This window comes from Verrucomicrobiia bacterium, from assembly GCA_035574275.1.
Lineage (GTDB): Bacteria > Zixibacteria > MSB-5A5 > DSPP01 > DSPP01 > DSPP01.
In genome coordinates, this window is the sequence record DATLYY010000079.1 from 1 (window position 1) to 43,112 (window position 43,112).

Below are 43,112 nucleotides of genomic sequence, written 5' to 3' on the forward strand. Positions count from 1 at the left end.
TCTTCAAACGGTGGATAAACCGCCCCTGCCCTTCCCGCCGCTCGATTTCGTAGATGGAAACCCATCCCTCCGGCGCGGTGAAGCGCCCGCGCGCCAAGCAGAAAAGGTAGTAGAACAGCTTGGCGGGCAGGAAAATTTTGACGTCGTGCACCACGGCCAGAAAGCGGTTTTTCTCTTCGGCCCCGTCCAGATAAACGGAATAGGAGCGCTTTTCCTCGGGAGGCCGGAGGAAAACCAGCTTTTGCCTTGGCTTTACCCCCAAAAGGCGGGCTTTTTGAAATACCGCCGCGCCGGTCTCGGCGCCGAAAAGCTCGGCCAGCTTTTCCGGCCCCAATGCCGCCACATCCTCTGCGGCGGCAAAACCGAAATCCAGAAAGTGGTGAAACTGGTCGCGAAACAGAAATTCGGAAAAGGCAAGCGCCAAATCCCGCAGGCGAGCCGGAAGCCCAAAGCGGGCCTCGAACGCCATCCCATCCAGTCGCGCCTCCCAGTCGGCGGGGAGCGCCAGAAAACGGGCCAAATCCCGCGTGGTTTCCAAAACCCAGGAACTCCCCTCCGCCCAGAGGAGCAAATCCCCCGCCCCGGAGCGGTATTTCGCCTCGATTTCCCGCAGGGGAATTTTCGATTTCCAATCCTCAAAGAGGGACAGGAAAAACAGCGTGCGGGCCGGAAAAGCCAACCCCGCGGAAATGGAACCGGAGGCCGCCTCCTCCCAATTGCCCAACTCGGTGGAAACCGGCGCCCGGCCGGTGGAGGGCATTCGATAGTTCCCCTTTAAAGCTGCAAACCGCCCGGCCACATCGGAGAGTTCGTCCAAAGAGTAAATCAAGTCAAACAGCCGGTCGGCGGAAAGCCCGGAGGCGGTGCTCAAAAAATCGTACAGGAGGCAGTAACTCTCCACCGAAAATCCCGAAGAGGCCGCCAGTTTGCCGAGAGGAGTGGAAAATAACTTTCCCCGCTGGTTTTTCAGGAAGCCGACTGTTTCCAGCTCGGCCAGAATTTCGGAAAGCCGTTCTTCCTCCAGACGGCTTTTCGGTTTTTTGAGATAGGTTTTTGAAATTTCATCCGCCGCGGAGACCGCGCCGGAGCTGACCAAGTCCAAAACGAGTTCCGGCGTGCACTCGGAGACGGGAAGTTCCGCCGAGCGCTGTCCCCGCAAAACGTAGCGCTGCCAGAAAAGCTCCTTTTCCAAAGGGGACCGGGCGATCAATATTGCCTTCCCTTCTTTTTCCAGCCCCAGCCGCCCGGCCCGCCCGGCCATGTTTTCGTACTCCATCAAGGAAATCGGCTGGGAAACCCATTCGCCGGAAGCAGGGCCTTTTTCAAATTTCTCGGAATCGACAAAAACGGTGCCGGCGGGCAGATTAACCCCCCAGGCGAGTGTCGAAGTGGCCACAACCACCCGGATTTCTCCGGAGCGGAACGCCTCTTCCACCGCCCGGCGCAGGGGGAAGAGCAAATCGGCGTGGTGGAAGGCCACGCCCCCTTCCAAAACCCGCCAGAGCCGCTCGGCGGAGTTGGAGAAAAGTCCCGTTTTGATTTTTTCCTTGGCAGCGGAGGCGGGCGGCAACCCGAGCCGTCCGGCAAGCCGCAAGGCCAGCTCTTCGCATTCCTTTTTGCTTTTGCGGAAGACCAAAATCTGCTCCCCTTCCGCCGTTTTTTTCTCGATGGATTTCAGCCAGAGCTCCTCTTCGGAAAGCTCCAAAACCTCCGGCCACCCCTCCTCCTGTTCCTCGCTGCCGGAATAGAACTTCAGCCGCCCCTCGGCCAAAACGCCCCGCTTGAGCGGCACGGGGCGGTGCACATCCTCGACGTATTGGCAGGAAAGCCAGCGGGCCAGTTCGGAGAAGTTGGCGACTCCGGCGGACAAGACGACAAGCTGCGGCCTTTTCGGATAGGCCAAAAATTTGAAAAATATCCTTTCCAGCACTTTTCCCCGTTCAGGGTCGAGTAAAAGCTGCCCTTCGTCCACGACGAGCAGACCCAAAGTCGAGAGAATATCCAGTTTGCGCACCAAAAGTTGATTCAGTTTTTCGTAAATGACCACCGCCAAATCGAAATCCCCGCCTGCAAGAAGCGCATCGGACTGCGGATGGTCGCGGGTGGACAAAAGAACGCGCACGCCCAAATCGGCGTACCGTTTTTTGAAGGTAGCGACTTTTTCTTCCGCCAGCGCTTTCAAGGGCACGGCAAAAATCGTCTTTTTCCGTTCTTCGACGGCCTTCAAAAAAGCCAGCTCAGCCAAAAAGGTCTTTCCGGCGGAAGGGGGGGCCGAAATCCAAAGCGACTTCCCGCCAAAAAGCCCCTCCTCCAGTACCACGCGGGATTGCAGGGGCAAAAGATTCTCCCCCTGCGCCAACTTGACCCGCTCCAAGAATTGGGGCAATAGCCCATAACGCGACAGATCGGAGAGTTTCATACTGAAGGGAATATAAAAAAATTCCCCAACCCTGTCATCCGAACAGAAAGAGACCAGGACGGATAAATCTCCGGAATTATTCGAAAAGCCCCTTACGGGCCAGCCCTCTTTCCCTTCGAGGATAAAGGCAAGGATGCCAGACCAGCGGCCACTTTCCTCTTCCAAAACACCCCGAATGTATTAGATTGTTGGTTGTGAGACGCGCCGTCGTTGTGATACTGGGGGTATTTATTTTGACCCTCGCTTGCGGCAAAAAGGAACAGAAGGCCGAAAAAGTGTATCCCAAAAACTACCGGGAGATTTTGGCGGCCTCCGACGTGATAGAAATTCACGGCGAGACGGCGGATACGACGAAATTGAAGGACGACCGCACTGTGCTGGACAATCTGGACTACATTTTGGCCAACAACACAAGAGTGGCGGTCAACTTCGGCGCCTACTGGTGCAAGGACTGCTACAAGTTCGACCCGTATTTTCGGGAAACCGCCGCCCGGCCGGAATACGGCGACGTGGTTTTTGCCTACGCCGAGGTGGATGGAACCCGGGGGAACGAAAATTTCCGCGACCGTTTCGCCCTTCCCGGCGTGCCCGTTGTGATGCTTTTTGAAAACGGGCAAGTGGTCGAAAAGAACGGCCAGCGGGGGATCCTCTTCGGCCAAAACGGGGACAAAACCCGGGAAGATTTGGAGAATTTGCTGAAAACCTTTTTTGGAAGCTGACATGTTCGGACTTTTCCCTTTTCTTCTTTTTTTGCAGATGCTATCCCCGGAACCGGGGGAGGACACCGCCGGGGGGGGGACGCTCCGTTTCGTCCAGCCGGTTTTTAAAAACGTCCCGCCGCAGGTCTTCATTTTCAAGCCGGGGGCGGGGCCGTACGACAGCGTGGCCAACGAATTTGACGATCTGATAAAATATATGGCGGAACACCGAATCCCCGGGCAGCTGGCGGCGGTTTTTTACGACGACCCGGCCAAAGTCCCGGCCGAATCGCTCCGCTGGGAGGCGGGGGTGATTACCAACCAGCCCCCGCTCCACACCGAACCGTACACGCAGAAAATCATCTCCGGTCGCCGGGCCGCCAGCTTGATTGTGGACGGCTTGCCGGGGCAGAACCATTCCCGATACGCCGGAATGCAGGGGTTCATCCGCCAGCGCCGCCATATTTTCAAGCCGCCCGCGATGGAGATTCTGCTCCAGCCGCAAACCGAGGCCGCCGGCCCGAAAACGGAAATTTTGCTGCCCGTGCAGCAGCTAAGGAGGGGAAAATGAAATGGGAATTGAAACGAATCGATCTGGCCTCGCTCGCGAAGGTGGCTCTTTTCCTGAACGCCACCCTCGGATTCATCATCGGCATCCCGATCGGCTTTTTCATCTACCTCGGCTCAATGCTGCCCGGGATGGAGGAAAATCCGATCCCGCAGGGGCTGGCGCTTTTCTTCCCCTTCATTTTGATGTTCGTCTACGGCATCATCAACACCATCACCGCCGTTCTGGCCGGGCTTTTCTATAATTTGGTCGGCCATCTTTTCGGCGGCCTGGAAATGGAATTGAAGGAGGTTGCGCCCAAAACGACTTCTTCGATGACTTCTTCCGGCCCGATGGACCTTTCCTCCCTATGAGCGATGTCCGCGTCCGCATCGCCCCCTCCCCTTCCGGCTTTCTGCACGTCGGCACGGCCCGAACGGCGGTGTACAATTTCCTTTTCGCCCGGCACCACGGCGGAAAATTCATTTTGCGGATCGAGGATACCGACACGGCCAGAAGCTCGGAAGAAATGGTTTCCGTGATTCTGGAAGGGTTGAAGTGGCTGGGGCTGGACTGGGACGAGGGGCCGATTTTCCAATCCCAGCGCAATGAACTGTACAAAGAATGGGGGAAAAAACTCTCGGAAAGCGGGCAGGCCTATTGGTGTTTCTGCACGCCGGAGGAGCTGGAGGAAAGGCGCCGCTCGGCGATGGCCCAAAAAATTGCCTGGAAATACGACCGGAAATGCTCAAAGCTAACCCCCGAGGAAGTGGAGGCGAACAAAAAAGCCGGCAAGGGGGCCGCCCTGCGTCTGAAAGTGCCGGAGGGGAAAACGAGCTTCAAGGATTTGGTCAGCGGGGAACTGGAACGGGAAAACGCCGACATCGAGGATATGGTCTGCCTCCGCTCGGACGGCCGCCCCACCTACAACTTCGCCGTGGTGGTGGATGATTACGACATGAAAATTTCCCACGTCATCCGCGGCAACGACCATATTTCCAACACCTTCAAGCAGATTCTGCTCTACCGCGCCTTAAACCTTCCCACACCGGAGTTCGCCCATTTGCCCTTGATTCTCGGGGCGGATAAAAAAAAGGTCTCCAAGCGGGAGGGGGCCGTCGCCGTCACCGATTACCGGGATTTGGGCTACTTTCCCGAAACGATGCTCAATTTTCTGGCTTTGCTTGGCTGGTCGCCGGGGGACGGCCGGGAGATTATGACCAAGGAGGAGCTCATCGCCGCTTTCACCATCGAGCGGGTGAACACCGCCAATCCGGTTTTCGACGAGCAGAAACTGGAATGGATGAACGGCGAGTACATCCGCCGATTCCCGGACGAGGAACTTTTGGAACGCGTCTTTCCATTCTTTGAAAAAGCCGGCTTGGTCAAGCCGGATATGAAAACGGCCCTGCGCGGCTATCTTCTAAAAGTCATCTCGCTTTTGAAGGAACGCTGCCGGCTTTTGACCGATTTTCCCGCTTTGGGCGACTATTTCTTCAAGGAGGAATTTGACTACGACCCGAAGGGAACCGAAAAGCAATTCGCCGACCCCAAAGCCGCCGACCGTTTGGCGAAAGTCATCAACGCCTGGCGAGAATTGGAACCCTTCACCAAGGGGACGACCGAGGACGCGCTCCGGGTTCTCTCCGAACGGGAGGGAGAAAAAGCGGCCGCCTTCATCCATCCCATCCGCCTGGCGATAACCGGCAAGACGATGGGCCCGGCCCTTTTTGACATCGTGGAAGCGCTCGGACGCGAACGGGTGCTTGCGCGTCTTTCCCGCGCCACGGCCTTCATCAAAACTCGCATCGCTTCCCCGGCGTAAGAAGCTTTTGCCCCCGTTCGACCGGAAGGGGCAATCCTTGACAACTTCCCTCCGTATTTTAACTTGGGATGCCCACTGGGAGATCGTCCAACGGTAGGACATATGGCTCTGGACCATAGAATCGGGGTTCGAATCCCTGTCTCCCAGCCAATTTTACAGTCCGCGGCCATTTGAGACGGTTTTGATGAAGTCCCGAACCCCAAGACCCAAATTCAAATCGGCGAAGCAATACATTCTTTTCAACAAACCCTACGCCGTTCTTTGCCAGTTTTCTCCGGAAGGGGAAAAACAGACGCTCAAAGATTTTCTTTCCCTTCCCAAAGACGTCTATCCCGTAGGGAGATTGGATTACGAAAGCGAGGGGCTTTTGCTTTTGACCAACGACACGGACATAAAAAACCAGCTCACCCATCCAAAATTCGGCCATCCAAAAACCTATCTAACGCAGGTCGAACGCCTTCCCGCCGAGGAAGCCCTCGATAAATTGCGCCGCGGGGTGATGATTGAGGGGGCCCCAACAAAACCGGCCGAGGTGGAACTGCTGAACGAAGAACCGGCCCTTCCGCCCCGCCCGGTTCCGATTCGGTTTAGAAAAAACATCCCTACGGCCTGGCTTAAAATCACCATACGGGAGGGGAGAAACCGGCAGGTCAGGAAAATGACCGCCGCCGTGGGCCACCCCACGCTCCGGCTGGTGCGCATCCGGATTGCCAATTTGGAAATGGGGGACCTGCAGCCGGGGGAGCAAAGAAAAGTGGAGCGAAAAGAGATTTTTTGATATTATCTTGATTCACCGGCTCGAAAAGGAGAAAAGAACCGATGCAAAGCAAAGCTAAAACCGTAAAGGAGTATTTGAACGAACTCCCGCCGGACAGGAAGGCGGCCATCTCCGCGGTGCGGGAGGTGATTTTGAAAAACCTGCCCAAAGGATGCGAAGAGACGATACAGTATGGAATGATTGGCTACGTCATCCCCCACCGGGTCTATCCCGCCGGCTATCACTGCGACCCGAAACAGCCGCTCCCCTTTATCTGCCTCGCCTCGCAGAAAAACCATATGGCCATATACCTGATGAACATCTATATGAACAAAGCCAGCGAGGATTGGTTCAAGAAAGCCTACAAGGCCGCGGGCAAAAAGCTGGATATGGGAAAATCCTGCATCCGCTTCAAAAAAGAGGAGGATTTGGCGTTGGATGTAATCGGCCAGGCGGTTGCCCGGCAGTCGGTGAAAGAGTACATCGCGCTCTACGAAAAAAACAAGCCCCGTAAATGACCGTCAAAAACAACTTTAAAATACATGCTTTCAAGACCGCCAAGGACTGGAAAAAATGGCTGGAAAAAAACCACGCCAAGTCGCTGGGCATCTGGCTCCGGTTTTTCAAAAAGGGTTCCGGAATTCCCTCGGTGACCTACGCCGAGGCGCTGGACGAGGCGCTCTGCTACGGCTGGATTGACAGCCAGCTCCAGAAATACGACGAGGTCTCCTACCTGCAAAAATTCACCCCCCGAAGGCCCAAAAGCCCCTGGTCGAAACGGAATATCGAGCATGTTGCCCGGCTGGAAAAAGAAGGGCGGATGCGGCCCGCCGGGAAACGGGAGGTGGAAGCCGCCCGTGCCGACGGCCGCTGGGAGGTGGCCTACGACTCCTCCGGCACGATGGAACTCCCCGCCGATTTTTTGAAAGAACTTTCCAAAAACAAAAAGGCCAAAGCGTTTTTTGAGAAATTGAACCGCGCGAACACCTATGCCATCGCCTGGCGACTGCAGACGGCCAAAAGACCGGAGACCCGAAAGCGGCGGATGAAAGCGCTGCTTGAAATGCTCAAGACAGGGAAAAAACTGCACTAATGCAAAAACGGAAACTGGGTAATTCCGGGCTGGAAATCACCCCTTTGATGTTCGGCGGCAACGTCTTTGGCTGGACGGCGGACGAGCCGACCTCCTTCAAACTGCTGGACGCCTTTGTGGATGCCGGGCTGAACGCCATCGACACGGCGGAGGGGTATTCCAACTGGCACCCCGGCAACAAGGGAGGGGAGTCCGAGACCATCATCGGCAAATGGCTGAAGAAAACGGGTAAGAGGGAGCGGGTGATTATCGCCACCAAGGTCGGCTGGTGGAACACGCCGGAGGACAACAAGGGATTGACCAAAGCCCGCATTTTGCAGTCAGCCGAGGATTCGCTGAAGCGTTTGCAAACCGATTACATCGACTTGTACCAGACCCACAAGGACGAACCCACCACCCCCATCGAGGAGCGGCTGGAGGCCTATCTAAAGCTTTTGTCCGAGGGAAAAATCCGCGCCATCGGCGCCTCCAATTACACCGCCGAGCGGCTTTCGCAAGCGTTGCGAATCAGCGGCGAGAAACATCTCCCCCGCTACGAGTCCCTCCAGCCCCTGTACAATCTTTTTTCCCGCGCGGAATTTGAATACGAGTTGCAGCCCCTTTGTTTGAAGGAAAACATCGGCGTGATTACCTACTCGTCGCTCGCGAGCGGCTTTCTTTCCGGCAAGTATCGTTCTGAGGCCGACCTGTCCAAAAGCTTGCGCGGTTACCGGGTGAAAAAATACCTGAACGACCGCGGTTTCCGCATTTTGGCCGCCGTCGAAAAGGTGGCGAAGGAGCATAAAACGACCACTGCCGCCGTCGCCTTGGCCTGGCTACAAACCCGTCCCGCCGTCACCGCCCCGATCGCCAGCGCCACTAATTTGGCGCAACTGGAGGAGCTGACCTCCTCTACCCGCTTGAAGCTGGACTCTGCCTCACTGAAACTTTTGAACGAAGCCAGCGATTAACGGAATTTGTTTAGCTTGATTTAAGGCGGCTTTTTTCGTCGATCAGTTTTTTGGCTTGGGTCAAATTGAGGCCGAACCGTTCCCGCGCCAGCTTGATGGCGTCAATCTTCTGCCCGGCCGCCACCAGCTCATCCACGCTGCTTTCAACCGTCACCGGGGAGCCCTTACCGAGCAGGGCGCAAATCCCCTCGGCAATTTGGGTCTCTTTCCGCAGATTGGACGTCCAGACGTTGGAAAGAGGGAGATCTCCCGCGGCGGTGGCCAGAACCACGCGGTAGCACTGCTGATTTTTCCCTTTCCTCCGCTCCGGGTCCGAAAGCGAGGCCAGGCGGACTTCCGTTATTTCGTCAAACCCCATCTCCCCCGTCCGGGTGCGGAAGAGGTTTTTCCGCCGCCAGAAAAGCCGTCGCTTCATCCCATCGAATTCGAAGCGGACGCTGTCCAAAATGGCCGCTATGCCCAAGGGGAGAAGAGCCACAAGGAGGCCAAAAAATATCCTCGTGAAACTTTTAGGGCCTTCCAAGACTATCCCTGCATTAACGGCGGCGACAAAGAAGATTAAAAGTAGGCGCACCGCGCCTGAACTCCGCACCAACAGGGAGCCGCCGGGCCGTTTTTGCATCTTCACCTTTCCTTTTTCGACCAATTCTCCCGGGGGCTTGAGGGCCGGCCCCTTCCCCTCAAGCCCCGGCCCCAAAAAGCCGATTATTCCCATAAAGAAGGGAATTTGGGCGAGTTGCCCTTAAGGAGGTTAAGATGAAAAAGATTCTGGTTTTGCTTTTGGCCCTGACGGCGGTTTTTGTCCTTACCGGCTCGAACGTCTCCGAGGCCAAGGCCAAAAAGGTGACCACGATGAAGTATTCCGGCGTGGTGCTTTGGGTCAATCCCATCCTGAACGTGATTGCCCTGAAGGGGAGCGAGGACGGGGATGTGCGCTTTAAAATCCACACCACCACCACGCTCAAGCGCAAGGGGAAGGTCGTTCACCTGTCGAAATTCCAGAAGGGGGACAAAGTGACCATCACCTACCGCGTGCAGAAAAACACCAAAATCGCCGCCGCGGTTTATTAAGTTTCCCCGGTTGCAGAATGGAAAATTAAAAGGGCAGGCCACGGCCTGCCCTTGTTTTTCTCTGATTTTTTAGCGGTTAAACGACTACATTCCCGAAGGCCACAGCCACCCAAACGTCCCGCCGGTCAAAAGCCCGTAAATCAGCCCGTCCAAAGTCATTTTGGCAGTGTAGCCCCAGGAGCGTTTGAACCAGATGGAAGCCGGCCAGGTCCCCACGGCGTAGCAGCAAAAAGCGGTGAACCCGGCAAAGCGGAAAACTTCGAGGTACTCCGCGCCCGGTTCCAAGGCCCGCCCGGCGACGTAAGCCGCAAAAATTCCAACCACGATGCAGTAGATGAACCACTGCACCAAACTGGGCCCCATTTTGAACACTTCGTTTGGATAGACGGTCAAAAACACCACCGGCCCCTGTTTCAGCTTTTCCATAAACGCCGGGTCTTTCATCTGCTTGGGGTCGTTGCAGCGGGGAATCATATACTCCCCCGGCGGAATGGCCAAAGGCCGCATCGCATCCCGCACCTTGTCTTCGTTTGGAACCGGGGGAAAGTCGTTCCGGTGCCACAGGGGAAGCATATGCACCATCCAGCTTGCCAGAAACACCAAAACCGTGGAAACAAGAATTGCCGCCCACAACTCCATTATGCCAACCATTAGGCCCAGAAGTTAAGCCCCGCCCAACTGCAGGTCAAGGAATTTTTTAAAAAAGTGATAACTGCTTGCCGGACAACAAAATCGGCCCAAAAATCCCCTCTTCGGGACCTTTCCATTCCCTATTTTCTAAAGATAAAGTAAAGCAGAATGGCCCCGGCCAAAAGCGCCCCCCCGCCCAGTGTATAGATTCCCCGATTCGTTAAGATGGCTATCAAGCTCGAGGCGTAGAAAATCAAAAAGGCCAGAGAAATTCCCCATTTCCAGAGCTTGTCCGGGACCTTAAATGCGGCCATCGATTTTGAAAGCCGGAAGAAACTGAACCTATTCTTTTTCCACCGGCTCCGCGGGTGCCTGCATCGCCCGGATTTTGTATTTTTCCAAAAGGATTTGCGCCGCCCGCTTTCCCGCTTCGCCGCCGCTGCGCCAGGACATCAACAAATCATCGATTTCCCCGCGGGATTGGGTCTTCCGCGAGGGCCGCCCCCGGCGGTCGGGCTGGTTGAAATGGGAATTTTCAGACAAGAGAACACCCCTTCCCGTTAGGTGAATTTCCGACTCGGAGGCCGGTCCCTTTGCGGTCCATTTTTGCAAACCTCCTGTCTTAAACTCGTAAAGCGGTTAACTTAAATCGTTGAGTTACAATAAATAATATAATCCAAAATACCCGGAAGTCAAGCTTAATCGAGGTTTATTTTGGGATATTTTCGCCCGAAAACCACCCGATTTGGGTTGGCAACCGCTTGCTGGATAACAAAATCCGTGGAAGACAGCATTCTTCTCCGTTTAAACTGGCTGGCTCCTTTCAGCGAGCCATCCGGCCTTTCAGCTTTTTATTCCAGCCTCTCCCAAATGTCGTGATCTCTCTTTTCGCCAAATCCGTAAATTTCGCCAACGCTGTTCAAAAACTGCTCCCAATGATTTGCAGACACGATAAACGTTGTGAGTTTTTCCGTACGAATTCGCTTTCCTTTGATTGAACGCAAGTGCTGGGGTAGAGGAAAATCATACGTGAGCCAACTTTTCTCTTCGAGAATCGCCTTATCCGTCGGCAGTAATGCTTCTGGAAGTATTACTTCCTGAGGATTATAGCTAACAGTATATAAATTGGCGGTGGTCACAATTATAGGCAAAAATATTGCCCCCTCAGGAGTGTCGAATCGATGCTTATGCACAATCAAGTCCCTCTGGCAGAAACCGTTGAGCTCTCTATGTACTTGCAGTAATGGTTTATAGATTTTTTCATCATTGTTTCTGTTAAGCTTGAATTTCTCATTGTACTCAAAACAGTTAACGCATTTATCATATTTGTCGGGAAAAGAATACCCTAATTTTTGGAACGTAAGGCGATTTTCAATATGAATCAAATCGTCTTTTTTGGCAAATTTCGTTATTGAAACAAATGACGATTCGTAAAGCCGAGAATACTCTGTGTGAGTATTTTTTAAAAAGACCCAGTGTTTGATTTCCGAACTGGCCTTTTTCGCCTCAATTATTAAAAAAATATTGTTTTTCATGAGAGGTGGAATGGGCACATTAAGGCGGGGTATCCGAACTGCTACAATGTCAATAGTTCCATCATGCTCGGGTATTGAATAGGGGACCTCTATTTCATAAACATAGGATTTATCCCCCCCATGATATGTGCTGCCCAATCCTGAAATGGATATCCAGTCGAATTCAGTAACTCTACTATGTTTTCTTTTTTTTCAACTTCAGCCATATTTGTGAAATAAAGGGATTTAAGACATTTGGAGCAAATGCAGTTACTAAAACGTCACAACTACTCTACCCCTCCCTCTTCCTCTTCGCCTTCGCCGGCGAAATATCGATGATGAGGGCGATGACAATGCCCACGATGGGGATGAAGGTCCACTCCCCGCCGTACCAGTGCTGAACGGCGACATACCAGAGCAGAGTGGTGGGCAAAAAGAAAAACCCCAAAACCGGCCAGAGCACGTTGTCAAAAACTCCCGTGAACCAGTCGGAAAAAATCCAGAGCAAAATCACCACCACGCGGGGGAAAAAGAAAGCGAGCAACGCCAAAAAACATCCGCAGCCCATTTTATCTCCTTGCGCCCCGCCTCAATACGAAACCCCGGGCGCCATTCCAAGATACGTATCCTCCGTCAATTGGTTCAGCATAAAATCCGCCGTATCCGAGCGGGAAACGCGCACCGTCCAGAGGTAATTGCCGACGTTTGCGCCGTGGCGATAACGTCCCCGCTTTTCCCCATTGGTCAACCGCCCCGGCCGCACAATCACCCACTCCAGCCGGCTTTCCGCAATCAGCCGCTCCTGTCTTGTTTTGTCCCAAAAATAAAACGGAACCACCAGCGGAATGACGAGGAAGGTGTAATAAATCCCCAAAAATCCGGCGCTGTCCCCGATGCCGAGGGAGGTCTGGCAGACAAACCGCCGAACCCCCTCTGCCTCCATCGCACGGATGATATTTTTCGTCCCTTCGGAAAGAATGCGGGAAGGGCCGAAGTATCGCTTGTGCCCGAGGGCGGAAACCACCGCCTCTTGCCCGTGGACGGCGGATTCGACGGCGGCGTAGGCCAAAACATCCCCCTGCTGGATTTTCAAATTCGGGTGTTCAATACCAAGCTTGACGGGATTCCGGACGAGAGCCGTGACTTCATATCCCCGTTCGAGCGCTTGCGCGACGAGCTTCCGTCCCGTCCCGCCGGTGGCTCCGATGATTAAAATTTTCTTGGGGGCCGAACGCTTCTCCCCCGTTTTTCTTGTGGACGAACTCTGCGACCGAAATCCCTTGAGCGCCAGCCCAATCGACAGCGCGAGGGAATAAAGAAACCAAATAAAAAGAATTCTCATATCTCCTTCAAGAAGGTAGCGTATATCTCTTGAAAATCAAACCTGCCCCGCCATATTCGCCCCCGCCAGCCATCCGGCGGTCCAGGCGGATTGAAAGTTGAACCCTCCGGTGATTCCGTCGATATCCAGAATCTCCCCGGCAAGATATAGCCCGGGGCAAACCCGGCTCTGCATCGTTTTGAAATCCACCTCCTTCAGGGAAACCCCGCCGGCGGTCACAAATTCTTCCTTGAAAATTCCCTTTCCGGAAACGACAAAGCGCGCCGTGGTTAGCTCGGCCAAAAGCGCGTTCATCTGCTTTTTGGAAACGTTCGTCCAGGTGGTCTCCTCCGGAATTCCGGCCGAGTGGACGAGCCGCCCCCAGTATCTTGCCGGTATTGAAAAAAGTTTTTCGGAGCCGACCCGCTTTTTTCCGTTTTGCAGTTTGAAATCCGCCAGCCTCTTTGAAATTTCCTCGGTGTTTAAATCCGGCAGAAAATTGACCACAAGCGTCGCCTGATAATTGCACGCCTGCAAAACCCGCGCCCCCCAGGCCGAAAGTTTCAAAACCGCCGGCCCGGAAAGTCCCCAATGGGTGATAAGCAAAGGCCCCATCTGCTCCAAACTTTCTCCTTGACCGTCCGATAAAGTGAGATGAACCCTTTCAAAGCTGATTCCGGCAAGTCCCGCGATGCGCTCATCCTTGATGTTGAAGGTGAAAAGCGACGGCACGCAGGGGATGATGGTATGCCCCAGCGTCGCGGCAAAGCGATGCCCCGCCGGGCTTCCCCCCGTGGCCAGAAGGACCCGGTCGAATTTTTCCTTCGAACCATTTCCCATCCCAATTTCAAACTCCGGCCTGTCCGCTCCGATTGCAACAATGCTTTTCACTTTACTGTTGAGCCGTAGTTGAACCCCCCGTTTTTTCGCGGCGGAAACAAGGCAATCGACGACTGTTTCGGATTTATCCGTGATGGGAAACATCCGCCCGTCCGCCTCCGTTTTCAGCCTCACCCCCTCTTTTTCAAACCATTCTACCGTCTCTTTCGGGCCGAAGCGGGTGAACGGCCCCAAAAGCTCTTTGGCTCCCCTCGGATATCCCCGGACCAATTCCGTCGGCTCAAAGCAGTGGTGGGTCACGTTGCACCGTCCCCCGCCGGAGATTTTCACTTTCCGCAGCGGCTTTCCCGCCGCCTCAAAGAGGGTGGCTTTTGCGGAAGGATTATGGGTGACGGCCGAAATCGCCCCAAAAAATCCCGCCGCCCCGCCTCCGATGATGGCTAACCGCATTTTTGACGAACCTTCATATCCCCGTAGTATGAACGCTTTCCACCCGATCGACAAGCGGCTTGTTGAGTTTTTCTCTTGAACACGCATATTGGCCCTTCCATGGGCCTGTCCAAAAAAATCTATCTCGGCCTGGCCGCCTGCGCGGCGCTCTTTTTGTATCAAATCCTCTCCTTCAACGTTCTGCAGGACGACGCCTTCATCTCCTTCCGTTACGTTCAAAATCTTTTGAACGGTCACGGCCTCGTTTTCAACGTGGGTGCGAGAGTGGAGGGGTACACCAACTTTTTCTGGATAATCCTTATGGCTCTGCTGTCCAAAATCGGCCTGCCGCTTGTCGAAACGGCAAGAGTGGGGGGCGCGCTTGCCGCCTTTGCCGTCATCGGGCTCTCCCTCCATACGGCGGAAAAGTATTATCCCAAGCGCGGTTCCGTCTGGATTCTGGCCGTCCCGCTTTTGCTTGCCGCCAACGGCTCCAATGCCTTCTGGGCCGCCGCCGGTCTGGAAACCGGCCTTTTTGCCCTGCTCGCCGCCCTCGCCGGAATTTTTTATTTGGCCAGCCCTGGCCTTTCGCTCTTGTTTGTAACGCTCGCCGCCCTCACCCGTCCCGAAGGGGCTCTTTTGGCTTTTCTATTCGGCGTTGCCGGAATTGCTTTACGGGAAAGAAGTGTCAAGCAAACCTTGGGCTGGTGGGCTCTTTTGGCCCTCGCTTTGATTCCCTACGCGGTCTTTAAATGGTTTTATTTCGGCTCCCTTTTCCCCAGCCCCTTTTTCGCCAAGACCGGTTTTTCCGTCGAGTACTGGAAAAGCGGCCTCGAGTACTTTTTCATATTTTTGCGCCGCTACGCCCTGTATGGCGCGGCCTTGCTATTGCCCGTTCTTTTCTGGAAAATCCTTCATCCTTTTTCCCGCTTCTCGTTTCTTGTATTCGCCGGCTACACGCTCTACATCATTTCCGTCGGCGGGGATGTGCTCTACGCCGGGCGCTTTTTCGTCCCGGCCCTTTTTTTCTTTTATTTCCCGCTGGCGGACGCGGTGTACCGCCTGTCTGAATTTCTTCCCCTCTCCAAAAAATTGTCCTTCGGGATAATGACGCTGGTCCTTGCCGCCTGCACCTATTTTGTCCCGCTCGGCAACCTCCAAACCTCCGCGGCGGGGGAACGGGGCTTGATTGCCCGGATGAGCGGCTTTGGCCGCTTTTTTGCGCAGGATGAAAAAGCCAAAAGTTTCTCCCTCTCCTCCATCGGCGCCTTTTCCTACTACGTGGGGGAAAAACCGGTTTACGACATGCTCGGGCTGACCGAGCCGGAGGTGGCCAGAAACCCGGAGGAAATCGAAGGGCTGGTCTCCACTTGGAAGGAAAAACGTTTCAACGCCAGCTACATCCTTTCCAAAAAACCGGACGTAATCTTCTTCCCCACCCGCTTCAAGCCGGCCTCTCCCGCCGAAAAGGCCCTGCTTCTCTACCCCGCCTTCCGCCAAAACTACCGGCTGGAAATCTTCTTCGGCGGCGTTTTGCTTCCCTACTACTATCGCTTTCAGGACCGCCCGGTGCCAAACGCCCGTGATCAATTCCCGGCTTTCGTCGAGCTTTTCAACCAAAGCGTCGATGCACTGGAAGCCAGGCAATTCCCCGCCGCGCTGGACGGACTGAAGCGGATTTTGGCCCAGGGGCCGAACGATTTCCCCGTTCTTTATATGTTGACCGGCTACGCCCATCACGCCCTTGGACAGCCGGACTCGGCGGAAGCGTATTTGAAAAAGGCGCTGGAACTGGATGGCGGCGGCTCCTTTTCCCGTTTCTACTACCGCAACTTCCTTTACAACGAGGGGCGCTTTGCCGAAGCCCGCTTCCAGGATTCCCTACTTTTGGAGTCCCTCCCCGGCGCCTCCCTCTTTCTTTCCCCTATTTCCGGCCAGTAGCGGCCGACCTTGGAAGCCCCGATTCCAAATCCGGCACGCCGTTTGATTGCATATTTAACGACGAAATGTTATTATTGGATAGAATTTATGAACAGGGAGCCCCGATGACCAAAAAACCGCTTCTGCTTTGCGCCGTTTTTCTGCTTCTTTCCTCCGCCGTTTGGGCCGGGGAGGAAACCGCCTTTGAACCCAACCTCCCCCAAAACCCCACCTTGCAGAACCTCCTCCCCATGCAGCCGATGCTGGACTGCACCTCCAATTATATGCGGGGGGATTTTAACATAAACGAGTTTTTAGACCTCGACGATGTCGTGGTGATGCTAAACTGCGTATTTGCCGATCCGCGCGGCCGGCTCTGTTTGCCCTGTATCGTCGATATGAACTGCGATAATTTTCCCACCCCGGTGGATGTGATCCTGCTTTTGCGGTTCGTTTGGGAACCCCCGATTTTCGAAATCAAATGCCCCGATTGACGGCCCAAAATTCGTTTCCAAAAACCGCTTGACGAAGGCCCCCCTTTTGTGCATTTTTTGAGTTTAGGCGTTGAATCGGAAGTAGGTTAGAAAGGAAAATATGCGGCAGGTTTTTCGACTTTTGGCCATCGCAGCGGCCGGCTTTTTATTCGTGCAGTGCGGCAAGGACGGGAAAATCACAAACGGTGACGGCCCGGATTTGTACGGCCGTTCCGTAAAGCTGGAACCGGTCGATCTGCCCGAGCCCCCCGCCGGGATGGTGTATCAGGCCTGGCTTTTCCGTCTGGAAAAATCGGGCGCCACCTATTCCGCCAAGTATTATCCCTACCGCAAAATGGGGTGGGTTGGCTATCCCTACCGCTTCACCGACCCGACCACGGGGGCGGATATCGGCTACGTTTTCAAGGCCAGTCCGGACGACAGCAATCTTTTCACCCAAAATCTCACCACCTGGGTCCGTGCGGACACCATCGCCATGATTGTGGAGCAGGCCCTGCGGGGCCAAAGCGTGACGTTGACCGGGCAGATGGAAAACCTGAACCGGATGGCCGGCTTTCTTTTCTCCTTGGAGCCGGCGGGCGAAACCGGCCCGGACACCGCCACCCCCGCCCGTCCCTTTCTGGCCGCCTACAGCAACGATTCCGGCAAATTTGAAATGATTTACCCCTACAACTACCGCCATCCGGACTTTTTCGCGCAGTATTTTTTGGCCTCCCCCACGGATACGCTCTATCCCATAAGAACCGCCTGCAACTGCACGGATTCAAACCAGATTCGCAACGAAGCGCGCGGCATCTGGTTCGGCCTTTTGGATACCACCAAGTTCGACCGGAGCCGCCGGGAAATCGCCCAGCCGGACACGGTTCTGCGCAAGCTTGGCCGGGAGCTTATGCCCGGCTGGCAGTTCGAAAGCTGGGCCGAAAAAGGGGGACAGTTGGTAAGTTTGGGACAGTTTACCAAGGGGGACAGTTCCGATTTGGCCAATCCCTATGCTTTTATTGATGATTCCGTCTTCCTGGTACCCGGCGAAGATTTTCTAAACGGCGGCACACCATCCAATTTTTTACAAAACATCTTGGGAGCGCGGATAATGATTACGCTCGAACCGCTTCCCGACCCCGACCCCGCCCAGTTCCCGGTGATTCTGTTTCAGGATACCGTACCGTCAACCTTTACCCTTCCAGACCCGGTGACGGGGGAGCAGTTGGGAATCCTGCATCTCAACCGGGAGATGCTGAACCGCGCCCGCTTCTTTCCTAAAATAAAGATTACCGTGATACCGGAACCCCGGCCGTAAAATTTCAAGACCAAAACAAAAAGCCCCTCTTCCGGAAGGAAGAGGGGCTTTTTTATCTCCTAATTCATCAGCAGGGGAAAGCCGAGGAGATGAACACCTTTTGCAAAAGCAGAATAATATCCACGGGCGAAAGGTCCCCGTCGCAGTTCACGTCCGAAAGAGCCGTGGTGCAAACCCCCGTCCCCATAAAGATGCAGTTGCACTGCTGGGCGATGTCCACCAGATTATAAACCCTGTCCCCGTTCAAATCTCCCCGAAGAGCCACCCCGGGAACAAATTCCTGGTTCAGAAGCACGGTAAAGGCCCCCTGCCCTGGAACGCTGACGCTGCGCTGATTGGTTATCGCCAAATCCAAATCCCCGTCCCCGTTAAAGTCCCCCACCGCCGCAAAACGCGGGTCTATCCCCGCGCCGAACCCTTGGGCGGCGGCAAAAGCGCCCGTGCCGTCGTTGGCAAAAAAGGAGATGGCGCTCCGGGCCTTATCCACGGTCACCAAGTCCACATCCCCGTCCAAGTCGAAATCGGCCGCCACGATGTGATTGGGGCCGGCGCCGGGAAGAAGCCGCTGGTGAAAGGCAAACGTGCCGGTTCCGCTGTTTCTGAATACCACCACCGCCGTGTCCTCCCGGGTGGCTGTGCCCGCCACGGCCACGGCCAAATCCCGGTCTCCATCCCCGTCCAAATCGGCGGCCACGAGCGAAGTGGGGGCGCTCCCCACCTGCAGGGCCGTCCGCACGGGAAATGCCCCGGCGCCGTCATTGAAAAGCAAACTCACCGAATCCAAAAAGTCATCGGTCCCCTGGTCGGCGGTTGCCAAGTCGATATCTCCGTCCCCATCCAAATCGGCGGGATAAACATATACCGGGCGCAATCCGACCGTAACATTCACCGGTGCCGCAAAGGTTGCATTTCCATTATTCTTAAGAATTGAAATAAAATTTGTCCCTTGGTTGGCCGTTATTAAATCGATGTCAGCATCCCCGTCCAGATTGGCCGCCGCAATCCAAAAGGGGGCAGTTCCGCCTCCAAGCAAATAGACTGTATCCACGGCAAAGCTGCCGGCGCCATTGTTTTTGTAAACAGCGACGTTGTTGCTGCCCATATTGGCCGTGGCAAAGTCCAAATCCAAATCTCCGTCCAAATCAGCCAGCACGATGCCGCGCGGTCCCGACCAGTTTTTCGAACCTCCCGGCGGAAAATACCAGTCCGAGCATGGCGGACAGGTGGGACTTGGAAAAGACCCAGACCCGCTGTTTCTATGAATGGTTATGTCGTGTATCCCCTGATTGGCGATGGCCAAATCAATATCCCCATCCCCATCCACATCCCCCCGGGCAATGCCGAAGGGAAGATTGCCCAGAACGTTAAGGTCCCCCGCCAAATACTCATTCCCCGCTTCAAAAGTGCCATCTCCTTTGTTCTTCAACACGGCAAACGAATTTCCGGGGTTGCTGGGGGGGGTGCCCAAACTCACCGCCGCCACGTCAAAATCCCCGTCTCCGTCGTAATCCCCGCCGCTCACCACCGAGGGGGGATTGTTGGGGGTTAAAAAGTCCACCTTGGGCGCAAAGGTGCCGTTGCCGTTGTTTTTCAGGACTGATATGGTTCCGCCGAGATAGTTGGCTGAAATTAGGTCTTTATCCCCATCTCCGTCCACGTCTTCTGCGGCAATCGATTGACATCCGAACCCTACCGTGTAGCGTGCAGGTTTGCTCAAGGCCGGAAGCGTATCAAACGTGCCGTTCTGCCGGTTTAGAAAAATCAAGACGACCGAACTCGCCGGTTGGATGGTGGCGGCATTGCAAGCCAGAGCCAAATCCAAAAACCCGTCGTTGTTGAAGTCCTCGGCCAAAATCTTGAACGGGTTCAGAGCTGTGTCCAAAGGATGGCCGGTACCCGAAGGACGGGCCACTTTGTACAAAACCCGGGCGCTGTCGTCAATTATCCCGTTCCCCTGGTTCTCAAACAAAACGAATCCGGCAAAACCGATATAGGGATCGGGAGGGGAAGGGCGGATAAACCCCACCGAAACGGCAAAATCGTTGTCCCCGTCGTTGTCCATGTCGAAAAGCTCGATGGAACGGGGCTCGGTCCCCACCACCTTGATGCTTTCCGCCGGATAAGCCGCCGAGCCGCGGTTTTTATAAATCGAAACGGTTCCCGAAGACCGATTGACGGCAAGAAGTTCCGGAAAGCCGTCTCCATCCAGAAACCCGGCCGTAACGTCGAATGTTTCACGCCCCGCCCGGCACTCGATGGGAAGTTCAAAACCGGTTCCTCCTCCCTTGTTGCGGAAGAAATTCACCCTCCCCGTGGCATCGTGGGCAGTCAGAATCTCCAAATCCCCGTCCCCATCCAAGTCAAACACGTCAATGGCGCGCACGGGGCCGGACCTTTGTGCGGGATAAAGCGTATGGCGGAGTGTAAAGAAACCCTGCCCGTCGTTTTCCATCGCGAGCACCGTCGGCTGTCCCGCCCGCCCCATTAAGTGCCCGATGACCAAATCCAAATCGCCGTCATTATCCATATCCCCCGATTGGACGGAAGTGGGGGCTTTGTCGATGCTGTAGGTTATCCAGCTGTCAAAAAGCTGCTGGGCGTTTGCGACTGCGGAAGCGAATAGAACGGCCAAAAATCCAAAAAAAATCGGTCTTGCGAACTTCATTGGGGACTGCTCCTTTTTCCGGTTAAGAAAATCCATTTTTTCGTTCCAAAACCTCCAATAAAACAAGCTTTCGCCCCCCCTGTCAAGCGTTAAAATCCGCCCGCCGACCCGCTTTCCAGTCCTTTGAATGCATTTTCCCGCTTTTAGTGAAACAAAAACCGTGCCGAATGGCTTTTCTCCGGCCTTGGGCCCAACCCCCCGCTCCCCAACGCCTTTCCCTTTGCGCTTGAAAACACCCCCTCCCCACCGGCGGATTTCCGCTGTTTTTCCTCCCAAAACGGCGGATTTTCCGCCCGGCGTCCCTATTCCTCCGGCTCGTAAAGAAGCGAAATTACAAGCCGCCCCACCTGCTCCAGACTTTTCGGACTGCAAACCTCCGGCCGGTCGGCCAGCGTGTGCCAGTGCGGAAAATCGAAATCAATCAAGTCGATGACAGGCAGCCCGATTTCCAAAAGCGGCAGATGATCGTCCATCACCGCGTGGCGCACCTGCGGCACGAACGCGGAAAGCCCCAGCTTCTGCGCGCGGGCAAAAACTTTTTGCACCACGGCTCCGGCAAAAAATGTGGAATACTCCTCCTGGTAAATGGTCAATCCGGAATCCCCCACCATATCCAGAAGAATGCCGAATTCGCAGTAGTATCCGCCGGCGTTTTTGGCGAAATGCCTGGAGCCCAGAAGATACTGTTCGGTCACTCCTTCCGGCCCGTAATCCTCTCCATCGAAAAAAACCAAATCCACCCCGATTCCGGGATCGCTTTTCGCCAGAAGTTCGGCGACTTGAAGCAAAACGGCAACACCGGAGCCGCCGTCGTTGGCCCCCAAAATGGGCCGGCGGTGCAGGGAGGAATCCGCCTCCCGGTCGGCGTACGGGCGGCTGTCCCAGTGCGTGCAGAGTAAAATCCGCTTCTTCCGCTCCGGCTGGAAGGCGGCGATGAAGTTGACCAGCTTCAGCGTGTCGTTCTTCAAACTGTCGTAGTAGATAAAGTTCTGCCGGGTGACCCGCAGGGGAAGTTTTTCCAGGCGCGAGGCGATGAATTCCGCCGCTTTACGGTGTCCATCGGAGCCGGGGTTGCGCGGTCCCGCCTCGCAGAAGTCGAGCAGAATCTGATACGCCTCCGTCCCGGAAAAAACGGGCACCCCCCCCGGCCCGCAGGCGGGAGCGGTGAAAAGAAAAAAGAAAAGGGCGGCCCGGCGCACCGCCCCAAGATGCGGAATTAAAATTTCAAGTCAACGGTGAAGGTGGCCGTCCGGATTTTGTTGGTCTTCTTGTCGATGTTGTTTTTCTGGTCCGTCCACTGCAGCGAGAACCCGCCATCCACCTGCGTGGAAAAACTGTAGGTGAAGGAGGGGTTGATTGAAAGGGTGGACATGTCCGTGGTGATGCCGGAAGTTCCGGGGGTCGGGTTCAGATTCCGCGAGACCCGGTGGGAGTACTGAATCGACAGGTTCGTGTTCAGACTGGAGGAAAGCCGGATGCCGCGCAGAAGCGGAAGCCGGATGCCGCGCGGAGCGATGAAGCTGTAGCGGGTGGAAAGCATGAAGCCGTTTTCCGTGTTCTGGGAGGTGTTGAAAACGCTCGTTCCCTCCGGGCGGGTTTTCATCTCCTGCAGGCTTTTCCGGTAGCTGAAGTTGGCCGATAGCCCGCGGAAAAACGTGGCGGAGACGGAAACGAGCGGGTTGTGGTTTTTGGCGATGCCTTGGCTAAGCGCCTGCCCCGTGCGCGTGTCAAAGCTCGTGGTGGTCTGCTTCTGGTAATTGGAGGAGATGGTTCCGGCCGGCAGGATTTTCTTCAAAAATCCGACCCGCCGCTCCAGCCCGGATAAACTGACGGTCATGTCGGGAAAAGTTTCCGCCTCCTGCCGGCTGGAGCCGGTGGAGATGCGACCCTGGGTGATGTTTTTGGCATAGCGGCCGTTCACCCGGATGCCCGAGCCGAGATTCAGTCCGGTCCCCGCCGTGTAGTTGTCCGCCTCCCGTTCGCTGTTCGAACTGCTGGAAACCCCCGCCTCCCCCGGGTCGGTGACCAGCCCGAATTGAAAATCCAGCCCCGGCCGGTTTCGGAGCCCCTGCCGGCTGATGTTGTTCGTGTGGTTGTAGGTGAACTGAACCGGCTCCACCCGGTCCGCCAGCTTGCGCACAAAGTTTAGCCCGTTGGAAAGCAAAAAGACCTTCCCGCTCCCCTTCTCCTTGGCCACGGGGGGCGGGACCGGTTTTTTGGCCGAATCTCCCAGGGCAAAACCGGGGCGGGCGCCATCCGGCGCGGCCCGCATCGTCGTATCGCCCGGGAGCTTGGCCACCCCGCCCGGCGCAACCGGCGTCGGCGGAATGGGTGCGGGAACTGAAGCCGTATCTTTTTTTGCCGGCCCCAGCCGGGGAAGAATGAACCCAAAGGCCGGAACGGGGAGCGGAACGAACCGGTTCATGCTTTCGCGAAAACGAATTTCCGCCGGAATCGTGTCCCAGGAAGCCACCTCCCGGCGGCGGGCTTCCGCCGCCGCCCGCGCCAAGCTGTCCGCGATGCGCGCCGAATCCAACGGCCAGCGCTCCGCCCGCTTCTTTTCCTCCTCCAGCCTCTTTTTCTCCTCCTCTTTTGCTTTTCGTTCCGATTCTTTTTTCTCCCGCTCGGCCGTTCTGCGGGCCACCTCCGCCGGCGAGGGGGCTTTTGGCTGTCCCAAAAGCCGGGTCAGATTGAAGTTCACGTTCGCCCCGTAGCCGCTGGAACCCTCGATCCGACGGGTGCCGGCCAGCGCCCCCAACCCCACCACCAAAGCCTCGCTATAGGTGGAGGAAAAATTGAGCCGCGTGTCGGCAAAGGAGAAAAGCCCCGGATTGTAGCTCGTGCGGAAATCCTGCCGCCGCTCCACCTCCACGCCCAGCTTGAATTTTTTCGGGCTGAAGGAAAACGCCAGGTTCTCCGGATTGGAAATGTCGCGCCGGGTGTTGAAGCTGTAATCGGCGGAAAGGTTGGGGAAGATGCGGAACCCGGCCGTCATTCGCCCGCGGAAATCCCGGATGTAGGAAACGGTGGGGCGCTGAAAGGGGTCGTTCAAAATCGTGGTGGAAAGCGTGCGCGCAACGTCCCCGCTCACGTTGAAGGTGGCCGGCAGCGGGGAGAACTGCGTCCCCCCCACTTTTTTCAAAAGCCAGAAGGAGGGGAGCCACCCCAGCGGTTTGAACCCGAGCGTCTTCTTGGGGGAAAGGTCGTAGGCCAATGAAGCCGTGTAGGAGCGCTGTTCGGAAAGCTGGGTGAACGGGTCGCTTCCCCGGTAGTAGCTGTAGGAAAAGGAGCCGTTCATCCGGTTGAAGGTCAAATTCCAGAGCTTGTTCTTGGTCTCCTTGCGCAAACTGGGGGTCACGGAGAATCCCCGGCGAATCTGCTCGGAGCGCTCCGCTTCGGCGAACTCGTCGGTCAAAATGATGTCCGAGCCGGTGCGCAGCCGCGGCGTGGAGCGGCCGCGGCTCCAGTTGATGGAAATCGGCAGGGCCGAAAAGCCCAAAAACTTGGGCAAAAACCGGTGCCCCTGAAAGCTTCCGGAAAAACTCAAAAGCTCGGTGGTTGCCGCCGAGCGGTTGTAGGACAAAGTCCCGCTTTCGCTCCCCGTCAGGTTGCGGAAAGTCGCCCCCTGCCGGCTGGCCTCAAAGTTGACCGTCCCCAAATCTGCCAGCTGGGTGGAAAGATGGAAGCGCCCGGCCGTGCCGGTTTCCCGGCGCACGTCGGTCAAAATCAGCTCGTTCGTCCAGACCTCGCCGGAGGCCGCCCGCGTGGAGTCCAGGTTCTCCACCCCCATCACGTACCAGCGCACCGCCGCCAGACTCGGGTTCCCCCGCACCCGGTAGTTGCCGTCGATGGTGTCCTGCACCACGGAAGTCGGGCGCGGGCTTTTGATGAGCAGGTTTTTCAGATTCGTCAGCCGGTTGAAATCCATTTCCACAAAATTGTTCAAATCCCAGCCCGGTTTCAAAAGCACCCGGTACTCATAGAAATTGTCCGGGTCGTTCTGCGTGCCGGAGCCGAAGCGTAGAAAGAACAGAAGCGAATCGGAAAGGTTGTCCGCCGGGTTGCCGATTTGCCGGTCCCCGTGCACCATCATCTTCAAGTTCCGGTAGCCGGAGTAATCCTCCACCCCGCCCAAAAGCACCCGCTGCAAAAGCCCCTGGTTCTGCGGCCCGATATTCTCGTAGGTCAAAACGAGCGACTGTTCCCGCTCCCGCAGGTTGGTCGTTTTGTTCAAAACCTCCCCCACCCCCGGCGGCGGGTCGGCCCGGTAGGCCGGGTGTTCCTGCGAATTGATTACGGAGACCCGCACCTTCTGGCTGTCGGTCACCGGCTTCAGCGAATCGTCAAAAACCCCCAGCTCCTTCCAGCGGTTCCCCACCAAATCCAAACTGGCGAAGATGATTCGGGAGGTGTCAATCCCCTCCAGCCAAATGCGCACAAACTGGATATTGCTCCAGGAAGGGCTTCCTCCCACTATTTTTGCCACGCTCGTGTCCTTCAGCGGCACCCGTATCAGCCGCCAGCGAATGGCCCGATTCTCACCGGGGCGGACTTCCGGTTGGTTATCTTTGTTTAGGTTGAAGTCGTTGTAGCGACTCGACCCGGGCACCACAAACCGGGTGGTGTCGTTCAAATCGACCGTAAAGGAGAAATAACCGTCCGCTCCCCCCAACCCGCCGTCGTCGTTCAAATCCTCTTTGTCCGGCTTGGAAAGCCACTCCGGGTCTTGGTTGTTTTTCTCCGTTCCATTGATGCTGTCAATGGAAATGCCCCAGTTGTCGTTGCTTGAATCCGGATCCGGAATGCCGTCCAGCCCCACATCCTGTTCCGGCGGAATCGTTCCAATCCGCGCCGGGTCCTCGGTTTCGGGATTTCCACCGTCACCATCGATATCTTCGCTTATCTGCCCAAAATCAAAATGCAGTCGCGGCGCCGTGGTGCTCTCCTCCAGCCCCACCCAGAATTCCAAAAGCTGCGTTTCCTGATGGTTTTGATTGCCGCTGCCCAGCCAGCGCATTATCCCAGCCCATCCGGTTGTGTCCGGAAAGCCGGTGGTATCCGTTTTCGGAAAGTAGCGCAGTTCGAGAACGTCCATTCCTTCTTCTTGGGTCCCCACGGAACGGTCCGGGAAGATTTCCAAAATGCGAAATCGCCGAACGGCCAGATTGTTGTTGCGAGGATCGAAAATCTTGTTATCCGGCACGTACCAGGCCAGCCGCCCGCGGTTGGTTTGGGTTTTTCCCGCTGGCGCCGAGGATTTGGTCCAGGTGGTCCGCCGGATCCCCAAACTCGAAAAATCCCGGCTCCCTTCAAAGTCGTCAATGTATGCCCTCCCCAGCGTGTTCGGGTTCGGCATGCTCCGGGCGATTTCTCCGTCCAGCTGAAAGGCGGAGGGGGCCACCGCGGTGACCATCGGCAGCTTGTCCAAAAGCCTGGTTACAAAGTTGCTCTGCCCGGTGTAGGCGAAATCGGCGTCCAGAAGCAGGGCATGGTTCGGCTCCTCGCCGATTCTCGGCTTCTGGTCGATGGTGGAGGAGTTGCGGTAGAGAACGGTGGAGCCGAACCGGAACTGCTCCGAGGTGGAATATTCCGTCCGCAGCCCGAAAAGGTTTTTCTTCTGCGAGGACAAAAACGGCTGGTATTCGTAGTTCACCTGCACATCGGCGTTCGGGTCGGTCACCCGGGAATTGTAAAAGGTGATGGTCCCGAGCTGGTAGTCGATGCGGTAATCCTGGTCCCGGATGAGCTTCTGTCCGTTTAAGCGCACGTCCTCGGACCCTTCCAGAATATCCACCTGCCCCAGCGAAAACTCCGTCCGCCGGGCCTTGGTCGCTATTTCAAGGTAATATTTACCCAAAGCCACCCCGGCGCTGTCGGAATTGTAAATGACGGGGTTTTTCACCTTTAATACCCCAGCCGATCCCCCCACAAAATTCTTTGTGGGGTTGAAGGGGTAGCGGTCGGGAAAAATGATATGCCCCAATTCCTCCTGCACGATGGAATAGTCGTAATTTAAATCAACGATGCCATCCGGAATCGTATCTCCGGATTGATTGTTGACCTGGTCCAGCCCCAAAAGCTCGATGTAGCGCACCCCGCCGGCCCCCGGTGTTCCCTGATAGTCCTTGCGGCTTAAATCGTTCGCCTCGCTGATGTCCCCTTCATAAATCTTCGCCCCGAAGCCGTCCCGGTCCAAATTCGGCTCCCGCAAATCATACACATTTTTCCATTCGTAGTAATAGCTCGGATTCAGAGGGTTTGCCGCGTCCCGTTTGAGAAGCTTCAACACGTACCGCTGCGCGCTGAAATTGGTGGTATCCGCTCCAAGCGGCCAGTAGGCATAGCCGATAGTGTCCAGCCGACCGGTTGCCCCGCGGCGAACCTGCATCATGTAACCTATTTTGTCCGCTGCGTTCAAAGGATACTTAAAAACCACGTAAAAGGAGTCCCGGTTCAACAGATACTGGTCACGGGGGATTTGCAAAAAAAATCCCCCCACCACCGGTTCGCTTTTCGGATTGGTCAGTGTATCAAGCGTATCGAGAGGATTAAGGAAACACCTTCCGTAAGGTAACTGGTTTTGGGTTTGATTGCTGTAAAGCTCCGCCTTGAAAAATATCGGATCCCCTTCGATGGTATCCCGCCCACCGGAAGCGTCCAAGTCAAATTCATCCGTAAAAGGGGGCATTCCGCCGCCCGAATCCGGTTTGGCAATCCCCTTTTTCCCCAAATCAAAGTAGGTATAGCGCAGATAATTTTTGTCCGCAATCCGCACGGTGGTCGCCTCCGCCCCCGCCCGGAAGCTCTTCCCCTGCGAAGACCCCTTCTGCTGGCTGGCGATGGTGGTCCAGTTGAAGCCGCCTAATTTCCCCTGCGCCTTTACGCCAAAAAGCCCCTGCACCGATTGCGAAAACCCGGCGTAGCGCGTTCCCCCCAGCGAAAGCGTGGTGTTCCCCGCCTCGATGGTCTGCACCAAGTCATCCTCTTCCCCCTTGTAACGGATTTGAATCCGGTCCGACAAATCCAGCCGCTGGTTGTACTGGTTGGAGCTTTTGTCCGTCTTCATGTTTACGAAAAGCTTGGAGCCGACGTTGCCGGTGATATACATGTTGTATTCCTGCAGGGTCTGGAAGCTGGGGGTCCCCTGCCGGACGACGCCGACGTTGTTGTTCACCCCGGTGGTGTAGTTTTTGTCCAGCTTGAAAAGCACCTTGTAGTTGCCGGTCACCGAAAGCCCCGGCCCCCCCTCGCCGACCAAACTGGATATGACCTTGGGAAACTTCACCGGGATATCGACGTTCAAAAGCCCCTTCCCCCCCTTTCCAAAAGTGGAGACCGACTTGCCGACGGAGGCCCTTTTGGTATTGTTCCAGTCCGCCCGCCCGCGGAACTCGCTGCGGGACAGAGCCGCGTCCGAAAGCTCAAAAATCCGGTAATCCCCGTTCCGGTTCAGTTCATCCCGGTTGAAATAGTAACTCCGGCTGGATAAAAACTGGTTTTCATCGTCGATGTCGTGGTAGCTGCGCAAGTAATTGGGGGCCGGCAGCCAGGCCACGCTGTCCCGCCCCATGGCCAGCCCCTGCCGGGTGGAATCGCAAAAAAGCCGGCACTCGTTGCCGGAAAGCAAATCCAGTTTTAATCCTTGGGAGAAAGCAAAAGTGGGAAAAACAAAAATAGCCAAAGCCAGAATGGCTTGGGCTTTCTTGTCCCGAGCGAAGACGAGGGACCAATTTTTTCTACAACAACCGTTCTTCATTACCCGCTGCGTATTACAACGCGTTACCTATTTACCTATAGTCAGTACCTCCTTTGTTAAGAGTTATTCCAAATGCCGTTCCGCCCTTTTCCCCTCCGGACGGACCCGGCCTGTCACACCCCATAATCTACCTATGATACTGCCAAAGTCAAGCTTTTGTTGGAGTTAAATCGGTTCGGAGGGGTATTTGGGAGAGGGGGAAGTTACCCTTGTTTCCGCCCCGAGCCGTCCACGTAGCGGATTTCCTCTTCGAGGGTGATGCCGAATTCGTCGAACACCTTCTGCCGCATCAAATTGGCCAGCCGGCGAATATCTGCAAAGCGCGCTCCGCCGTAATTGACGATGATGTTGGCGTGCTTATGGTAAACACCCGCCTGCCCGATGCGCAGATTTTTGGCGCCGACTTTATCCAAAAGAATGCCGGCGGCCAATTTTCCGTACGGCTCGTCCGCCTTTTCGATGTTTTTGAAAAAGCTCCCTGCGCAGGGCCAATCGTGCGGCGGATGCTTTTCCGCCCGCAAAGTTAGAATCTCTTTCATCTTTTGCCACAACGCTTCTTTATCTCCCGGCTTGAATTTCAGCTTGACCGAAAGCAGAATATCGCCGGATTCTTTGAGATAGGAATGCCGGTAGCGGAATTTGAAATAATCGTTGCCGACCGTTTCCAAACTGTTGGCAGGAGTCAAAACGATGCCGCTTTCCAGAATTTCCCCGATGGAATAGCCAAACGCTCCGGCGTTGCCAAACACCGCTCCGCCGACCGAGCCGGGAATCCCGGCCAAGTTTTCCAGCCCGGCCCAACCTTGGTTCCCCGCTTCCTGCACCAAACTCCAGAGTGAAAGCCCCCCCTCGCAGCCGAGCGTCATATTATTTGTGTCCGCAACGAGGTCGGATGCGGTATAGCGGATTACGAGTCCGCCAAGCCCGGCGTCGTCGATGACCAGATTGCTTCCCCCCGCCATCACAAAGTACGGAACGCCAATCTCCCGCGCCGCGATGACCGCTTCGATTAATTTTTGCGTGCTGTCGGCCTCAACGTAAAGCTCCGCCGGCCCCCCCACTTTCATCGTGGTGTGCGGGTACAAAAGCTCCCCCGCTTTGGCCTGCCGCAGCCGGGCTTTCAACTCAGCGATTCCCCTGCTTACCGGTGCAACTTTAGGAGCCGTTTTAGTCAGAATAATGTTTTTCCCTTCTCTCTTTAAAGATATCGGCTGAAATCCGCCCCTCCCCTATCCGAACTTCCACTCCAGATTCTCCAGCCGTTTCACCGCAAACAGTCCGAAAAGCCAGACCAAAAAGAAGCTGACCGCGCCGTAAATTATACTCGCGGCGATAAAAGCGGCGACAAACGGCAGAAATTTTAATGCGGCGACCCCGGCTGTTAAAAGCCCGGCCCACAAAAGCCCGTACAGAAGAATGATTCCGGCCAGGGTAAACGCTCCCCCCGGCGTCACCATGTGATTCGGTTTATCCCAGTCCCAGCGGGCAAAGACGGTCCCTATCCACAGCCCGATCGCCCCGGCGGAGGACGCGATGAAAAAAGAGAGCCACAGCCCCAGAAGGAAATGCTTTACCTCAAGCGAAAAAAAGACCGTTAAGAGTATCGCGGCAACCCACAACTCCGCGAGCGTGCAAAGCGAGGCGAAGGCAAGCTTGGCCCGGATGTAGACCGGCATGGGAAGGGGGGCAACCAGAATCTGGCTCATCGAAAGCCGCTCCCAAGGAACGGCCCTAAGCCCGTTTTGCAGAGCCACGATGCCGGCAAAAAGGAGTATGAAGAACGGCATGAACCGCTCGGCTTCCGGATCCTGCCGGATGCCGGCGGAAGTCAGAAGCGGAAGGGCGACCATCATTGCAGGCATGATCAAAGCCGGGATGATTTGATTCCAATCCCGTTTGAGCGTCTGCCAGTCCTTTTTCATCACCCCCCAAAAAGGGGAGAAAAATTTCTCCGCGGTGGCGATTTTCGCCGGCGAAACAAGTTGTTTTTTGGCCTTGGGCCCAGCCGCAAGCCAGCCCCGCAAATAAACCTTCTCGGCGGAAAAAACCACCAGGCCGAAAAGCACCGCCCCGCTCCCCAAAAGAAGCAAAAAGTAAAGCCCGCTTCCCCCCTGCCCGGCCGACCACAAAAGCGCCTCCTTGGCCCAGGCGGAAGGAAAATAGTTTAACCCCCCGGCCAAAAGATTCTCTCCCGTATCCAAAAGCGGCTTCCAGTTTTCCGGCCGGCTCCAGGCTTCCCACTCCGAGGGATTGCGGAAGTGAATCTCCCCCGCAAAGAGCTGCATCCCCAAGGCGAAGGCGACCGCCAAAAGCGCCCCCGCAGCCGTCATAATTTCACGGGCCCGGTGGCGCGGCAAAATCCGCGCCAGAAAAGAGGATAAAACGAACCCAAAACAGGAACCCCAGACCAGAAGCGCGGCCAAAATCAAAACCGCGGCGAAATAAAAGTAAAACGGCGCGCCGTACCCGATGCCGTAACCGATCAGAAAGGGCAAAAAAAGAAGGGGAAGGAAGGCAAAGGAGAGCGCCAGCGATTCAACCAACTTGGCGGCAAAGACAATCCGGGCCGGGAGGGGCAGCGAAAAAAGGAACTCCAAATCGCCGGACAAAAACAAACTGAACACGGCCGAGCTGGCCGTGGAAATAAAAAAGAAAAGGAGAATGGCCGAAAAGGAAAAAAACAAAACAATCTCCGCGACCACACCCCCCCATTCCGGATGCGCGGCGAGTGCTCGGAAAAGACCGTATCCCGTGCCAAAACTGACCGCGCAAAAAACGCCGATGCCCAGGAGGGCCAAAAGGGCCAAAAACCGGTACGACCACCCCACCCGCCAGAGTGCGTTCCAAAAACACTTGAGCCGCACGGCAATCAAGGCCCAAAACATCACCCCTGCTCACCCAGAAATTTCAAAACTTCGGTCTCCTCCAGCCCGCCCGTCAGCTCCAAAAAGAGATCCTCCAAACTCTCCCCTTCTTGGCCGGTTTTCGACTTCAGCTCCTCGGCCGCTCCGAGGGCCACCAGCTCCCCTTTGTTGATGATTCCCACCCGGTCGCACATCCGCTCCGCCACTTCCAGAATGTGGGTGGAAAGAAAAATCGTGGCCCCCCGCTTGGCGTATTGGCGCAAAAGGTCTTTCAAAATCCGCGCCGAGCGGGGGTCCAGCCCGACCAATGGCTCGTCCAAAAGCAAAACTTTCGGTTCGTGCAGAAAGGCCGCGGCCAACGCCACTTTCTGCTTGGTGCCGTGGGAAAGGGATTCGATAAGCTCCCACCGTTTGTCGGCAAAGCCGAATAACTCGAGGAAATTGCCGATTCCCTGCTGGCAGGACTTGGAATCCATTCGGTACACCGCGCCGATGAATTTCAAAAACTCCTCCACTGTCAGCTTGCCGTACAGCTGCGGCTGGTCCGGCACGTAGGCCAGAATTTTTTTCGCCTCCACGGGGTTTTTGACGACGTCAACGCCGCCGACGACCACCCGCCCGGAGGAGGGGCGCAAAAGCCCGGTGATGAGTTTGATGGTGGTGGTTTTCCCCGCGCCGTTCGGCCCCAGAAAGCCGAAAATTTCGCCGGGTTTGGTTTGAAGGTTTAAATCAACGACGGCGCGAACAGAGCCGAAGTTTTTGCCGAGATGAAAGGTCTCGATCAACGGGAATCAGGCCGTCTTTTTTTCCGAAAGCCGGACGGCGATGGCCAAATCGTGCAAAGCGTCGGATAAATCGGCATCCACCTTTTTCAAAAGGCGCTGCAGATCGTAGTCGTGGATGTGGGGAATCAACTCCCGGATTTCCCGCGCCACCTTCTCCGTGGTGGCAACGATTTCTTTCAGCTTCAGCTCGGCGGACATGTTCAACTCGTCTCCAGAAAGGTAAGGGTTTTCCCCCACCGGCGCAACAAATTCTGAAAGCGGGACACCGGCTCCTTTTTCTCGAACAAAACCTCCTCCGCTTTCTTGCGCGCCCGGTGTATGAGCTCCAAATCATCCAGCCGCGCAATTTTCAAATCCGGGAAGCCGTGCTGCCGCAGTCCCAAAAATTCCCCCGGCCCCCGCAGCTCCAAATCCAGCTCGGCGATTTTGAACCCGTCCCGTTCCTTCGTCAACGCTTCCAGCCGCGCCTTGGCGGTAGCCGAAATGTTGGGCGGAGAAATCAAAATGCAGTACGATTTCTCCGCTCCCCGTCCCACCCGGCCGCGCAATTGATGCAGTTGCGCCAGCCCGAACCGCTGGGCTTCTTCCACAATCATCAAAGTGGCGTTGGGGACATCCAACCCCACTTCGACCACGCTCGTGGCCACCAGAAGCTTCAGCTTTCCGGACGAGAACCCCTCCATAACTTTTATCTTCTCGTTTCCTTTAAGCTTGCCGTGCAGAAGTCCGACTGAAAATTCGGAAAAGATTTTCATTAGGTTTTCGAATTCCGCCTTGGCTGCTTTCAAATCGGATTTTTCCGATTCCTCAATCACTGGATAAACCACGTACGCCTGACGGCCTTTGGCCAGCTCGGTTTTGACGAAATTCCAAATCTCCGGCTTTTTCTCCTCCGTCCGGTACGCCGTGGTGATGGGCGCCCGCCCCGCCGGAAGCTCTTTGATGACCGACATATCCAAATCTCCGTACGCCGTCAAGGCCAGCGAGCGGGGTATCGGCGTGGCGGTCATCGCCAAAAGTTCCGCCTCCCTTCCCTTCCGCTTCAAAAGCCCCCGTTGCGAGACGCCAAAGCGGTGCTGCTCATCCACCACCACCAGCGCCAGCTCCTTGAATTCCACCGTCGGCTCGAGTAGCGCGTGTGTGCCGACGGCCAATTTCAATTCACCGGAGGCCAGCCCGGCCAAGAGTTTTTCCCGCTGGGCGTTTTTGACCGAGCCGGTCAAAAGCCCCGCTTCTATTCCCAGTTTGGAATACCAAGCCGAAAGCGTCCGGAAATGCTGCTCCGCTAAAACCTCCGTCGGCGCCATCAAAACGGCCTGATAGCCGTTCTCCACGGCGAAGGCCATGGTGGCGGCCGCCACCGCCGTCTTTCCGGAGCCCACGTCCCCCTGCAAAAGCCGGCTCATCGGGTAGGGGGACAAAATGTCGGTGAAGATCTCCGCCAAGGCCTGGTTTTGCGCCGCCGTCAATTTGAATGGTAGTATCGAATAGAATTCTTCGACCAGTTTCCCCGGCGGCCGGAAGGTCCGCTCTTTCGGATGCAAACGCAACTTACGCTTGCGCCCGAGGAGCACCAGCTCCAGGGCGAAAAGCTCGTCGAACGCCAGCCGGTTCCGTGCCCGCTCGGCGTCCTCCAGCGTTTCCGGAAAATGGACGTGCTTGAGCGCCCACCCCAACTCCGGCAGCGACAGCTTCTCCAGTTCCTCCTTTTGCCATAAATCAAAAAACAGTTCGGAGTGTTTGTCGATTAAATCAAACATCAAACGCCGCATCCCCCGCGAATCGAGCCGCTTGGCCTTCAGCCCGGCCGTCGAGGGATATAAAGGTATCACCCGCCCGGTGTGCAGAAATTTCTGCTCCTCCGGGCCGCCGACGATTTCAAAATCCGGATGGGTCATCTGCAGAGTGCCGTAGAGGGAAACGACGCCGGAAGCCGCCACCTCCATCCCCTTCTCAAAGTAGCCGGGCAAAAAAGAGGGAACGTGGAACCAGACCAAAGCCAGATACCCCGTCCCATCGTGCAGAGTGACCACAAACCGCTGCGTCCGCCGGCGCACAACCCGCACGTCCAGAACGTTGCCGACGACTGTGACCTCCTCCCCCACTTTCAAATCGCCAATTTTCACCACCCGGCTTCGGTCCAAGTAACGGCGTGGCAAGTAATAGAGAAAATCCTCGACGGTTTCCACGCCGACCTCGGACAGCGCCTTGGCTCTTTCCGGCCCCACCCCTTTCAAATACTGAACGGGTGAGGAAAGCTCCACCTTCCCCGGCCGGACGACCTTTGCCGGAACTACTTTTTTCTTTTCAACCGGCATACGAAAACCCCGTCGGTTTCATACTCTCCCGGCAAAATCACCACGTTCCCCTGCGTATCGCAAAATTCTTTCCCCGCCCAAGCTTCCGAACTCTCCCGTTCGAATTCTGGATGCCCGGCCAAAAATTTTTCGCAAGCGTTCCAGTTTTCCTCCGTCGTCAGCGTGCAGGTGGAATAAACAATAATTCCTCCGGGTTTGACCAGCCCCGCGGCCCGTTCCAGAAATTGCAAGGCCTGTGCGCCGAGCCGCACGGCATCCTCCTTTTTCTTTTCCCAGCGCAACTCCGGGTGCCGTGCCATCGTTCCAAGCCCAGTGCACGGCGCGTCAATCAAAATTTTATCAAATTTCTGCTTGAACGGATGCGTCAAAAAATCCCCGGTGACCAGATGAACACCCTTCACTCCGAGCCGCTTGAAGTTCCCCGCCATAACCTGCATCCTTCGGGGACTTCTCTCCACCGCCGTGATACTCGCGCCCGATTCAGCAATCAAAGCCGTCTTTCCTCCCGGCGCCGCGCAGGCGTCCAGAATTTCCTCGTTCGGATGCGGGTCCAAAACCCGCACGGCGAGCATTGTCGAGGGATCTTGAATGTATCCCTTCCCCTCCCGCAAAAGCTCAAAATCGGTCAAGGAGATTTCTTTCCTGATTTTGTAAAAATTCAAAAACCGAAGGCACCGCTCCCATTCGAATTTCTGCTTGGCAAGAAATGAAAAAAACTCCTCCTCATTGGTTTTCAACCGGTTTAGGCGCACAAAAGTCGCCGGCGCTCCGTTCCCCCAAGCCAGCATCCGTATTGTCTTTTCCCGGCCAAACAAACCGAGCCACTCCTCCACAATCCAGCTCGGATAGGAATACGTTCCCGCCAGCTCATCCGCCGCATCGGTGAACGAGAGCGCCGGTCGCTCACGCAAAAACTTCCGCAAACAGCCGTTCACCACACCGGAAAGTTTGCCTAAGCGGAACACTTTCGCCAGCTCCACGGCGTCGTTCACCACGGCATACTCCGGCCATTTTTTTTCTTCCAGTTGGAATAGCGAAAGTAGAAGAATCGCTTTCAAAGTAACGGGAGGATTTTCTTTTGCTAAAAGCAGGGGCAAAAATCGCTCCAGCCGCCCGAATTTTTTGATGGTTCCGACCACCAGCTCCCAGACCAAGCTACGGTCCTGGGCCGAAAGCCCCGCAACGCCGCGCAGCGCCTGTTTGGGATCCCCGCCCGCTTCCAGCCAGCCGGCCAGAATTTTTGCCGCCGCCCGCCGCGCGGGGGAAATTGTTTCGACCCCGGACGAACTTGCGGCTTTCGTTTATCTCACCTCGTGGGGCGAAAGAAGATTCCCATCGGCAAAAATCAAAAGCTCCCGCCGGATAAAAACCGCCTCCTGCGTCACCATCTCCGGCAGCCCCATTCCGACCAAGACCTCCTCCGGCCGGGCGTAGTCCCCCCCTGCCATCACCAATTCCATTTTAAGCCCGTGTCCATTCGGCTCCAGCCCCCGCACGAACGGGCGCACGTTCACCCGTTTTCGCTCCCCCTCGGAACTCCGCTCCACCCATACCTCTTTTTCTTCCAGAAATTTTGCGCAGCGAGTTGACTCGACCGCTCCCGGCAGCCGGACTTCATAGCGGGCCACGTTCACGCTGGCCGAAAGGGATTCTGTCTTGGCCAGAATCGGCTGGGCATCGATGAGCGAAAATCCCGGCGGCAGGGCTGCAGCCAGCCGGGCAAAAAACTCCTGCCGGTACGGCTGCTCGAAGCGGATATCCAGATATTCCGCCGTGGAAAGATGGCCGAGCGGCAGAGCTGGCCCGAACGCCACCTTCATTTTCGGGTGAAACCCCTGCGAATACGAAACCGGCAGCCCGGAGCGGCGCAAAGCCCGCTCAAAAACTTTGATGACGTCGAGGTGGGAGGAATACCGCGCCGCCTCCCCCTTCTCCCAGCGGAAGCGGATGACCGTGTTCGGCACTTGCAGTGCCTCGGGGTGGAAGCGAATTCTCCGTTTGGCGCGCCCGTATTGCATTTCCCCGCCCGAAGCCGAGGCTGCCGTCGTCGGCGGCTCCAGCGAGAGCGTAATCGGCGCGCCCGATTTTTTGACGACCGGAACCCGGTACGCCCAGTCCGTGGGTAGCCCGGAGCCCCCGCTCCGGGGTTCGGTGCCTAAAAACTCCGCGCCCAAAACTTCTGTTGCTCTGACGCCCATTTCTTGGAGCACCCAGTCCAGCCGACGGTAATCCGCTCCGTCGTCCGGCGTCTCATCCGGCTTGATGTGAGCGGCATAACCCGCAATAAAATCCGCAACTTTATCGCCGAGCCGTTCCCACAACCCGGTCAGATAAATCTGTTCCGGCGGCTCGTAGCGCAGTTGCAGATTGCGGGCCGAAAGATGCTTTTTCAAAAGTTCCTGCCGCCGGGTGACTTCGGACGGCCCAATCAAAGCCCCCTTCCACAATCCTTGATGCGGCACGGCGGAAAAAACCCCCAAATACCCCCGCAGCATCGTCCGCCCGGAACCCCGCCGCACTTCCGACGCCACCCGGTTCAAAAACTCGGCCGTCTCGGCAATCTCCTCCTCCGTTTCATTCGGAAAACCTAAATACAGGTACAGCCGGATTTGTTTGGGTGCAAGATTCAAAACCTCCCGCACCTTTTCGAAAATCTCCCCCTCCCCGGCTTGCACCCCCAAAAGCTTCCGGTTCCGTTCAACGCCGGAGCCGAGGTAAAACCCGGCGCCGAGTACGGAACTCTTTCGCAAAACCGCCAAAAGCTCCGGCGTGAACAGCTCCGGCTTCAGGTTGGAAAAATCCAGCTTGCCGTACACCTTGCTCATGTAACCGGCCAGCGAAGCCGCCAGCGGCGCCAAAGGCAAAGGCGGCTCCCCGCCCGCAAAGTCGAACCGCACGTCGTCATAGCCGGAGGCAAAAACCAGGTTCTGCAAATCCACCGCCGCCGCCGTGACGTCCAAATCCCCGGTGAGCCCGTCCAGCCGGATATTCAAAAACGAGCTTTCCGGGTCGAGCGTGGGAATCAAAAGTTTGGGGAAATAATTTCGATATTCCGACGGCGTTATCGCCGGATGCCCTTTTTTGCTTTGATTGGTGGCATAGATGGTCGCCCCTTCCAGATTTTCCAAAAACCTTTGCCGGTCAAACTTCTCATTCAGATTGGACAAACTTCTCGAAAGTGCAACGGCCGCGGCGAACCCTTCGAGATGAACCGCCGTGTCGAAAAACCGCCCCAATCCCCCGCTCCAGAGCGACCCCTTGCCGAACGTGGCGACCACCGCTCCCCCACCCCGCTTTTCCCTTTCTGCTTCGAGGCCGGCCAGCTCCATCAATCGCGGAAAAAAGAAATGGTCCCTTTTCCGCTCTGTTTGGAACAGAATCAAATCGAATTCCTTCACCGGCCGCCCGGACTCTACGGTGAAAAGCGGCACGCCTTCTTCCTTCATCACCTTCTGGGCGTCCGGCGCCGGCAGATACGCCCGCTCCACGGCAATATCCGGATGGTTGTTCAAAACGGCATATGCCTGCCGGTGTTCGAAGGAGGAAATTGCAAACTCGTACAAATCCGGATAGAGCAGCACCGCCCGGATTTTCTGCCCCTCTTTTTTAAAGCTTCCCAGCTCCCCGTCGGTGTACCGCCCCGGCCGGATGACGAACGGCAAAAATTCTTTTTCGATTTTCATATCGGACATTAGTATTTACCGATTTTTCTCAAGGTTGTAAAGAGTGGGAACCTCTGCAAATAAAAGCCGCTCCCAACTTTCTCCGTGGGAGCGGCGTAAAACGGATTATTTCCCGCTTATCCGTAAATCTCCGCGTGGTTGCACTTGCAGACCTGCACGACCTTCTGGCGGAATTTCCACGCCCCCGAATCCGCCTTGGCCGAGCGGACGTACAGAACGGACTGCACCGTCCCGCCGCAAACCGGGCAGGTGACCGAGTGTTTCACTTTGGACGCCTTGTCGGCGAAGCTCTGTTTCTTGGCCATTTAAACCTCCTTTACCGCCAATCTTTTACCTTGCCTAAAACCCGAATCCGGCTTTCCCGGTTCCTTTCGAAACCCGCTGGGCGTAATATAATACGAAACCGGCCCGAAAAACGCTAAATGTTGTACACCTCTTTCTGTTTCAACGCCTCCTTGCGCACCAAAAGCGCCGTGTAGGCAATCTCCGCCTCGTGCGAAAACCCCGGCTTCCGCCGCGCCCGCTCCAGATACACCTCCGCGGCGTCGAAATCCTTCTTCAAAAGCGACTCGATTGCCTGGAAATACAAAAGTTCCGCGGTCTCTTCCATCCTACTTCTTCACCCGGCTTTTCACCTGCCGGAATTTTTCCAGGTACGGCCCCACGGGATAGTTCTGCGCCTGCAAAAAGTACAAAAGATGCGCCACGAACACCTCGTCCGCCAGATGATACCGGGCGGTGAGCGCATCCAAAAGCCGCCCGATGACCGAAAGCGGATGTTCCCCCGGCTTGCGGTACTCCCGCATGTACTCCAGCTCATATCCCAAAAGCTTTTGGAAATCCTCGCTCAAATCCCCGCTGGTGCGGTCGTTGCCGGAGGGGAAATGGCCGGTTTTCGCCGCAAAGGCGGGCGGCTTCGCCTCCCGCCCGGTCAGCCGGGCCACGAACTTTTCCGAAAGCTCTGCAAGATGGTCGCCGGAATCCCCCGCCTCCGTCCCCTCCCCGTTGCGCGGCAGAAAAAGCTTGAGCTTTTCCAAGGCGGCGGAAACCTCCTCCATCTGGTAGCGCGTGAGGGGGGTGGAAGCCAGCTCCATCCCCTCTGTCCCCAGCCACTGCTCAAAGAGCCGGAAGCGCTCCGCCAAATCCGGAAATTCCTCGATCGGGCGGTAGGCCAGCTCCTTCAGTCGCCAGATTTGTTTGAAGGTTTTCAGCCCCTCGGCCTCCCTTTGCGCCCAGCCGGCCAGAAATTCCTCCGACTGTTGGGCCAGCCGCTCAAAAATTTCCGCCCGGGGGGAGCTCATTTCCTTTGGTAGGTTTCCAAAAGGGTCGAAAGTTTTTCCACCAGCCCCACCAACTTCTCCTCCCCGCTCCCGTTCCCCTCCTTGGCCGGCTCGATGAGCCCGGACATGTACAAAGCCGCCAGGTTTTTCAAAGTCGAAAGCCGGTCGAGGTTTGAGCGCTCGATGATTTGGTACACATCCTTCCGGCCGTCGACGAGCGCCAGAATGTTCCACTCATCCCCCTTGAGCGCCACGTCCCGGATCCGCTGCTCCGGAATCGGCTTGACCACAAACACCGTGCCGAAATCCGGCAGCCGCTGTTTGACCTCTTCCAGTTCATCGAGCCGCCGGACCCCTTCGAGGATTAGATTTTCGGTGGAGATGTGAATCAGAATTTCCTCTTCGGTCGGGAATTCGTTTTCGTAGAATTTGAAATTCCCGTTCTCCCAGTGCAAAAGCCGATAGATGAGCTCTTCGACTTGACGCCGGACGGCATCCTCCATCTGCGAGCGGGAAACAAAGCCGAACTTGACGAAAATCTCCCCGATGCGCCTTTGCGGGTGCTTCTCCTTTTCCGCCAGGGCCCCCGCCAGTTGGTTCTGGGTCAAAACCCCCTGCTGGACGAGCAGTTCCCCCAGCGGGATTTTCTGCTGCGGCGTGTAGGCGTAGATGACGTTCCCCTGGTTGAAATACACCATCGCCACCTCCTCCTGCCGCTGCAGGCCGAGCGTGCCGGTCTTGCGGGAAAAGGAAAGGAGTTGAAAGACCTCCGCAACCGAAAACCGGTTTAAACTTCCCTCCAAGTCCATCACCGACAAGTAAAAAACTTCCTACCCGCTTGTCAACGCAAAATGAGAGGATTACAGTAGCGCAGCAGATAAAACCGACAATTCGGATAACAATGAAGGGCGCAACTGTTCAAACTCTTTTTGTTTAACTTTCAAATATTTCCAATTCTTTCCGGTCAATTTTGTGGCGTTTTCAGCCCAAAGTTTTGCGGCGCGGTCTTTGTGTTTTACGTTTTCGGTTTCTTGGCCTTTGGTTTCCAATATCCAATATGTTTCCTCCGTATCCAATGCAACAAAGTCCGGGTAGTAATAGCCCAAATTCATTGCCGCATCCAAATAGTCAATAGAAAAACCGAAAACCATAGGAAGTTTTGAAAATGCCTTGACATCTTCTGCCGAATCCAAAAATTTGGCAAAAGTTTTCTCAAATTCATTATCGCATGGAACCAAATTGAAAACGGTTTTTCGGCCCTCCCAAACGGGACGGGACCATGGAAAGGGTTCCGTTTCGGAAAGGAATCTTTCCGGTATGACCAACTCTGGCTGAAGTTCGGAGACCGCTTTTCCCCGCAGCGCCTTGCCAAAAGCACGGGTACATACAAATTGCGCTACGTTAGAATTCATTGCTTTTATTACGGATTTATCCTCCAAGTCAACTTTTTTGCCAAAAGCTTTGTTTTCAAAAAAATCGGTCACTTTGGGAGCCAAAGCCGCAAATTGGGAAGGAAGTTTCACTTCTTGGGCTATTTGACGGGCGTAGTAGCCAATAATTTCCTGCGCCGTTTGGGGATCCGGTATTGCATATTCCCTCTCAAATAATTTTTCCAAGTTAATAATGTCGTACCCTTCGTACATAAACTTATCCGCGGCCACATCTTTCTTGCTCATTGGGATTACCGGACAATCGAATGTCATTACGTCCAATTCTGCAATTTCTTCGGCCAAGCTCTTTTTTCGCATTAAGGATGGCGTTAAAATCGGCAAGCCAATGTCAAATTTCTTCTTTTCCTCAGCAGGCATAATCGTTAAAATTTTAAGGCGGTCTTTTCCAATTTCAAAGGTATCCAATGGGATACCTTCGACTTTTTCCAGTTCGTCCACAAAAGTCAAAAACGCATTGTTGCCGATGACATCTACTCTTTCTTTGTAGCCGACAGGCAGACCGCGAAACATCAAGCGCAGACCGCGGCCAATAGTTTGCTCCGGTAAAATTTTTGCTTTTGAACTGTACGGCCGCAAACCAACCACGACGGTAACGTTCTGCACGTCCCACCCTTCCCGAAGCATCAGTACGCTGACGATGCCGTTAACCGGGTTTTCCCCGTGGTCCACATCTTTGGCTAACTTTCTGGCTTTTTCCAAATCTGCTTTGGTAATTTCCCCTTTTGTATCGGTATGAATTATCAAGGTTTGTTCGCCGCCAAATTCTTTTGGATATTTAACTTTCAACCAGTCGCCCACATCATCCGCTTCATCGGTACTGTTCAGCATTATGAACAAAATCGGTTTTTTATTCAGCGGGGCCAGTTGCTCGTAGTATTCCCTCCACCGCTCCACTCCCGCAATCAGAAAGGGCTTGTACTTGGTGCTGGCAATATTGGATTTTGCTTCAGCGAAACGAGCGATGCCTTTGACTGGTCTTTTCACAATTGCATCCCGAATAGCTTGCAGTAGCGGATAGTCGAAAATTGTCCAAGGAAAGATTTCTCCTTTTTGAAACCGAGGTGTAGCCGTAAAATCAAGTTGTGCCGAGAGCGGTGTTTTAGTATGAAGATCCCGAATTATTTTGTTCCACTCATTCTCTTCATCGTGTGTGTGGTGGGCTTCGTCATTTACCACCAAAAGTTTGCCACTTCGCAAGGCAATTCTTTCGCTAAAATCCGTAAAGTCCAACTTTTGGGTTGGGGGTTTTGAACCCATTACAGCGGTCATTTGTTCTGGCTCTTGGTCGTTTTGCCGCCCGGTTCGTTCATAGAATTGCTGAATGTTGGTGAGGAACAGAGTTCCTTCGTAGTGCGGTCTTTCGCCATCCCCCCGCATAACGCAGTCAAAATCCCAGAATATTTCCAAAGAGCGAGGAATCATTTGGTCGGCTTTGAAAATCCTGCCGCTCTGAAAGTCGGTTTTGAGCCGTTCGAAGACAATTACATTGGGGGCAATCACCAAAAAGGTTTTGGCATAATCTTCGCCGCCTTCCCGGACGGCGTTTAAAAACTGCCAGACGATGGCCAAAGCCATAACTTTGGTCTTTCCGCTACCCGTGGCCATTTTGATACAATACCGGGCAAATTCGTCATAGGGCGGAAGCCGCACTCCTTTGAGGTCTTGCGCGTATCGTTCCAACAAACCTTTGCGGGTTCTTACTTTTTCATATTCCCATACATAAATCAAGGTTTCGATGGCATCCCGCTGGGAATAGTGATAGGCAAATGGCTGGCCGCTTGGCAAACGATGGTCGGTTTTGAACCAGTGATTCAGCAAAATTTGGGTTGTTTCGGTAGTGCCTTTGTAGCCACCGGCCCGCCAAGCTTTTAACGCTTCGCGCAGGGCGGGGACGCAGGGGGCGGTTTTTAACCGGGAACTGACATCGATAAGGTCTTGCTGGGAAATATCTGATGCTTTTTTTCTGGTGCGAGGCACTATTTTACCTCAACTTGAACGGCCTTGGTCGTATCGTTCCCTAAAATGTCAATGACTTTTACGACAATTGTATATTGTCCCGGTTTTTCGTAGTTATTGGAAATTTCTTTTTGCAAATCCGGGTTTTTGCGGGTGCGGTAGCTTTGCCACTGGTTGTGGAAGGTGTCCCCTTTGAAGTCCCAATCCACCGCCCAATAATCTATCCACTGGCTCCAATGCTTTATCGCCTTTTGAACGTCCGCCGGAACGTCATCCGGCGGTATGACAAAATCTTTCAGCTTTAAACTGACCTGCCGTCCTTTAGCTTTAACGTCAACCTTCAAAGCCGCCAGTTCATAAAAATGAATGTCTCCCTGCTCCACCGCTTTCTTTTCCAAAACTTCACGCGGAATTTTTTTGAAGGACACATCCACCCTTGCTTCTTCCGCCACTTGTTTGGCCATTTCGTTTATTTCGAAGGCGAATTCCCAGCCCAAAATATCAACACCGGCGGTTTTGGGAGAATCTTTTCCCGTTCCTATCGCCCGC

The 43,112-nt window shown here is 55.4% G+C and carries 37 protein-coding genes and 1 tRNA gene; 13 read left to right on the forward strand and 25 right to left on the reverse strand.

The window, feature by feature from the left end; genetic code table 11:
• A partial coding sequence (locus tag VNL73_11405) for a DEAD/DEAH box helicase (protein ID HXF50014.1) occupies positions 1 to 2,419 on the reverse strand: 2,419 nt, incomplete at its 3' end.
• 194 nt (positions 2,420 to 2,613) lie between these two features.
• Between VNL73_11405 and VNL73_11410 the strand changes: the two genes are divergently transcribed.
• The 9 genes from VNL73_11410 (at position 2,614) to VNL73_11450 (ending at position 8,289) form a co-directional block, all read left to right on the forward strand.
• Positions 2,614 to 3,138: a thioredoxin family protein gene (locus tag VNL73_11410; protein ID HXF50015.1), complete on the forward strand. Its 525-nt coding sequence runs from the start codon at positions 2,614 to 2,616 to the stop codon at positions 3,136 to 3,138.
• Position 3,139: 1 nt separating this feature from the next.
• Entirely contained in the window at positions 3,140 to 3,688 is a 549-nt protein-coding gene (locus VNL73_11415; protein ID HXF50016.1) for a GyrI-like domain-containing protein, read from the forward strand.
• Positions 3,685 to 4,038: a hypothetical protein gene (locus VNL73_11420; GenBank protein ID HXF50017.1), complete on the forward strand. Its 354-nt coding sequence runs from the start codon at positions 3,685 to 3,687 to the stop codon at positions 4,036 to 4,038. Before VNL73_11415 ends, VNL73_11420 begins: the two co-directional genes overlap by 4 nt.
• Positions 4,035 to 5,489: a glutamate--tRNA ligase gene (gene gltX, locus VNL73_11425; protein HXF50018.1), complete on the forward strand. Its 1,455-nt coding sequence runs from the start codon at positions 4,035 to 4,037 to the stop codon at positions 5,487 to 5,489. The genes VNL73_11420 and gltX overlap by 4 nt, the downstream gene beginning before the upstream one ends.
• Positions 5,490 to 5,565: 76 nt before the next feature.
• Positions 5,566 to 5,639, forward strand: a tRNA-Gln gene (locus VNL73_11430).
• 34 nt (positions 5,640 to 5,673) lie between these two features.
• A complete protein-coding gene (locus tag VNL73_11435; GenBank protein HXF50019.1) occupies positions 5,674 to 6,267 on the forward strand; it encodes a pseudouridine synthase in 594 nt (197 codons plus the stop codon).
• A 41-nt stretch (positions 6,268 to 6,308) separates the two neighbouring features.
• Positions 6,309 to 6,764: a DUF1801 domain-containing protein gene (locus tag VNL73_11440; protein ID HXF50020.1), complete on the forward strand. Its 456-nt coding sequence runs from the start codon at positions 6,309 to 6,311 to the stop codon at positions 6,762 to 6,764.
• The gene (locus tag VNL73_11445) at positions 6,761 to 7,339 is read left to right on the forward strand and encodes a YdeI/OmpD-associated family protein (GenBank protein ID HXF50021.1); all 579 of its coding nucleotides are present in this window, start codon (positions 6,761 to 6,763) and stop codon (positions 7,337 to 7,339) included. The genes VNL73_11440 and VNL73_11445 overlap by 4 nt, the downstream gene beginning before the upstream one ends.
• Entirely contained in the window at positions 7,339 to 8,289 is a 951-nt protein-coding gene (locus VNL73_11450) for an aldo/keto reductase (protein HXF50022.1), read from the forward strand. Before VNL73_11445 ends, VNL73_11450 begins: the two co-directional genes overlap by 1 nt.
• Before the next feature lie 10 nt (positions 8,290 to 8,299).
• Here the strand turns inward: VNL73_11450 and VNL73_11455 are convergent, their stop codons facing one another.
• Positions 8,300 to 8,911 (reverse strand): hypothetical protein, encoded by a 612-nt coding sequence (locus tag VNL73_11455; GenBank protein HXF50023.1) that lies wholly within the window; start codon positions 8,909 to 8,911, stop codon positions 8,300 to 8,302.
• Between the two features lie 134 nt (positions 8,912 to 9,045).
• On the opposite strand from VNL73_11455, the gene VNL73_11460 reads away from it, so the two are divergent.
• Positions 9,046 to 9,360, forward strand: a complete 315-nt coding sequence (locus VNL73_11460; GenBank protein ID HXF50024.1) for a hypothetical protein — start codon at positions 9,046 to 9,048, stop codon at positions 9,358 to 9,360.
• A gap of 84 nt (positions 9,361 to 9,444) precedes the next feature.
• Here the strand turns inward: VNL73_11460 and VNL73_11465 are convergent, their stop codons facing one another.
• The 7 genes from VNL73_11465 to VNL73_11495 all read right to left on the reverse strand — a co-directional run bounded on the left by VNL73_11465 (position 9,445) and on the right by VNL73_11495 (position 14,115).
• Positions 9,445 to 10,011, reverse strand: coding sequence for a hypothetical protein (locus VNL73_11465; protein ID HXF50025.1), 567 nt, complete (start codon positions 10,009 to 10,011; stop codon positions 9,445 to 9,447).
• A 119-nt stretch (positions 10,012 to 10,130) separates the two neighbouring features.
• The gene (locus tag VNL73_11470; GenBank protein HXF50026.1) at positions 10,131 to 10,304 is read right to left on the reverse strand and encodes a hypothetical protein; all 174 of its coding nucleotides are present in this window, start codon (positions 10,302 to 10,304) and stop codon (positions 10,131 to 10,133) included.
• Positions 10,305 to 10,332: 28 nt separating this feature from the next.
• Positions 10,333 to 10,602 carry a hypothetical protein gene (locus VNL73_11475; GenBank protein HXF50027.1) on the reverse strand — a complete coding sequence of 90 codons (270 nt, stop codon included), beginning with the start codon at positions 10,600 to 10,602 and terminating at the stop codon, positions 10,333 to 10,335.
• Positions 10,603 to 10,841: 239 nt separating this feature from the next.
• Positions 10,842 to 11,663: a hypothetical protein gene (locus tag VNL73_11480; GenBank protein HXF50028.1), complete on the reverse strand. Its 822-nt coding sequence runs from the start codon at positions 11,661 to 11,663 to the stop codon at positions 10,842 to 10,844.
• A gap of 133 nt (positions 11,664 to 11,796) precedes the next feature.
• On the reverse strand, positions 11,797 to 12,072 hold the full coding sequence (locus VNL73_11485) for a hypothetical protein (protein HXF50029.1): 276 nt from the start codon (positions 12,070 to 12,072) through the stop codon (positions 11,797 to 11,799).
• Positions 12,073 to 12,093: 21 nt separating this feature from the next.
• A complete protein-coding gene (locus VNL73_11490; GenBank protein ID HXF50030.1) occupies positions 12,094 to 12,846 on the reverse strand; it encodes an SDR family oxidoreductase in 753 nt (250 codons plus the stop codon).
• A gap of 36 nt (positions 12,847 to 12,882) precedes the next feature.
• Positions 12,883 to 14,115, reverse strand: coding sequence for an NAD(P)/FAD-dependent oxidoreductase (locus VNL73_11495; GenBank protein ID HXF50031.1), 1,233 nt, complete (start codon positions 14,113 to 14,115; stop codon positions 12,883 to 12,885).
• A gap of 99 nt (positions 14,116 to 14,214) precedes the next feature.
• Here VNL73_11495 and VNL73_11500 point away from each other — a divergent pair, with 99 nt between their 5' ends.
• The 3 genes from VNL73_11500 to VNL73_11510 all read left to right on the forward strand — a co-directional run bounded on the left by VNL73_11500 (position 14,215) and on the right by VNL73_11510 (position 17,805).
• Complete coding sequence (locus VNL73_11500; GenBank protein HXF50032.1) at positions 14,215 to 16,035, forward strand: hypothetical protein; 1,821 nt, start codon at positions 14,215 to 14,217, stop codon at positions 16,033 to 16,035.
• Between the two features lie 104 nt (positions 16,036 to 16,139).
• On the forward strand, positions 16,140 to 16,508 hold the full coding sequence (locus VNL73_11505) for a hypothetical protein (GenBank protein ID HXF50033.1): 369 nt from the start codon (positions 16,140 to 16,142) through the stop codon (positions 16,506 to 16,508).
• A 100-nt stretch (positions 16,509 to 16,608) separates the two neighbouring features.
• The gene (locus VNL73_11510; GenBank protein HXF50034.1) at positions 16,609 to 17,805 is read left to right on the forward strand and encodes a hypothetical protein; all 1,197 of its coding nucleotides are present in this window, start codon (positions 16,609 to 16,611) and stop codon (positions 17,803 to 17,805) included.
• A 67-nt stretch (positions 17,806 to 17,872) separates the two neighbouring features.
• Here VNL73_11510 and VNL73_11515 read toward each other — a convergent pair whose 3' ends face one another.
• The 16 genes from VNL73_11515 to VNL73_11590 all read right to left on the reverse strand — a co-directional run.
• Entirely contained in the window at positions 17,873 to 20,470 is a 2,598-nt protein-coding gene (locus tag VNL73_11515) for a VCBS repeat-containing protein (protein HXF50035.1), read from the reverse strand.
• 302 nt (positions 20,471 to 20,772) lie between these two features.
• A complete protein-coding gene (locus VNL73_11520; protein ID HXF50036.1) occupies positions 20,773 to 21,669 on the reverse strand; it encodes a M28 family peptidase in 897 nt (298 codons plus the stop codon).
• A gap of 17 nt (positions 21,670 to 21,686) precedes the next feature.
• Positions 21,687 to 28,226 carry a cell surface protein SprA gene (sprA, locus tag VNL73_11525; GenBank protein HXF50037.1) on the reverse strand — a complete coding sequence of 2,180 codons (6,540 nt, stop codon included), beginning with the start codon at positions 28,224 to 28,226 and terminating at the stop codon, positions 21,687 to 21,689.
• 203 nt (positions 28,227 to 28,429) lie between these two features.
• The gene (gene murB, locus VNL73_11530) at positions 28,430 to 29,350 is read right to left on the reverse strand and encodes a UDP-N-acetylmuramate dehydrogenase (GenBank protein HXF50038.1); all 921 of its coding nucleotides are present in this window, start codon (positions 29,348 to 29,350) and stop codon (positions 28,430 to 28,432) included.
• 105 nt (positions 29,351 to 29,455) lie between these two features.
• Entirely contained in the window at positions 29,456 to 31,111 is a 1,656-nt protein-coding gene (locus tag VNL73_11535) for a hypothetical protein (GenBank protein ID HXF50039.1), read from the reverse strand.
• Positions 31,111 to 31,875, reverse strand: a complete 765-nt coding sequence (locus tag VNL73_11540) for an ABC transporter ATP-binding protein (protein ID HXF50040.1) — start codon at positions 31,873 to 31,875, stop codon at positions 31,111 to 31,113. Before VNL73_11540 ends, VNL73_11535 begins: the two co-directional genes overlap by 1 nt.
• Positions 31,876 to 31,881: 6 nt before the next feature.
• Positions 31,882 to 32,079 (reverse strand): hypothetical protein, encoded by a 198-nt coding sequence (locus VNL73_11545; GenBank protein HXF50041.1) that lies wholly within the window; start codon positions 32,077 to 32,079, stop codon positions 31,882 to 31,884.
• On the reverse strand, positions 32,076 to 34,193 hold the full coding sequence (gene recG / locus VNL73_11550) for an ATP-dependent DNA helicase RecG (GenBank protein HXF50042.1): 2,118 nt from the start codon (positions 34,191 to 34,193) through the stop codon (positions 32,076 to 32,078). Before recG ends, VNL73_11545 begins: the two co-directional genes overlap by 4 nt.
• On the reverse strand, positions 34,169 to 35,461 hold the full coding sequence (gene rsmB, locus VNL73_11555; GenBank protein HXF50043.1) for a 16S rRNA (cytosine(967)-C(5))-methyltransferase RsmB: 1,293 nt from the start codon (positions 35,459 to 35,461) through the stop codon (positions 34,169 to 34,171). Before rsmB ends, recG begins: the two co-directional genes overlap by 25 nt.
• Before the next feature lie 33 nt (positions 35,462 to 35,494).
• Complete coding sequence (locus tag VNL73_11560) at positions 35,495 to 37,876, reverse strand: TIGR03936 family radical SAM-associated protein (protein ID HXF50044.1); 2,382 nt, start codon at positions 37,874 to 37,876, stop codon at positions 35,495 to 35,497.
• A 116-nt stretch (positions 37,877 to 37,992) separates the two neighbouring features.
• Positions 37,993 to 38,181: a hypothetical protein gene (locus VNL73_11565; GenBank protein HXF50045.1), complete on the reverse strand. Its 189-nt coding sequence runs from the start codon at positions 38,179 to 38,181 to the stop codon at positions 37,993 to 37,995.
• A gap of 113 nt (positions 38,182 to 38,294) precedes the next feature.
• The gene (locus VNL73_11570; GenBank protein ID HXF50046.1) at positions 38,295 to 38,486 is read right to left on the reverse strand and encodes a hypothetical protein; all 192 of its coding nucleotides are present in this window, start codon (positions 38,484 to 38,486) and stop codon (positions 38,295 to 38,297) included.
• Position 38,487: 1 nt separating this feature from the next.
• Entirely contained in the window at positions 38,488 to 39,177 is a 690-nt protein-coding gene (locus tag VNL73_11575; GenBank protein ID HXF50047.1) for a hypothetical protein, read from the reverse strand.
• Positions 39,174 to 39,965: a DUF4388 domain-containing protein gene (locus tag VNL73_11580; protein ID HXF50048.1), complete on the reverse strand. Its 792-nt coding sequence runs from the start codon at positions 39,963 to 39,965 to the stop codon at positions 39,174 to 39,176. Before VNL73_11580 ends, VNL73_11575 begins: the two co-directional genes overlap by 4 nt.
• Positions 39,966 to 40,016: 51 nt before the next feature.
• Positions 40,017 to 42,584 carry a DEAD/DEAH box helicase family protein gene (locus tag VNL73_11585; protein ID HXF50049.1) on the reverse strand — a complete coding sequence of 856 codons (2,568 nt, stop codon included), beginning with the start codon at positions 42,582 to 42,584 and terminating at the stop codon, positions 40,017 to 40,019.
• The coding region (locus VNL73_11590) for a PKD domain-containing protein (GenBank protein ID HXF50050.1) at positions 42,584 to 43,112 on the reverse strand (529 nt) is incomplete at its 5' end. The genes VNL73_11590 and VNL73_11585, both read right to left, overlap by 1 nt.

Excerpts from the sequence above, each read along its gene's own strand:
- VNL73_11415 (HXF50016.1), top strand. The coding sequence starts at position 3,140 with ATGTTCGGACTTTTCCCTTTTCTTCTTTTTTTGCAGATGCTATCCCCG.
- VNL73_11420 (HXF50017.1), top strand. The coding sequence starts at position 3,685 with ATGAAATGGGAATTGAAACGAATCGATCTGGCCTCGCTCGCGAAGGTG.
- gltX (HXF50018.1), top strand. The coding sequence starts at position 4,035 with ATGAGCGATGTCCGCGTCCGCATCGCCCCCTCCCCTTCCGGCTTTCTG.
- VNL73_11435 (HXF50019.1), top strand. The coding sequence starts at position 5,674 with ATGAAGTCCCGAACCCCAAGACCCAAATTCAAATCGGCGAAGCAATAC.
- VNL73_11440 (HXF50020.1), top strand. The coding sequence starts at position 6,309 with ATGCAAAGCAAAGCTAAAACCGTAAAGGAGTATTTGAACGAACTCCCG.
- VNL73_11445 (HXF50021.1), top strand. The coding sequence starts at position 6,761 with ATGACCGTCAAAAACAACTTTAAAATACATGCTTTCAAGACCGCCAAG.
- VNL73_11450 (HXF50022.1), top strand. The coding sequence starts at position 7,339 with ATGCAAAAACGGAAACTGGGTAATTCCGGGCTGGAAATCACCCCTTTG.
- VNL73_11455 (HXF50023.1), bottom strand. The coding sequence starts at position 8,911 with ATGCAAAAACGGCCCGGCGGCTCCCTGTTGGTGCGGAGTTCAGGCGCG.
- VNL73_11460 (HXF50024.1), top strand. The coding sequence starts at position 9,046 with ATGAAAAAGATTCTGGTTTTGCTTTTGGCCCTGACGGCGGTTTTTGTC.
- VNL73_11465 (HXF50025.1), bottom strand. The coding sequence starts at position 10,011 with ATGGTTGGCATAATGGAGTTGTGGGCGGCAATTCTTGTTTCCACGGTT.
- VNL73_11470 (HXF50026.1), bottom strand. The coding sequence starts at position 10,304 with ATGGCCGCATTTAAGGTCCCGGACAAGCTCTGGAAATGGGGAATTTCT.
- VNL73_11485 (HXF50029.1), bottom strand. The coding sequence starts at position 12,072 with ATGGGCTGCGGATGTTTTTTGGCGTTGCTCGCTTTCTTTTTCCCCCGC.
- VNL73_11490 (HXF50030.1), bottom strand. The coding sequence starts at position 12,846 with ATGAGAATTCTTTTTATTTGGTTTCTTTATTCCCTCGCGCTGTCGATT.
- VNL73_11495 (HXF50031.1), bottom strand. The coding sequence starts at position 14,115 with ATGCGGTTAGCCATCATCGGAGGCGGGGCGGCGGGATTTTTTGGGGCG.
- VNL73_11500 (HXF50032.1), top strand. The coding sequence starts at position 14,215 with ATGGGCCTGTCCAAAAAAATCTATCTCGGCCTGGCCGCCTGCGCGGCG.
- VNL73_11505 (HXF50033.1), top strand. The coding sequence starts at position 16,140 with ATGACCAAAAAACCGCTTCTGCTTTGCGCCGTTTTTCTGCTTCTTTCC.
- VNL73_11510 (HXF50034.1), top strand. The coding sequence starts at position 16,609 with ATGCGGCAGGTTTTTCGACTTTTGGCCATCGCAGCGGCCGGCTTTTTA.
- VNL73_11515 (HXF50035.1), bottom strand. The coding sequence starts at position 20,470 with ATGAAGTTCGCAAGACCGATTTTTTTTGGATTTTTGGCCGTTCTATTC.
- sprA (HXF50037.1), bottom strand. The coding sequence starts at position 28,226 with ATGAAGAACGGTTGTTGTAGAAAAAATTGGTCCCTCGTCTTCGCTCGG.
- VNL73_11535 (HXF50039.1), bottom strand. The coding sequence starts at position 31,111 with ATGTTTTGGGCCTTGATTGCCGTGCGGCTCAAGTGTTTTTGGAACGCA.
- recG (HXF50042.1), bottom strand. The coding sequence starts at position 34,193 with ATGCCGGTTGAAAAGAAAAAAGTAGTTCCGGCAAAGGTCGTCCGGCCG.
- VNL73_11560 (HXF50044.1), bottom strand. The coding sequence starts at position 37,876 with ATGAAAATCGAAAAAGAATTTTTGCCGTTCGTCATCCGGCCGGGGCGG.
- VNL73_11565 (HXF50045.1), bottom strand. The coding sequence starts at position 38,181 with ATGGCCAAGAAACAGAGCTTCGCCGACAAGGCGTCCAAAGTGAAACAC.
- VNL73_11570 (HXF50046.1), bottom strand. The coding sequence starts at position 38,486 with ATGGAAGAGACCGCGGAACTTTTGTATTTCCAGGCAATCGAGTCGCTT.
- VNL73_11575 (HXF50047.1), bottom strand. The coding sequence starts at position 39,177 with ATGAGCTCCCCCCGGGCGGAAATTTTTGAGCGGCTGGCCCAACAGTCG.
- VNL73_11580 (HXF50048.1), bottom strand. The coding sequence starts at position 39,965 with ATGGACTTGGAGGGAAGTTTAAACCGGTTTTCGGTTGCGGAGGTCTTT.